This is a genomic window from Thermomonospora cellulosilytica (genome assembly GCF_014138835.1).
In the GTDB taxonomy this organism is placed as follows: domain Bacteria; phylum Actinomycetota; class Actinomycetes; order Streptosporangiales; family Streptosporangiaceae; genus Thermomonospora; species Thermomonospora amylolytica.
This window is the reverse complement of the sequence record NZ_JACJII010000001.1, coordinates 7,125,782-7,183,452: the sequence shown is the minus strand read 5'-3', so window position 1 is coordinate 7,183,452 and position 57,671 is coordinate 7,125,782. Positions and strand designations below refer to the sequence as shown.

At 73.1% G+C, this 57,671-nt stretch carries 43 protein-coding genes and 1 other RNA gene (2 of these 44 running past the window's edge); 31 read left to right on the top strand and 13 right to left on the bottom strand.

Going from position 1 to position 57,671, the window contains the following annotated elements:
* Positions 1 to 810: the 3' end of a phosphoenolpyruvate--protein phosphotransferase gene (gene ptsP, locus HNR21_RS33690; protein WP_312881509.1), read on the top strand. Its footprint begins 903 nt before the window's first position; only the last 810 of its 1,713 coding nucleotides appear in the window; its start codon lies beyond the left edge, outside the window; its stop codon occupies positions 808 to 810.
* 106 nt (positions 811 to 916) lie between these two features.
* Here ptsP and HNR21_RS33685 read toward each other — a convergent pair whose 3' ends face one another.
* Positions 917 to 3,187 (bottom strand): ATP-binding cassette domain-containing protein, encoded by a 2,271-nt coding sequence (locus HNR21_RS33685; protein ID WP_220500399.1) that lies wholly within the window; start codon positions 3,185 to 3,187, stop codon positions 917 to 919.
* 151 nt (positions 3,188 to 3,338) lie between these two features.
* Here HNR21_RS33685 and HNR21_RS33680 point away from each other — a divergent pair, with 151 nt between their 5' ends.
* A complete protein-coding gene (locus tag HNR21_RS33680; RefSeq protein ID WP_312881507.1) occupies positions 3,339 to 4,985 on the top strand; it encodes a glycoside hydrolase family 3 protein in 1,647 nt (548 codons plus the stop codon).
* A 119-nt stretch (positions 4,986 to 5,104) separates the two neighbouring features.
* Here the strand turns inward: HNR21_RS33680 and HNR21_RS33675 are convergent, their stop codons facing one another.
* Positions 5,105 to 6,262: an N-acetylglucosamine kinase gene (locus HNR21_RS33675; protein WP_220500398.1), complete on the bottom strand. Its 1,158-nt coding sequence runs from the start codon at positions 6,260 to 6,262 to the stop codon at positions 5,105 to 5,107.
* On the opposite strand from HNR21_RS33675, the gene HNR21_RS33670 reads away from it, so the two are divergent.
* Positions 6,261 to 7,223, top strand: coding sequence for a MurR/RpiR family transcriptional regulator (locus tag HNR21_RS33670; RefSeq protein ID WP_220500397.1), 963 nt, complete (start codon positions 6,261 to 6,263; stop codon positions 7,221 to 7,223). The genes HNR21_RS33675 and HNR21_RS33670 overlap by 2 nt on opposite strands.
* A complete protein-coding gene (gene murQ / locus HNR21_RS33665; RefSeq protein ID WP_182708293.1) occupies positions 7,220 to 8,116 on the top strand; it encodes an N-acetylmuramic acid 6-phosphate etherase in 897 nt (298 codons plus the stop codon). The genes HNR21_RS33670 and murQ overlap by 4 nt, the downstream gene beginning before the upstream one ends.
* Before the next feature lie 283 nt (positions 8,117 to 8,399).
* Here murQ and HNR21_RS33660 read toward each other — a convergent pair whose 3' ends face one another.
* Complete coding sequence (locus tag HNR21_RS33660) at positions 8,400 to 9,608, bottom strand: acyl-CoA dehydrogenase family protein (protein ID WP_182708292.1); 1,209 nt, start codon at positions 9,606 to 9,608, stop codon at positions 8,400 to 8,402.
* A 60-nt stretch (positions 9,609 to 9,668) separates the two neighbouring features.
* Between HNR21_RS33660 and HNR21_RS33655 the strand changes: the two genes are divergently transcribed.
* From HNR21_RS33655 to HNR21_RS33635, 5 genes are all read left to right on the top strand, one after another.
* On the top strand, positions 9,669 to 10,322 hold the full coding sequence (locus HNR21_RS33655; protein WP_312881505.1) for an HAD family hydrolase: 654 nt from the start codon (positions 9,669 to 9,671) through the stop codon (positions 10,320 to 10,322).
* Between the two features lie 5 nt (positions 10,323 to 10,327).
* The gene (locus HNR21_RS33650; protein ID WP_182708291.1) at positions 10,328 to 10,828 is read left to right on the top strand and encodes a DUF6912 family protein; all 501 of its coding nucleotides are present in this window, start codon (positions 10,328 to 10,330) and stop codon (positions 10,826 to 10,828) included.
* A 160-nt stretch (positions 10,829 to 10,988) separates the two neighbouring features.
* On the top strand, positions 10,989 to 12,620 hold the full coding sequence (gene pruA / locus HNR21_RS33645) for an L-glutamate gamma-semialdehyde dehydrogenase (RefSeq protein WP_182708290.1): 1,632 nt from the start codon (positions 10,989 to 10,991) through the stop codon (positions 12,618 to 12,620).
* A 331-nt stretch (positions 12,621 to 12,951) separates the two neighbouring features.
* Positions 12,952 to 13,689 carry an HAD family hydrolase gene (locus HNR21_RS33640; RefSeq protein ID WP_182708289.1) on the top strand — a complete coding sequence of 246 codons (738 nt, stop codon included), beginning with the start codon at positions 12,952 to 12,954 and terminating at the stop codon, positions 13,687 to 13,689.
* 80 nt (positions 13,690 to 13,769) lie between these two features.
* The gene (locus HNR21_RS33635) at positions 13,770 to 15,740 is read left to right on the top strand and encodes an acetoacetate--CoA ligase (protein ID WP_182708288.1); all 1,971 of its coding nucleotides are present in this window, start codon (positions 13,770 to 13,772) and stop codon (positions 15,738 to 15,740) included.
* Positions 15,741 to 15,895: 155 nt separating this feature from the next.
* Here the strand turns inward: HNR21_RS33635 and HNR21_RS33630 are convergent, their stop codons facing one another.
* On the bottom strand, positions 15,896 to 16,651 hold the full coding sequence (locus HNR21_RS33630; RefSeq protein WP_246442442.1) for a C40 family peptidase: 756 nt from the start codon (positions 16,649 to 16,651) through the stop codon (positions 15,896 to 15,898).
* 455 nt (positions 16,652 to 17,106) lie between these two features.
* Here HNR21_RS33630 and HNR21_RS33625 point away from each other — a divergent pair, with 455 nt between their 5' ends.
* Both HNR21_RS33625 and HNR21_RS33620 read left to right on the top strand, forming a co-directional pair.
* Positions 17,107 to 18,570 carry a serine/threonine-protein kinase gene (locus tag HNR21_RS33625; RefSeq protein WP_182708287.1) on the top strand — a complete coding sequence of 488 codons (1,464 nt, stop codon included), beginning with the start codon at positions 17,107 to 17,109 and terminating at the stop codon, positions 18,568 to 18,570.
* A 123-nt stretch (positions 18,571 to 18,693) separates the two neighbouring features.
* Positions 18,694 to 23,544 (top strand): NAD-glutamate dehydrogenase, encoded by a 4,851-nt coding sequence (locus HNR21_RS33620; RefSeq protein ID WP_182708286.1) that lies wholly within the window; start codon positions 18,694 to 18,696, stop codon positions 23,542 to 23,544.
* 72 nt (positions 23,545 to 23,616) lie between these two features.
* Here the strand turns inward: HNR21_RS33620 and HNR21_RS33615 are convergent, their stop codons facing one another.
* The 3 genes from HNR21_RS33615 to prfB all read right to left on the bottom strand — a co-directional run bounded on the left by HNR21_RS33615 (position 23,617) and on the right by prfB (position 26,792).
* Positions 23,617 to 24,510: a DUF8094 domain-containing protein gene (locus tag HNR21_RS33615; RefSeq protein WP_182708285.1), complete on the bottom strand. Its 894-nt coding sequence runs from the start codon at positions 24,508 to 24,510 to the stop codon at positions 23,617 to 23,619.
* 48 nt (positions 24,511 to 24,558) lie between these two features.
* A complete protein-coding gene (locus HNR21_RS33610; RefSeq protein WP_182708284.1) occupies positions 24,559 to 25,581 on the bottom strand; it encodes a DUF8094 domain-containing protein in 1,023 nt (340 codons plus the stop codon).
* 89 nt (positions 25,582 to 25,670) lie between these two features.
* The gene (prfB, locus tag HNR21_RS33605; protein ID WP_119728737.1) at positions 25,671 to 26,792 is read right to left on the bottom strand and encodes a peptide chain release factor 2; all 1,122 of its coding nucleotides are present in this window, start codon (positions 26,790 to 26,792) and stop codon (positions 25,671 to 25,673) included.
* Between the two features lie 173 nt (positions 26,793 to 26,965).
* Between prfB and HNR21_RS33600 the strand changes: the two genes are divergently transcribed.
* Positions 26,966 to 28,033 carry a DUF8094 domain-containing protein gene (locus HNR21_RS33600; protein ID WP_182708283.1) on the top strand — a complete coding sequence of 356 codons (1,068 nt, stop codon included), beginning with the start codon at positions 26,966 to 26,968 and terminating at the stop codon, positions 28,031 to 28,033.
* A 5-nt stretch (positions 28,034 to 28,038) separates the two neighbouring features.
* Here HNR21_RS33600 and HNR21_RS33595 read toward each other — a convergent pair whose 3' ends face one another.
* The gene (locus HNR21_RS33595; RefSeq protein ID WP_119728739.1) at positions 28,039 to 28,230 is read right to left on the bottom strand and encodes a hypothetical protein; all 192 of its coding nucleotides are present in this window, start codon (positions 28,228 to 28,230) and stop codon (positions 28,039 to 28,041) included.
* A gap of 268 nt (positions 28,231 to 28,498) precedes the next feature.
* Between HNR21_RS33595 and ftsE the strand changes: the two genes are divergently transcribed.
* The 9 genes from ftsE to HNR21_RS33550 all read left to right on the top strand — a co-directional run bounded on the left by ftsE (position 28,499) and on the right by HNR21_RS33550 (position 39,847).
* Complete coding sequence (gene ftsE / locus HNR21_RS33590; RefSeq protein WP_119728740.1) at positions 28,499 to 29,188, top strand: cell division ATP-binding protein FtsE; 690 nt, start codon at positions 28,499 to 28,501, stop codon at positions 29,186 to 29,188.
* Between the two features lie 66 nt (positions 29,189 to 29,254).
* On the top strand, positions 29,255 to 30,160 hold the full coding sequence (gene ftsX / locus HNR21_RS33585; RefSeq protein WP_119728741.1) for a permease-like cell division protein FtsX: 906 nt from the start codon (positions 29,255 to 29,257) through the stop codon (positions 30,158 to 30,160).
* A gap of 36 nt (positions 30,161 to 30,196) precedes the next feature.
* Positions 30,197 to 31,420: a S41 family peptidase gene (locus HNR21_RS33580; RefSeq protein WP_182708282.1), complete on the top strand. Its 1,224-nt coding sequence runs from the start codon at positions 30,197 to 30,199 to the stop codon at positions 31,418 to 31,420.
* A 12-nt stretch (positions 31,421 to 31,432) separates the two neighbouring features.
* Positions 31,433 to 31,921 carry an SsrA-binding protein SmpB gene (smpB, locus tag HNR21_RS33575; RefSeq protein ID WP_119728742.1) on the top strand — a complete coding sequence of 163 codons (489 nt, stop codon included), beginning with the start codon at positions 31,433 to 31,435 and terminating at the stop codon, positions 31,919 to 31,921.
* Positions 31,922 to 31,957: 36 nt separating this feature from the next.
* Positions 31,958 to 33,880 (top strand): penicillin-binding transpeptidase domain-containing protein, encoded by a 1,923-nt coding sequence (locus HNR21_RS33570; protein ID WP_182708281.1) that lies wholly within the window; start codon positions 31,958 to 31,960, stop codon positions 33,878 to 33,880.
* 571 nt (positions 33,881 to 34,451) lie between these two features.
* Positions 34,452 to 34,823: a transfer-messenger RNA gene (ssrA, locus tag HNR21_RS33565) on the top strand.
* 232 nt (positions 34,824 to 35,055) lie between these two features.
* The gene (locus HNR21_RS33560) at positions 35,056 to 35,889 is read left to right on the top strand and encodes an EI24 domain-containing protein (RefSeq protein WP_312881503.1); all 834 of its coding nucleotides are present in this window, start codon (positions 35,056 to 35,058) and stop codon (positions 35,887 to 35,889) included.
* Between the two features lie 75 nt (positions 35,890 to 35,964).
* Positions 35,965 to 37,554: a hypothetical protein gene (locus HNR21_RS33555; RefSeq protein WP_182708280.1), complete on the top strand. Its 1,590-nt coding sequence runs from the start codon at positions 35,965 to 35,967 to the stop codon at positions 37,552 to 37,554.
* Positions 37,555 to 37,651: 97 nt separating this feature from the next.
* Positions 37,652 to 39,847, top strand: a complete 2,196-nt coding sequence (locus tag HNR21_RS33550; RefSeq protein ID WP_182708279.1) for an acyl-CoA dehydrogenase family protein — start codon at positions 37,652 to 37,654, stop codon at positions 39,845 to 39,847.
* Here the strand turns inward: HNR21_RS33550 and HNR21_RS33545 are convergent.
* Positions 39,844 to 40,815 carry an alpha/beta hydrolase gene (locus HNR21_RS33545; RefSeq protein ID WP_182708278.1) on the bottom strand — a complete coding sequence of 324 codons (972 nt, stop codon included), beginning with the start codon at positions 40,813 to 40,815 and terminating at the stop codon, positions 39,844 to 39,846. The genes HNR21_RS33550 and HNR21_RS33545 overlap by 4 nt on opposite strands.
* Before the next feature lie 139 nt (positions 40,816 to 40,954).
* Between HNR21_RS33545 and HNR21_RS33540 the strand changes: the two genes are divergently transcribed.
* Genes HNR21_RS33540 through HNR21_RS33525 form a run of 5 tightly spaced genes read left to right on the top strand, consistent with a single transcriptional unit; the run spans position 40,955 to position 48,971 of the window.
* Positions 40,955 to 42,673 (top strand): MmpA family trehalose lipid delivery protein, encoded by a 1,719-nt coding sequence (locus HNR21_RS33540; protein ID WP_182708277.1) that lies wholly within the window; start codon positions 40,955 to 40,957, stop codon positions 42,671 to 42,673.
* Positions 42,661 to 42,792, top strand: a complete 132-nt coding sequence (locus HNR21_RS36250; RefSeq protein WP_267899001.1) for a hypothetical protein — start codon at positions 42,661 to 42,663, stop codon at positions 42,790 to 42,792. The genes HNR21_RS33540 and HNR21_RS36250 overlap by 13 nt, the downstream gene beginning before the upstream one ends.
* 13 nt (positions 42,793 to 42,805) lie before the next feature.
* The gene (locus HNR21_RS33535; RefSeq protein ID WP_182708276.1) at positions 42,806 to 43,606 is read left to right on the top strand and encodes a glycosyltransferase; all 801 of its coding nucleotides are present in this window, start codon (positions 42,806 to 42,808) and stop codon (positions 43,604 to 43,606) included.
* Positions 43,603 to 44,775, top strand: coding sequence for a glycosyltransferase family 4 protein (locus HNR21_RS33530; protein WP_182708275.1), 1,173 nt, complete (start codon positions 43,603 to 43,605; stop codon positions 44,773 to 44,775). The genes HNR21_RS33535 and HNR21_RS33530 overlap by 4 nt, the downstream gene beginning before the upstream one ends.
* Positions 44,776 to 44,795: 20 nt before the next feature.
* Complete coding sequence (locus HNR21_RS33525; RefSeq protein ID WP_182708274.1) at positions 44,796 to 48,971, top strand: alpha-(1->3)-arabinofuranosyltransferase domain-containing protein; 4,176 nt, start codon at positions 44,796 to 44,798, stop codon at positions 48,969 to 48,971.
* Positions 48,972 to 48,980: 9 nt separating this feature from the next.
* Here HNR21_RS33525 and HNR21_RS33520 read toward each other — a convergent pair whose 3' ends face one another.
* Both HNR21_RS33520 and HNR21_RS33515 read right to left on the bottom strand, forming a co-directional pair.
* On the bottom strand, positions 48,981 to 50,246 hold the full coding sequence (locus HNR21_RS33520) for an acyltransferase family protein (RefSeq protein ID WP_182708273.1): 1,266 nt from the start codon (positions 50,244 to 50,246) through the stop codon (positions 48,981 to 48,983).
* The gene (locus tag HNR21_RS33515; protein ID WP_119728752.1) at positions 50,243 to 51,007 is read right to left on the bottom strand and encodes a class I SAM-dependent methyltransferase; all 765 of its coding nucleotides are present in this window, start codon (positions 51,005 to 51,007) and stop codon (positions 50,243 to 50,245) included. Before HNR21_RS33515 ends, HNR21_RS33520 begins: the two co-directional genes overlap by 4 nt.
* A 187-nt stretch (positions 51,008 to 51,194) precedes the next feature.
* Here HNR21_RS33515 and pgfA point away from each other — a divergent pair, with 187 nt between their 5' ends.
* From pgfA to HNR21_RS33500, 3 genes are all read left to right on the top strand, one after another.
* Positions 51,195 to 52,244: a cell envelope lipid trafficking protein PgfA gene (gene pgfA / locus HNR21_RS33510; protein WP_182708272.1), complete on the top strand. Its 1,050-nt coding sequence runs from the start codon at positions 51,195 to 51,197 to the stop codon at positions 52,242 to 52,244.
* A 272-nt stretch (positions 52,245 to 52,516) separates the two neighbouring features.
* Positions 52,517 to 53,626 carry an NAD(P)H-dependent flavin oxidoreductase gene (locus tag HNR21_RS33505; RefSeq protein WP_182708271.1) on the top strand — a complete coding sequence of 370 codons (1,110 nt, stop codon included), beginning with the start codon at positions 52,517 to 52,519 and terminating at the stop codon, positions 53,624 to 53,626.
* A gap of 333 nt (positions 53,627 to 53,959) precedes the next feature.
* Positions 53,960 to 54,856 (top strand): hypothetical protein, encoded by an 897-nt coding sequence (locus HNR21_RS33500; RefSeq protein WP_182708270.1) that lies wholly within the window; start codon positions 53,960 to 53,962, stop codon positions 54,854 to 54,856.
* A 129-nt stretch (positions 54,857 to 54,985) separates the two neighbouring features.
* Here HNR21_RS33500 and HNR21_RS33495 read toward each other — a convergent pair whose 3' ends face one another.
* Positions 54,986 to 55,396: a hypothetical protein gene (locus HNR21_RS33495; RefSeq protein WP_119728756.1), complete on the bottom strand. Its 411-nt coding sequence runs from the start codon at positions 55,394 to 55,396 to the stop codon at positions 54,986 to 54,988.
* 430 nt (positions 55,397 to 55,826) lie between these two features.
* Here HNR21_RS33495 and HNR21_RS33490 point away from each other — a divergent pair, with 430 nt between their 5' ends.
* The gene (locus HNR21_RS33490; RefSeq protein WP_182708269.1) at positions 55,827 to 56,429 is read left to right on the top strand and encodes a dihydrofolate reductase family protein; all 603 of its coding nucleotides are present in this window, start codon (positions 55,827 to 55,829) and stop codon (positions 56,427 to 56,429) included.
* Positions 56,430 to 56,472: 43 nt separating this feature from the next.
* Here HNR21_RS33490 and HNR21_RS33485 read toward each other — a convergent pair whose 3' ends face one another.
* Positions 56,473 to 57,285, bottom strand: a complete 813-nt coding sequence (locus HNR21_RS33485; RefSeq protein ID WP_182708268.1) for a crotonase/enoyl-CoA hydratase family protein — start codon at positions 57,283 to 57,285, stop codon at positions 56,473 to 56,475.
* A gap of 133 nt (positions 57,286 to 57,418) precedes the next feature.
* On the opposite strand from HNR21_RS33485, the gene HNR21_RS33480 reads away from it, so the two are divergent.
* A protein-coding gene (locus HNR21_RS33480; RefSeq protein WP_182708267.1) for an acyl-CoA synthetase crosses the window boundary here: on the top strand, positions 57,419 to 57,671 show its 5' portion. Its footprint extends 1,313 nt past the window's final position; only the first 253 of its 1,566 coding nucleotides appear in the window; its start codon is at positions 57,419 to 57,421; the stop codon falls past the right edge of the window.

Sequence of the window (57,671 nt, the reverse complement as noted above, 5' to 3'; positions counted from 1 at the left end):
CTGTTCCTGGACCGCTCGCACCCGCCGTCCGACGCCGAGCAGGAGTCCGCCTACCGGGCGGTTCTGGAGGCGTTCCCGCGGGGCAAGGTGGTGGTCCGGGTGCTGGACGCGGGCGCGGACAAGCCGCTGGCGTTCCTGCCCCCGTCGGCGGAGGAGCCCAACCCCGCCCTCGGCGAACGAGGCCTGCGGATGCTGCGCCGCCACCCCGGGGTCCTGAACGCCCAGCTCCGCGCGCTGGCGCGGGCCGCCGCCGGCCTCACCACCCGGCTGGAGGTGATGGCCCCGATGGTCACCGACGTCGCCGAGGCGCGCGCGTTCGCCGCCGCCTGCGCCGAGGCCGGCATCGACCATCCCGGCATCATGATCGAGGTCCCCGCCGCCGCCCTGCGCGCCGGCGACCTGGCCCGCGAGGTCGAGTTCTTCAGCGTCGGCACCAACGACCTCACCCAGTACGCCTGCGCCGCCGACCGCCAGGTCGGCGCCCTGTCCCACCTGCAGGACCCCTGGCAGCCCGCCGTCCTCGACCTGGTCGCCCTGGCCGCCGAGGCCGCCGCCGACACCGAGCGCGGCTGCGGGGTCTGCGGCGAGGCCGCCGCAGACCCCGTCCTGGCCTGCGTCCTGGTCGGCCTGGGCGCCACCTCCCTGTCCATGAGCGCGCCGTCCCTCCCGCTGGTCCGCGCCGCCCTGGCCCGCCACACCCTGGCCGAGTGCCGGCGCGCCGCCGTGGCCGCCCGCTCCGCCCCGACCCCGGCCGAGGCCCGTACCGCCGCGCGAGCGGAACTTCCCGCCCTGGCCGATCTTTCTCTGTAGGCCCGGACGTCGCGGCCGCGCGTACTCGGGGGTATGCACGGCCGCGGCGTTCACGCACCGGCCGCCGGTCGCCGTGACCGGCGGCCGGCGTTCCGGCCGGGCCGGATCAGGACAGGGAGCGGCGGACGTGTTCGGCGGTCAGTGAGGTGGGGTGGTCCAGGAGGGCGGCGGGGGTGCCCTCGAAGACGATCTGGCCGCCGTGTTTGCCGCCGTCCGGGCCGAGGTCGATGATCCAGTCGGCGCGTTTGACGACGTCGAGGTTGTGCTCGATGACGACGACGGTGTTGCCTCCGTCGACCAGGCGGTCCAGCAGGGCCACCAGCCTGCCGATGTCGGCCATGTGCAGGCCGGTGGTCGGCTCGTCCAGGACGTAGACGCTGCCGGTCTTGTGGAGTTCGTTGGCGAGCTTGATGCGCTGGCGCTCGCCGCCGGACAGGGTGCTCAGCGGCTGGCCCAGGGTCAGGTAGTCCAGGCCGACCTCGTTGAGGGTCCGCAGTCGGGTGTGGATGCGCTTCTCGGGAAAGAAGTCCAGCGCCTGCTCGGCGGTCATCTCCAGCACGTCGGCGATGGACTTGCCGCGCACCGTGTACTTGAGGACCTCGTCGGAGAACCGGCGGCCCTCGCAGACCTCGCAGGTCGTGGTGATCGGGTCCATGAACGCCAGGTCGGTGTAGATGACCCCGCGGCCCTCGCACGACGGGCAGGCCCCGGCGGAGTTGTAGCTGAACATCCCGGCGTCGACCCCGGCCTTCCGGCCGCCGTTCTCCTGCGCGAACAGCCGGCGGATGTGGTCGAGCACGCCGACGTAGGAGGCGGGGCTGGACCGGCTGGACACCCCGATCGCCGACTGGTCCACCACGATCGCCTCGGGGTGCTCGGCGACGAAGACCTCCGAGATCAGGGTGCTCTTGCCGGATCCGGCGACCCCGGTGACCGCGGTGAGGACGCCGGTGGGGACGCCGACCGAGACGTTCCTGAGGTTGTGCAGCGAGGCGTTCTCGATCCGCAGCTCGCCGGTCGGGGCGCGGACCTCGGTCTTGATCGGCACGACGTTGCGCAGCCCGCGGCCGGTCGGGGTGTCGGCCTGCCGCAGCGCGGCGACCTCGCCCTGGAAGACGACCTCGCCGCCGTGGGCGCCCGCGCCCGGCCCGATGTCGATCACGTGGTCGGCGACCGCGATCACGTCCGGGTCGTGCTCGACCACCAGCACCGTGTTGCCCTTGTCGCGCAACTGCACCAGCAGCTCGTTCAGCCGGTGCACGTCGCGGGGGTGCAGGCCGACGCTGGGCTCGTCGAAGATGTAGGTCATCCCGGTCAGCGCGCTGCCCAGATGGCGGACCATCTTCAGCCGCTGCCCCTCACCGCCGGACAGGGTGGAGGTCTCCCGGCCGAGGGTGAGGTAGCCGAGCCCGATCGAGATCACCCGCCGGAGCCGTTCGATCGCGGCGGCGGCGATGGGCGCGCCCACCGGGTCGTCGATGGCGGCCAGCGTCTCCACCAGGTCGGTGATCTCCATCCGGGAGTAGTCGGCGATGGTGTGGCCGTTGATCCGGCTGGCCAGGGCCCGTTCGTTGAGCCGCGCCCCGTCGCAGGCCGGGCAGGTGACCTCCGAGACGACGGACAGCACCGCGTCCCGGGTCTTGTCGGCCAGCGTGCTGATGTCCCGCTTGAGGTACAGCCGGGTGAACCGGTCGACCACGCCCTCGTAGTTGAGGGTGTACGTGCCGGCCTCGGAGGTCAGCGCGGTCTTGCCGGTGCCGTGCAGCAGGAACTCCCACTCCTCCGCGGTGTAGTCGGCCAGCGGCTTGTCCAGGTCGAACCGCCCGGACCCGGCGTACATCTGCCAGTAGATGCTGCCGACCCCGGTCTGCGGGAAGCGGAACGGCCCCTCGTTGAGCGACCTGGACCTGTCCAGGAACCTGTCCAGGTCCAGCCGCACGATCCGGCCGAGCCCGTCGCACTCCGGGCACATGCCCTGCGGGTCGTTGAACGAGAACACCGACGACGTCCCCGCCTCCGGCACCCCGCACCGCGAGAACAGCACCCGGATCACCGAGTAGATGTCGGTCATCGTGCCGACCGTGGAACGCGAGTTGCCGCCGATCGGCTTCTGGTCGACCACGATCGCCGGCGACAGGTTGTCGATCGAGTCGGCCTCGGGCTTGTCGTACTTGGGCAGGCGGCTGCGGACGAACCAGCTGAACGTCTCGTTGAGCTGGCGCTGGGACTCCACCGCCACGGTGTCGAACACGATCGAGGACTTGCCCGACCCGGACACCCCGGTGAAGACGACGATCCGGTTCTTGGGAATGGCGAGCGTGACGTCCTTGAGATTGTTCTCCCGGGCCCCGGTGACCAGGATGCTGTCTGCCGTCATAGCGGCCCACGTTACGGGTGGTACCGGACATTCCATGGCCGCAATCGACGTCCGGGAGCGGACATCGCCCGAGCACTCCGTTCGGCGTGTTAGCGTCGCGAGGGCGATGACCAGCTATTTCACAGCGACCGAGTTCGGGGGGACTGGTCCGGTGCGTCGTTCACGCACGCCGGTCGCGGTCGTGGCGGCGGCACTGGCGCTGCCGCTGGCGGCCTGCAACGGCGGTACCACGGGAACGGGAAGTTCCATGTCGCAGCAGACGGGGGCGCCGACGCCGACCGCCACGCGGTCCGCCGAGCCGGCCGCCTGGATCGGCGACTTCGTCAAGGGCATGAGCCTGGAACAGAAGGTCGGGCAGCTGTTCGTGCCCACCTTCGCCGACCGGGCCGACGCCGAACGGATGATCAGGCGCTATCACGTCGGCGGATTCATCTACTTCCCCGGCAACGCCCGCGACCCGGTGCAGACCGCGCGGCTGTCCAACGCCCTGCAGCGGGCCTCCGAGATCCCGCTGCTGCTCGGGGTGGACGAGGAGCAGGGGCTGGTCACCCGGCTGCCCTACCTGACCAAGTTCCCCGGCAACATGGCGCTCGGCGCGACCGCGCAGCCCGGCCTGGCCCACGAGGCCGCCAGGGTCACCGGCACCGAGCTGCGCGCGCTCGGCATCAACCAGAACTACGCGCCGGTCGCCGACGTCAACGTCAACCCGGCCAACCCGGTGATCGGCGTCCGCTCGTTCGGCTCCGACCCGGCGCTGGTGTCGCAGATGCTCGGCGGGGCGGTCCAGGGCTACCAGGACGCCGGGGTGGCCGCGACCGCCAAGCACTTCCCCGGGCACGGCGACACCGACGTCGACAGCCACACCGGGCTGCCGGTCATCAGGCACACCCGCCAGGAGTGGGAACGGCTGGACGCGCCGCCGTTCCAGGCCGCCGTCCGGCAGGGCGTCGACGCGATCATGACCGCGCACATCGTCGTTCCGGGGCTGGACGACTCCGGCGACCCGGCCACCATGTCGCGCACGGTGCTGACCGGGCTGCTCCGCCAGAAGCTCGGCTACCGGGGCGTGATCGTCACCGACTCGCTGCAGATGGCCGGGGCCCGCCAGAAGTACGGCGCGACGCAGGCGGCGGTGCGGGCCGTGCAGGCCGGCGCCGACCAACTGCTGATGCCGCCGAACCTGGCCGGCGCCCACGCGGCGGTCGTGTCGGCGGTGCGCAGGGGCGCCATCACCAGGCAGCGGCTGGACGAGTCGGTCACCCGCATCCTGGCGCTCAAGGCCCGGCGCGGCCTGTTCGGCGACGTGCAGGTCGATCCGAGGAGGGCCGCCCAGGTCGTCGGCTCGCGGGCGCACCAGGAGGTCGCCCGCCGGGTCGCCGAGGCGTCGGTCACCCTGGTCCGCAACAAGGGCGGCGCGCTGCCGCTGCGGAACGGGACGAGGGTCCACGTCGCCGGGCCGCACGCCCCGCAACTGGCCGCCGCGCTGCGCAAGCGGAACGTGCGGATCGCCGGATCCCCGCAGGCCGCCGACGTGGTCGTGCTGACCACGCAGGACGCCGGGGCGGCGACCGCGGCGCGGATCAGGGCGATGGGCGGCCGTCCCGTGGTGGCGGTGGCGCTGGGCCGTCCCTACGACCTGGCCCATGCCGGTGCGGCCACCGCGACGCTGGCCACCTACTCCTCGGGGAACGTCTCGCTGAACGCGCTGGCCCGGGTGCTGACGGGGCAGACCAAGCCGGCCGGGCGGCTGCCGGTGCAGGTCAGCGGCCTCCGGTTCGGGCACGGGCTGACTTACTAGCGGTTGCCGTCCTTGTCAGGGGCCCCCGCGCACGGATGCGCGGGGGCCCTTCGGATGTGTGGATTTCGTCCGGCCGGACAGCGGGCCGGGGATCGGTGCCGCGACTGCGGCCCTTGGAATCAGCTGGGCGGTTGCAGGCCCAGACGGCGCAGCGCCATCCCGGCGGCGCCGACGGCGCCGTCGCCCGCCGTGCACGGGGCGACGGGGAAGCGTTCGCGCAGGCCGTCCCGTACCGCGTCGGCCACGGGACCGTTGCCGAGCACCGAGCCGGCCATGACCACCGGCGAGTTCTGGTCGGTGAGCGCGGGGCGGACCGCGTCCACGTCCCGCAGCAGCCACTGGGCGGCCTGCTCGGTGATGTGGCGGGCCACCGGATCGCCCGCGGCGGCCGCCGCGCACACCACCGGGCCGAGGCGGCCCAGCGCCGCCGGGGGCCGCCCGTACACCTCCTTGATGATCGCCTGGGCCAGCGCGGGATCGGCGGGCGGCGTCCGCTCCGGCAGGTCCAGGGTCGTGGTCGCGGTCCCGGGGGAGCCCGCCCCGGCGGAGGCCATCGCCAGCGCCGGGGCGGACCGTCTTCGGGCCCGCGCCGGGCGGGGGCCGCGGGAGCCCTCGGTCATCAGGCCGGGGGCCAGCGGCCCGAGCAGGGCCCGGGGCACCGACTCGGCGAGCAGGGTGGGCGCACCGCGTCCGTCCAGCGCGGCCAGGGTGGCCTCGACCGCCTGGCGGCCCAGCCAGACCGCCGAGCCCTGGTCGCCGACCAGCCAGCCATAGCCGTCGGCGCGCTGCACGATCGTCCCGTCGTTGATCACCGCGGCGCCGGCGCCGGTGCCGGAGAACACCACGATGCCCTCCGGCGCGCTGGTGCCCGCCGCGAACGCCACCGCGATGTCGGTGACCACGGAGGGTGATCCGGACAGCCCGACGGCGCGCCAGGCGCGCCGGGCGGCGGCCACGGCGGCGGGCCGCCCGGCAGAACCGGCTCCGGCGATGCCGAATACACCACCCTGGACGAGGGAACGGTCCAACTCGCCGAGTGCGGCGCCGAGGGCCGTGGTGAGCGCACCCGCGGTGTCGCCCCCGGAGTTGGGGTTGGCGCCCGGACCGGTTCCCGAACCGGCCAGAGCGCCACTGAGCGTTAGTACGGCTGCGCGGGTTTTCGTGCCACCCGCGTCGACGCCGATCACGTAAGGACCAGCCAAATGGGTCAACACACGGCGACCGTAGACCTTCGTGACGTTGACGGGGCATTGTGGACGTAAGAAACTTACTGACATGAGGAAAACCAATGGCCGAGACACGGGGGACCGGGGGGACGTCACATCTCCCCCGGCGGCCTCACATCCCCACCGGGAGGCACCGCTCAGCACCGTGGTCCGGGTGCGTTCGCTGCTGCCCTCACTGCCGCCCGCCGAGCGCCGGGTCGCCCAGCGGGTCATCGACGATCCCGAAGGGGTCGCCAACTCCACCATCACCGAGCTCGCGCACCAGTGCGGCACCTCGGAGACGACGGTCATCCGGTTCTGCCGGGCCATCGGCTTCACCGGCTACCCGGAGCTCCGGCTGACCCTGGCCACCGAGGCCGGGCGGGCGCAGAGCGCCACCGGGGGGCGGGTCATCGGGAGCGACATCAGCCCCGACGACTCCCTGGAACAGATCGTCGAGAAGGTCACCTTCGCCGACGCCCGCGCGGTCGAGGAGACCGCCGCGCAACTCGACATCAAGGTGCTGGAACAGGTGGTCGACGCGGTCGTCGCCGCCTCCCGGGTCGACGTGTACGGGGTGGGCGCCAGCGCCTTCGTCGCCCTGGACTTCCAGCAGAAGCTGCACCGCATCGGCCGGCACTGCTCGGCCTGGTCGGACGCGCACATCATGCTGACCAGCGCCGCCGTGCTCAATCCGGGGGACGTGGCGATGGGCATCTCGCACACCGGCGCCACCGTGGAGACCATCGACGCGCTCGGCGTCGCCAAGGGGCGGGGGGTCAGGACGGTGGCCGTCACCAACTTCCCCAAGTCGCCGATCGCCGAGGTCGCCGACCTGGTGCTGACCACGGCCGCCCGGGAGACCACGTTCCGCTCCGGCGCCACCGCCAGCCGGCTCGCCCAGCTCACCGTGATCGACTGCATCTTCGTGGGGGTCGCCCAGCGCACCTACGGCACCACCCGCAAGGCGCTGGAGGCCACGTTCGAGGCGGTCCGCAGCCGGACCGTGCGGCCCGATCGGAGGCGCCGGTGATCGACTGCGACGTGCCCACCGAGGGACGCAACCCGCGCACCGTCGACGTGGACGTGCTGCCCACGATAGAGGTGCTGCGGCTGATCAACGCCGAGGACTCCCTGGTGCCCGCCGCGGTCGGCGCGGTGCTGCCGGAGATCGCGCGGCTGGTGGACTGGGCCGTGGAGGCGCTGCGGGCCGGGGGCCGGGTGCACTACTTCGGCGCGGGCACCTCCGGCCGGCTGGCGGTGATGGACGCCGCCGAACTGCCGCCCACGTTCGGGCTGTGGGGCCGCGTGGTCGCCCACCACGCCGGCGGGTCCGGCGCGTTGTCGCAGGCCATCGAGGGAGTGGAGGACGACGCCGAGCTCGGTGCCCGCGACGCCGCCGACGTGCGTCCGGGGGACATCGCCGTCGGCATCGCCGCCAGCGGCCGCACCCCGTACGTGGTGGGCGCGCTGCGCGCCGCCCAGCGGATCGGCGCCCGGACCGCGCTGATCTCCGCCAACCCCGGCGCCCCGTTCGCCGCCGAGGTGGACGTGCACATCGGCCTGGCCACCGGACCGGAGGTGATCACCGGCTCCACCCGGATGAAGGCCGGCACCGCCACCAAGATGGTGCTGAACGCCTTCTCCACCACCCTGATGATCAGGCTGGGCCGGACCTACTCCAACCTGATGGTCAGCGTGAACGCCCTCAACGACAAGCTGCGGGCCCGCCTGGTGCGCATCCTCACCGAGGCCACCGGCATGGACGCCGCCATCTGCGAGGCCGCCCTGTCGGAGGCCGGCGGCGACACCCGGGTCGCCCTGGTCTCCCTCCTCGGCGAGGTCCCCGCCGCCCGCGCCACCAGAGCCCTCCAGGAATGCCACGGAGGAGTAAGAGAAGCCCTGGCAATGCTCAGAGCGAGTTAGCAGCAGCTGCCGACGGCGGCCTCCGCGCGGGGAGGCCGTCCGTTGGACAGATGAGCTCATCGTCCGGGGGTCTGGGGGCGGAGCCCCCAGAACTTCCACAACGACCACGGACAGACCCCACACAGGTGAACCGCCGCGGAGCTCCAGCGGAGCGGCGGTTCACCTGAGCGGTCGCGCCACCGCAGCCGACCCCGCTGGAGCGAGCCGCCAGGCGAGCGCAAGCGGGGTCGGCGAGGATGGCGCGATCCGCCCGCGGGGGGTGTGGGGGGTCGTCCCCCCACATCTAACTCGCATATTTCTTGAGCTCCTGGCGGGCGACGGTGCGGACGTGGACCTCGTCGGGGCCGTCGAAGATGCGCATGGCGCGGGTCCAGGCGTACATCTCGGCGAGGGGGGTGTCGTCGCTGACGCCGGCGGCGCCGTGGACCTGGATGGCGTCGTCGAGGATCCGGGCGACGGTGCGCGGGACGACGGCCTTGATGGCGGCGATCTCGGTGCGGGCGCCCTTGGCGCCGTGCCGGTCGATCATCCAGGCGGTCTTGAGGGTGAGCAGCCGGGCCTGCTCGATGGCCATCCGGGCCTCGGCGATCTGCTGCTGGACCACGCCCTGCCGGGCCAGCGGCCCGCCGAACGCCACCCGGGAGACGGCGCGGCGGCACATCAGTTCCAGGGCGCGCTCGGCGCTGCCCAGGGCGCGCATGCAGTGGTGGATGCGGCCGGGGCCGAGGCGGGCCTGGGCGATGGCGAAGCCGCCGCCCTCCTCGCCGATCAGGTTGGTCACCGGGACCCGCACGTCCTCGAACCGGACCTCGGCGTGCCCGGGCTGGTCGCGGTAGCCGAACAGGGTCATGTCGCGGACCACGGTCACGCCGGGGGTGTCGCGGGGCACCAGGACCTGGGACTGCTGGCGGTGGGCGGGCGCGTCCGGGTCGGTCTTGCCCATCACGATGAAGATCTTGCAGCGCTCGTCCATGGCGCCGCTGATGAACCACTTGCGCCCGTTGATGACGTACTCGTCGCCGTCCCGGACGATCGAGGTGGTGATGTTGGTGGCGTCGGAGGAGGCCACGTCCGGCTCGGTCATCGCGAACGCCGAGCGGATCTGGCCCTCCAGCAGCGGCTTCAGCCACCGTTCCTTCTGCTCGGGGGTGCCGAACATGTGCAGCACCTCCATGTTCCCGGTGTCGGGGGCCGAGCAGTTGACCGCCTCCGGGGCCAGGTGGACCGAACGCCCGGTGATCTCGGCGAGGGTGGCGTAGTCGACGTTCGACAGCCCGGAGACGTCCGGCAGGAACAGGTTCCACAGGCCGCGCCTGCGGGCCTCGGCCTTGAGCTCCTCGATGACCGCGGGGGTCCCGTTGGGGTTGCCGGCGGCGGTGAGTTCCGCGCGCTGCGCCGCGTAGACGGCCTCGGCGGGATAGACGTGCTCGGCCATGAACTCCTGCAGCTTGCCGGAGTACTCCTGCGCCTTCGGGCTGAGTTCGAAGTCCATAAGCGCAGTCTGACAGAGCGCCGTTCGGTCGGATCACGCGGGATCGCCTACCATCGACGCGTGGACGTCAAGGCTGTGATCACCGACTGGGGCGGCGTGCTGACCTCCCCGCTGAACGAGGCCGTCGCGCACTGGATCGCCGCCGAGTCCATCGACGAGGCCCGCTACAAGGCGGTCATGCGCGAGTGGGTGAGCCAGGCGTACGACGCCAGGGGCGGGATCCTCAACCCCGTCCACGGCCTGGAGGACGGCTCGCTGCCGGTCGCGGAGTTCGAACGGATGCTGGCCGCCGAGCTGTGCACCGTCGACGGCCGCCCGGTCGAGTGCGAGGGCCTGATCAAGCGGATGTTCGCCGCGTTCCACCCGGTCGAGCCGATGTACGCGGCGCTGCGCGCGGCCCGCGCGGCCGGCGCCCGGATCGCGCTGCTGTCCAACTCGTGGGGCAACGACTATCCGCGCGAGCTGTGGGGCGAGCTGTTCGACGAGGTGGTCATCTCCTGCGAGGTCGGGATGCGCAAGCCCGACGAGCGGATCTTCCGGCACGCGGTCGAGCGGCTGGGCCTGGCCCCGGCCGAGTGCGCGTTCGTCGACGACATCGAGCACAACGTGCGGGCCGCCGAGGCGCTCGGAATGGTGGGAGTGCACCACGTGGACGTGAACACCACCATCGCCCGGCTGGGGGAACTCTTGGGAGTCCGTCTGGCAGACTGCTGATCGTCATGCGCGTCTATCTGCCGTCCACGCTCGTCCGCCTCGCCCGCGACCTGGCCGCCGGCGAGATCGGTCCCGCCCCGCTGCCCGGCTACGCGGTGACCCCCGAGCTGCGCGAGTGGTACGCCGAGGGCGACACCGAGGAGCTGGAGTACGCGGCCATGACGGCGGCCGCGCGGGCCTCGCTCCGGTTGCTGGCCGTCGACCAGGCCGAGGACCCCAAGGTCCCGCCGCGCCGGGTGGTGCTCGCGGTGGAGGTCCCCGAGCAGGCCGTGCAGCGCGACGCCGCCGGCGGGGAACGGGCGCTGGTCCAGGTGAACGCCCCCGTGCTGGCGCGCGACATCGCCGCCGGGCACGTGGACGACGAGCAGGCCGCCGAGGACGTGCAGGCGGCGATCAAGGCGCTGCCGGACGCCGACGCCGGCGACGAGGACGCCCGCTTCGTGGTGGACGGCGCCGAGGGCCACGAGCTGCTCTGGTACGCCACCCAGGAGCTGGCCGACCTCTAGCCCGTCGCCGCGGGGAACCCCGGGACCCCTGAGAGAGCGGCCGGCTAACCCTTCCGGACGCTCCCGGCATAGTCTGGCGATACGCGTCGCGAACGGTCCATACGGGTACGTTCCCGACGCGCCTTCGACAACGACGTCGTGATCTTCCGGGAGCGAACGCATGGACGCCGTCACCACTGTGCCCGTACCGGCCAACGAGCCCGTCCTGGCCTATGCGCCGGGCAGCGCCGAACGGGCCGCGCTGGAGGACCGGATCAAGGAACTGGCGGCCGACCGGATCGACCTCACCATGACCATCGGCGGCGAGCGGCGGCTCGGCGGCGGGGACCCGATCGACGTGGTGGAGCCGCACCGGCACGGTCATGTGCTCGGTCAGCTCGGCAACGCCACCGACGACGACGTGCGGGCCGCGATCGAGGCCGCCCGCGCGGCCGCCCCCGGCTGGCGGGCGCTGTCGTTCGACGACCGGGCGGCGATCTTCCTGCGCGCGGCCGAACTGCTGGCCGGGCCGTGGCGGGCCACCCTCAACGCCGCCACCGTCCTCGGCCAGTCCAAGACCCCGCACCAGGCGGAGATCGACGCCGCCTGCGAGCTGATCGACTTCTGGCGGTACAACGTCCACTACGCCCGGCGGCTGCTGGCCGAGCAGCCGGAGTCGGCCCCGGGCGTGTGGAACAGGATGGAGTACCGGCCGCTGGAGGGCTTCGTCCTGGCGATCACGCCGTTCAACTTCACCTCCATCGCCGCCAACCTGCCCACCGCGCCCGCGCTGATGGGCAACGTGGTGGTCTGGAAGCCGTCGCCCACCCAGCAGTTCTCCGCGCACTTCACCATGCGGCTGCTGGAGGAGGCCGGGCTGCCGCCCGGCGTGATCAACATGGTCACCGGGGACGGCCGGGCGGTGTCGAACGTGGCGCTGACCCACCCGGACCTGGCCGGCATCCACTTCACCGGCAGCACCGCCACGTTCCAGCACCTGTGGCGCACGGTCGGGGAGAACATCGCCGGCTACCGCGGCTACCCCCGGCTGGTCGGCGAGACCGGCGGCAAGGACTTCGTGGTGGCGCACCCGTCCGCCGACCCCGCCGTGCTGCGCACCGCGCTGGTCCGCGGCGCGTTCGAGTACCAGGGACAGAAGTGCTCGGCGGCCTCCCGCGCGTACGTGCCGCGCTCGCTGTGGGAGCGGATGCGCGACGACTTCTGCGCCGAGGTCGAGTCGCTGACCATGGGGAACGTCGCCGAGGACCTGTCGCTGTTCATGGGCGCGGTGATCGACGCGCGGGCGTTCGCCAAGCACCGGGCGGCCCTGGAGCGGGCCCGCGACCTGGACTCCATCCGGGTCCTGGTCGGCGGGCAGGCCGACGACTCCGAGGGGTACTTCGTGCGCCCGGCGGTGCTGGAGGCCGCCGACCCTGCGGACGAGATCTTCACCAAGGAGTACTTCGGCCCGATCCTCGGCGTGCACGTCTACGACGACGGCGACTACGACGCGATGCTGCGGCAGATGGAGAGCGTCGCCCCGTACGGCCTGACCGGCTCGATCATCGCGCGGGACCGGGCCGCGATCGCCGCCGCCGCCGAGCACCTGCGGTTCGCCGCCGGCAACTTCTACGTCAACGACAAGCCCACCGGCGCGGTCGTCGGCCAGCAGCCGTTCGGCGGGGCCCGCGCCAGCGGCACCAACGACAAGGCCGGCTCCATCTTCAACCTGCTGCGCTGGACCAACGTCCGCTCGATCAAGGAGGCCCTGCTCCCGCCCGCCGACTACCGCTACCCCTACATGGGGGAGTAGACCTGCGCTCGTGCGTGCTCGCCGCCGCGCCGGAGGCGCGGCGGCGAGCGGGCCTTGGGACGCGCGGCCGTTCGTCGTGTTGCTCGTGGGGGGCGACCCCCGAGAGGGCGGGTGGGCCATCCTTGCTCGCTGCGGTGGCCCCGCCCGCCGCAAGATCGCTCGTTCCTCGCGGTCTTGACCCGCTCCTCCTCACGACCATGCGGGCCCGCTCCCGGGTGGCCCCGGGGACCATAGGCGGAGTGCTCCGAGCCCCGTAACCTTAGAGCCGAACGCCGGATCGCGCCGGGGCTGCCCCCTGCCCCGGGACGTCCTGCACGCACAAGGGAAGAGGATGTCGACGAGCTACCGCTTGGTGCTGTGGAACATCGACCACACGCTGGTCGACGTCGTGAGGGTCACCCGGGACGCCTACGCCGAGGCGTTCCGGCAGACCACCGGGCGGCCGCTGGTGAGGCTGGCCCCGACGGCCGGGCGCACCGAATCGGAGATCATCTTCGAGACCCTGGCGTTCAACGACATCGAGGTCACCGACGACCATCTGCCGCGGTTCATGGACGCCCTGGCCAAGGCGTTCGCGGCGCGGCGCGGGCGGCTGCGGGCCGAGGGGCGGCTGCTGCCCGGCGCCCGGGAGGCGCTGGCGGCGCTGGCCAGGCGGCAGGGGACCGTGCAGTCGGTGCTGACCGGGTCGATCCAGCCGAACGCGGTCGTCAAGCTCGCCGAGTTCGGGCTGGACTCGTACGTGGACACCGAGGTCGGCGGCTACGAGGACGGCGTCTACAGCAAGGCCGCCCTGCTGGAGCTGGCCCGCCGCAAGGCCTCGCAGAAGTACGGCATCGCGTTCGACGAGTCCGCCGCCTGGCACCCCGACCGCAAGGGGGCCACCGTGTACGTCGCCGACTCGGTCCGGGACGTGCAGGCCGCCAAGATCGCCGGGGCGGCGGCGGTGGCCGTCGCGACCGGCAGTTCCACCGAGGCCGAGCTGCGCGCCGCGGGGGCCGACGCGGTGCTGCCCGATCTCACCGACGTCCAGGCGGTGGCCCGCGCGATCGACGCGGACGCCGGGGCGTAGGCTCGGCACGCACGATCGTGATCCGGCGCACATCGGCCGGACGCCTGGGTAGAGCCCGTGACATGGGGAGGGCCGGAGCCATGACGCACGACGACGCGGCCGAGGGCCGCACGCTCTGGGAGCCGTCGCAGGAGACGATCGCGAACGCCCGGCTGACCGCCTACCGGCGGTGGCTGGCCGAGCAGCAGATCTTCGCCGCCGAGGGCGATGCCTACGAGGACCTGTGGCGCTGGTCGGTCACCGAGATCGACGCGTTCTGGGAGTCGATCTGGCGCTACTTCGACGTGGTGGGGGAGCGCGGCGACGGGCCGGTGCGCAGCGGGGGGCCGATGCCGGTGGACGGCCTGCGCTGGTTCTCCGGGGCCAGCGTCAACTACGCCGCCAACGCGCTGCGCGGCAGCGACGAGCGGCCCGACGAGGTCGCGGTGGTCTTCCGCTCGGAGGCCGGCGGGCACCGCTGGCTGACCCGGCGGGAGCTGGCCATGCACGTGGCGAACGTGCGGGCCGGGCTGGCCGGGCTGGGCGTGGGCCGCGGCGACCGGGTGGCGGCCTACCTGCCGAACATCCCCGAGGCGCTGATCTGCTTCCTGGCCGCCGCCTCGCTGGGCGCGATCTGGTCGTCGTGCTCCCCGGACTTCGGCTCGGCCAGCGTGATCGACCGGTTCGCGCAGATCGAGCCCAAGGTGCTGATCGCGGTCGACGGGTACGCCTACAACGGCAAGCGGTTCGACCGGATGGACGTGGTGGCCGAGATCGAGGCGGCGCTGCCGTCGCTGGCCCGCACCGTGCTGGTCCCGTACCTGGACCCGGCCGCCGACCCCGGGCGGCTGCGGGCCGGGATGTCGTTCGCCGACCTGCCGCGCGAGGGGCACCCGCTGGAGTTCGAGCCGGTCCCGTTCGACCATCCGCTGTGGGTGGTGTACTCGTCCGGGACGACGGGCCTGCCCAAGCCGATCGTGCACGGCCACGGCGGGGTCGTGCTGGAGCACCTCAAGGCCCTGTCGTTCCACCAGGACCTCGGGCCGGGCGACGTGTTCTTCTGGTACACCACCACCGGCTGGATGATGTGGAACTACCTGGTCGGCGGGCTGCTGGTGGGGGCCACCGTGGTGATGTTCGACGGCGCGCCCGGCGGCGACTCGCTGTGGCGGCTGGCGGCCGAGACCGGGGTCACCTACTTCGGCGTCGGCGCCCCGTACATCATGGCCTCCCGCAAGGCGGGCCTGCGGCCGGGCGAGGAGCTGGACCTGTCCGCGCTGCGCGGCATCGGCTCCACCGGGTCGCCGCTGCCGCCCGAGGGCTTCACCTGGGTGTACGAGGCGGTGGGCCGGGACCTGCTGCTCGGGTCGTTCTCCGGCGGCACCGACGTGTGCACCGGGTTCGTCGGGCCGAACGTGCTGCTGCCGCTGCGCGCCGGGGTGATCCAGTGCCGCGGGCTGGGCGCCAGGGTCGAGGCGTTCGACGAGGCGGGGCGGCCGGTGATCGACCAGGTCGGCGAGCTGGTGCTGACCGAGCCGATGCCGTCGATGCCGGTGTCCTTCTGGAACGACGAGTCCGGTGAGCGCTACCGCGAGTCCTACTTCGACGCCTATCCCGGGGTGTGGCGGCACGGCGACTGGATCAAGATCCTGCCGGACGGCGGCTGCGTGATCTACGGCCGGTCCGACTCCACCCTCAACCGGGGCGGGGTGCGGATGGGCACCGCCGACTTCTACCGGGTGGTCGAGGCGTTCGACGAGGTGGTCGACAGCCTGGTCATCGACACCGGCCGGCTCGGCGAGGAGGGCCGGCTGCTGCTGTACGTGCAGCTCGCCCCGGGCGTGCAGCTGGACGAGGAACTGGCCGGGCGGATCCGCAAGGAGTTGCGCTCGGCGCTGTCGCCGCGTCATGTGCCGGACGAGATCCGGCAGGTGCCCGGGGTGCCGCGCACCCTGTCGGGCAAGAAACTGGAGATCCCGGTCCGCAAGATCCTGCTCGGCACTCCGGTCGAGCAGGCCGCCAACCCGGGTTCGATGGCCAATCCCGAGGTGCTGGAGCACTTCCGGCGGTAAAAGCGTTCCGTGCTTCGTGCGGGGGACAACCCCAGGCCCCCGAAGAACGGGTCAGGTGATCCTCGTTCCGCCGGTCACCCCACCCGGAAACGTCGGAGCCCCGGGCACATGGCTGATGCCCGGGGCGCCGCACGGTCCCCTGATGCGGTCGGAGCTCAGGACGTCGGGATCTCGGGCAGCTTCGGCCAGGCCGGGCGCACCGCCCCGACGTAGTTGCGCGCGTAGTAGCCGCGCAGTGGTTCGGTGGTGACGGTCCGGCCCGCGCGCGGCGCGTGCACGAACCGTCCTCTTCCCACGTACATGCCCACATGCCGGAGCCCGTTGAACAGCACCAGGTCACCGGGGCGCAGCCGGCTGCGCGGCACCTTCTTGCGGATGGCGCGGTACTGGTCGTGGGTCACCCGCGGGATCTTCACCCCCGCCTTGCGCCAGGCCCGCTGCACCAGGCCGGAGCAGTCGTAGGCGGCCGGTCCGGTGGCTCCCCACAGGTACGGCTTGCCTCGCTGCGCCAGCGCGAAGCGGACCGCGCGGTCGGCGCGCGCCTGCCACTGGGCGATGAGCCGGGCGCGCTTGTGCCGGGCGGCGCGCTGCCGGGCGGCCAGCAGCATCTGCCCGTGCAGCGCGGACCCGGCCGCGTGCGCGTACAGACCCGGCTGCGGACGCCCCGGCACGCCGGGATGCGCACCGGGGCGCACGGGGTGCACGGGGTGCATCGGCGCGACGGGATGCGCGCCGGGGTGCATCGGCGCGATCATGCCGTGCTGCGGCCGGGCGCCCGGGTGCTGCCGGGTGACCCGCTGCGGCGCGTGCCGGACGGGATGTTTTCCGGAGGCCAGCTGGGGCCCGCGCTGCGCGCCGCCGTGGTCGGCGACCCTGGCGTGGCCCATCCCCGGTGTCAGCGCGATGGTCAACGTCGCCGCACCGCAGATGGCCTTTAACGGAATTGACATATCTGTCGTGCCTCCTCTCGAAGATCGCCACGGTCGTCACTACCCGTAGTCGTGCAATTACACGCCTGCTTTTCCAATTCACTGCCGTTATCTCTCGGTGCTATGAACGGCTCCGTGCATTCTCTCGATCGGCATCACCGGCGTTGCGGGATGCACCGGGAAAATCTCCCGCCGGGCAGGTGGCGGCGGGTCCGCCGGAATATCGCGGCCCCCTCCTCGCGACCCGTCGCCGGACCGGTCCGCCATCCCCGGCCGGATCCGGCCAACCGGGCGCTCCGCCGGACACCGGCACGGTTTTGTCGCAAGCCGCAGGAAATGACGGCGATCCCGCTGTAATCTGGCACCCGGCGGGCCGCCGGCGGTTCGGCGACCGCGGTCCGCCCGGCCACCGGCCGGTGAGGGGAGAGGCGGTCGGCATGGACGCGGCGGGCTTGCGCACCGGCGATCCGGAACGACTCGGCGGGTACACGCTGACCGGCCGGCTCGGCCAGGGCGGCCAGGGCTCGGTCTTCCTCGGCGTCGCCTCCGACGGCCGTCAGGTCGCGGTCAAGCTGCTGCACGCCGAGCTGACCGCCGACGAACGCGCCCGCGCCCGCTTCCTGCGCGAACTGGAGACGGCCAAGCGGGTCGCCGGATTCTGCACCGCCCAGGTGATCGACGCCGACCTGGCCGGCGACCGGCCCTACATCGTCAGCGAGTACGTGCCCGGGCCGTCGCTGGCCCGCCGGGTCGCCGAGCAGGGCCCGCTGGCCGGCGCGGCGCTGGACCGGCTGGCCGTGGGCACCATGACCGCGCTGGTGGCCATCCACCAGGCCGGGATCGTGCACCGCGACTTCAAGCCGCACAACGTGCTGATCGGGCCGGACGGCCCGCGGGTGATCGACTTCGGGGTGGCCCGGGCGATCAGCGGCGCCGCCACCCTGACCAGCCGGGCCATCGGCACGCCCGCGTACATGGCCCCCGAGCAGCTGCGCGGCGAGGAGGTCGGCACTCCCGCCGACATGTTCTGCTGGGCGGCCACCATCGTGTTCGCCGCCACCGGCCGGCCGCCGTTCGGCCAGGACACCATCCCCGCGGTGATCCACCGGATCCTGCACGCCGAGCCGGACCTGGGCGACCTGACCGGGACGCCCGCCGAGCTGGCCGCCGCCTGCCTGGTCAAGGACGCCGCCGAACGACCCGACGCGGGCACGGTGCTGATGCGGCTGCTCGGCCGGGGACCGGCGGCGCCGCCCCGGCCCCGCCCGGCCGCCGACGCCGCCGAGGTCCCGGCCGAGTCCGCCGCCGACGGCGCCACCCGGATCGACCCGTCGCGTTCCGCCCCGCACCGGCCCGCCGCCGGGGAGCCGGAACCCGAGCCGGAGCGGACCGACCCCGTCCGCCTGCCCACCCCGGCCGAGTGGGCGCACGAGAACGAGCTGAGCCCGGCGGTCACCCAGGACGCCCGGGACGCCCGCGACACCGGGCCCGCCCGGCCCGTGCGGTCCTCGCCGCTGCGCCCGGTCGCCGTCGCGGGCGCGGTCGCGGTGCTGCTGCTGGCCTCCGGCGCCGCCGGGTTCGCGCTGCGCGGCGACGGCGGGACCGGGCGCACGGTCGGCGGCGACGGCACCGGCACCGGAACCGGGCAGGTCGTCCGGCCGCCGCAGCGGCAGGTCGTCCCGCAGCCCGGCGACGGGACGTTCCGGCGGCCGTCGGCGGGCCCGTACCGGCCGAGCCCCGCGCCGAGCGTCGGCCCCACCGGATCCGCGTCGGCCACCTCCGGCCCGACGGGCGGGCCGAGCGGCTCGCCGGGCGGGCCCACCACGCCGCCCGGCGAGCCCCGGCCCACCGTGACCTCGACCGGCGCGGAGCCGACGCCGACCGTTCCGGCGGGCGGATGACCGCCCCCGGGCCGGGCAGTGCGATCTTGCTCGGCGCGGAGTGCAAGCCGAGTGAAAACGGTTAAGGTGGCCGACATGAGCGACGTCACAACGGCGTGACGAGGGTTCTAGGGGAGTGTCTGCATGAGCGGCAAGCTCGATCTGGCCAAGGACGACCTGCTTCGACGAGCCGCGGAGGTGTGCGCGCAGGCCCCGGGGGACCGCGATCTCGACGAGACCGTCGGATACCTGCGGCTGTACTACCGGCACGTGGCTCCGGAGGACCTGCTCGACCGCGACCCGGCCGACGTGTACGGCCCGGCGCTGGCGCACCGCAGGCTCGGCGAGGTCCGCCCGCAGGGCCGTCCCAAGGTGCGGGTCTTCACCCCCACCGTCGAGGAGCACGGCTGGGATCCCGGGCACACGGTCGTCCAGGTGGTCACCGACGACATGCCCTTCCTGGTCGACTCGGTCACCATGGAGCTGACCCGGCACGATCTGGGCACCCACCTGGTGGTGCACCCGCTGATGGGGGTGGACCGCGACGTGGCGGGGAACCTGCGCGCGATCCGCGGCCACCGGGAGAGCCCGCACGACCTGGACGAGTCCTGGATCCACATCGAGGTCGACCGCACCACCGACCGGGGGGTCCTGGACGCCCTGGAGAAGGACCTGCTGCGGGTGCTGCAGGACGTGCGGGCGGCGGTCGAGGACGAGCCCAAGATGCGGTCGCTGGCCGGGGCGATCGCCGCCGAGATCGCCCAGGGCGCGCCGCCGGTGCCCGAGTCCGAGCGGACCGAGGCCGTCGAGCTGCTGGACTGGCTGGCCGACGGGCACTTCACCTTCCTGGGCTACCGCGACTACGACCTGACCGAGGACGGCGCCGCGCTGATCCCGGTGACCGGCACCGGGCTGGGGCTGCTGCGCAACGACAAGCCCGAGTCCGGCAGCTTCGCCGCCCTGCCGCCGCAGGTCCGCGCCAAGGCGCGGGAGAAGAAGCTGCTCATCCTCACCAAGGCCAACTCCCGGTCCACCGTGCACCGGCCGCACTACCTGGACTACGTCGGGATCAAGCGGTTCGACGACCGCGGCGAGGTGATCGGCGAGCGGCGGTTCCTGGGCCTGTTCACCCACGTGGCCTACAGCGAGTCGATCGCGCACATCCCGGTGCTGGCGCGCAAGCTGGACGAGGTGATCGACCGGGCCGGGTTCACCCCCGACAGCCACGACGGGCACGACCTGGCCGAGATCCTGGAGACCTACCCGCGCGACGAGCTGTTCCAGATCTCGGTGGACGACCTGGTGCCGATCGCGCTGGGCGTGCTGGGGCTGCGCGACCGCAAGCGGCTCAAGCTGTTCCTGCGTCAGGACGCCTACGGCCGCTACATGTCCTGCCTGATCTACCTGCCGCGCGACCGCTACACCACCCGGATCCGGCTGCGCATCCAGGAGATCCTGCGGCGGGCGTTCAACGGCGAGACCGTCGACTACTCCGCCATGGTGTCGGAGTCCACCCTGGCCCGCCTGCACGTGGTGGTCCGGGTGGCCCGGGGCGAGCCGCTGCCCGAGGTCGACCCCGAGGAACTGGAGGCCAAGCTCGCCGCCGCCACCCGCTCGTGGGCCGACGACCTGGCCGACGCCATCGTCGAGCAGTGCGGCCAGGAACGCTCGGGCCCGCTGGCCAGGCGGTTCGCCGACGCGTTCCCCGAGGGCTACAAGGCCGACTTCCCGGCCCGCACCGCGGTCGCCGACCTCAAGCGGCTGGACGAGCTGAGCGGCGACGGCGACGTCTCCATCAACCTGTACGAGCCGTTCCGGGCCGAGCCCGGGGAGCGGCGGCTGAAGATCTACCGGCTGGGCCCGCCGATCTCGCTGTCCCACGTGCTGCCGCTGCTGCAGAACATGGGCGTCGAGGTGGTGGACGAGCGGCCGTACGAGGTGGTGCCCGCCGACGGCGCCCGCTACTGGATCTACGACCTGGGCCTGCGCTTCCAGCCGGGCGGCGGGGTCCCCGAGGACCGGGTCAAGGAGCTGTTCCAGGACGCGTTCCTGGCGCTGTGGCGCGGCGAGATCGAGAACGACGGGTTCAACGCGCTGGTCCCGCACGTCGGGCTGACCTGGCGGCAGGCCATGGTGCTGCGGGCGTACGCGCTGTACCTGCGGCAGGCCGGCGTGCCGTTCAGCAAGCGGCACTTCGAGCAGGTGCTGCTGCGCAACGCCGCCATCACCCGGCTGCTGGTCCGGCTGTGGGAGTCCAGGCTGGACCCGGCGCCGGCCGGCGACCGGGCCGAGCGCAGCGAGGCCATCGCCGAGGAGATCGCCGGGGCCCTCGACGAGGTGGAGAGCCTGGACGACGACCGGATCCTGCGCTCCTACCGCAGCCTGATCAACGCCACCCTGCGCACCAACCACTTCCAGGGCAGGCCGTACCTGTCGCTGAAGTTCGACCCGCAGGCCATCCCCGACCTGCCGCAGCCGCGCCCCAAGTTCGAGGTGTTCGTCTACTCGCCGCGCGTCGAGGGCGTCCACCTGCGGTACGGCGCGGTGGCGCGCGGCGGGCTGCGCTGGTCGGACCGCCGGGAGGACTACCGCACCGAGATCCTCGGCCTGGTCAAGGCGCAGGCGGTGAAGAACACCGTGATCGTCCCGGCCGGGGCCAAGGGCGGGTTCGTCGGCAAGCGGCTGCCCGACCCGTCCGACCGCGACGCGTTCATGGCCGCCGGGATCGAGTGCTACAAGGAGTTCATCAGCGGGCTGCTGGACATCACCGACAACCTGGTCGACGGCCGGGTGGTGCCGCCGCCGAACGTGGTCCGCCACGACGGCGACGACCCGTACCTGGTGGTGGCCGCCGACAAGGGCACCGCGACGTTCAGCGACATCGCCAACGAGGTCGCCGCCTCCTACGGGTTCTGGCTGGGCGACGCGTTCGCCTCCGGCGGCTCGGTCGGCTACGACCACAAGGCGATGGGGATCACCGCCCGCGGGGCGTGGGAGTCGGTCAAGTACCACTTCCGCACCCTCGGCAAGGACGTGCAGAACGAGGACTTCACCGTCGTCGGCATCGGCGACATGTCCGGTGACGTCTTCGGCAACGGGATGCTGCTGTCCAGGCACATCAAGCTGGTCGCGGCGTTCGACCACCGGCACGTCTTCGTCGACCCCGACCCCGACCCGGCCCGCTCGTGGGCCGAGCGCAAGCGGCTGTTCGAACTGCCGCGCAGCTCGTGGGCCGACTACGACGCCGACCTGATCTCCGAGGGCGGCGGGGTGTTCCCGCGCACCGCCAAGTCGATCCGGATCACCCCGCAGATGCGGCGGGCGCTGGGCATCGCCGAGGACGTCACCGCGATGACGCCGTTCGAGCTGATCCACGCGATCCTGTGCGCCCCGGTCGACCTGCTGTGGAACGGCGGCATCGGCACCTACGTCAAGGCGTCCGCCGAGTCGCACGCCGACGTCGGCGACAAGGCCAACGACGCGGTCCGCGCCGACGCGACCGAGCTGCGCTGCAAGGTGATCGGCGAGGGCGGCAACCTGGGCCTGACCCAGCTCGCCCGGATCGAGTACGCCCTGTACGGCGGCCCGGACGGCGCCGGCGGCCTGATCAACACCGACTTCATCGACAACTCCGCCGGAGTCGACACCTCCGACCACGAGGTCAACATCAAGATCCTGCTGGACCAGGCGGTCCGCGACGGCGAGCTGACCGGCAAGCGGCGGGACGCCCTGCTGGACGAGATGACCGACGAGGTCGCCCAGCTGGTGCTGGCCGACAACTACGCGCAGAACGTGGCGCTGGCCGCCGCCCGCCGGCAGGCCCAGTCGATGCTGCACGTGCACGGCCGGCTGCTGCGCAAGCTGGAGCGCGACGGCCGGCTCAAGCGGCGGCTGGAGTTCCTGCCCGACGACAAGGCGCTGGCCGAGCGGCGGCAGGCCGGGCAGGGGCTGACCGGGCCGGAGTTCGCGGTGCTGCTGGCCTACGCCAAGCTGGCCCTGGACGACGAGCTGGTGGCCTCCGACCTGCCCGACGACCCCTACCTGGAGTCCTGGCTGGTCCACTACTTCCCGACCCCGCTGCGCGAGCGGTTCCGCTCCTACATGGACCGGCATCCGCTGCGCCGGGAGATCATCGCCACCCAGGTGGTCAACGACCTGGTCAACAACAGCGGCACCACGTTCACGTTCCGGATCAACGAGGAGACCGGGGCGTCCAGCGCCGACATCGCCCGCGCCTACCTGGTGGCCCGGGAGGTGTTCGACATGCCGGCCTTCCGCCGCCAGGTGGAGTCGCTGTCGTACCAGGTGGACGAGGCCACCCAGATCAGGATGCTGCTGGAGGCCCGCAAGCTCACCGAGCGCGGGGCCCGCTGGCTGCTGCGCAACCGCCGGCCGCCGTTCGACATCACCGAGAACATCGAGTTCTTCTCGCCCGGGGTGCGGGCGCTGGCCCCCGACCTGCCCAAGCTGCTGGTGGGGCTGGACCTGGCCGGGTTCGAGCAGCGCCGCAACGAGTTCGCCGAACGGGGCGTGCCGGACGAGCTGGCCGAGCAGGTGGCGCGGATGGTGCCCGCCTACTCCACGTTCGACCTGGTGGAGATCGCCCATACCACCGGGCGGGACGTGGCCGAGGTCGCCGAGGTCTACTTCGATCTGGCCGACCGGCTGCAACTGGCCCGGCTGCGGGAGCGGATCATCGCGCTGCCGCGCGGCGACCGGTGGAAGACGATGGCCCGCGCCGCGCTGCGCGACGACCTGTACACGGCGCACGCGGCGCTCACCCGCGACGTGCTGATGTCCACCGAGCCGGGCCTGCGGCCGGAGGAACGGCTGATCGGCTGGGCGGACAAGAACAGCAACGCGGTGGCCCGCGCCCAGCACACCCTCGGGGAGATCTGGGAGAGCGACAACTTCGACCTGGCGACCCTGTCGGTGGCGCTCGGCGCGATCCGCAACCTGGTGACCGCCTCGACGCTGCCCGGCCTCAAGGGCTGACGCGCTCGTCCGGGGGGGCGACCCCCGGACCCCGAGGTCAGGCGATCCTCGCTGCGCCGCGGTCGCCTGACCTCAGGCCGGGCGCACGTCGGACAGGTGCACGCTCTCGCCGAGGGCGTGCCCGCCGCCGTGCCGGGCCGCGTACCCGATGACCAGCCAGGTCCAGGTCGCCGTCACCCGGGTCGCCCGCAGCCGTGACCTGCCCAGATGGGCGCGCACGTCGGCGGGCAGGGCCCGGTCGCCGACGTCGAGCGTGCGCCGCTGCTCGACGGCGTACCAGGCCAGCGTCCCGCCGTCGTCGGTGCGCAGCGCGCGGACCTGGTGGCGGGCGGGACGGAACGTGGTGTCCGAGCCGCGCGCCCGCTCGTGCGCGGCCCGGGTGAAGGCGTCGGGGGTGAACGCCGAACGGTTCCCGGTGGCCAGGTAGCCGGCGTGCCCGGCGGGCAGCGACCCGCCGTCGGCGGGGATCGCGTGGCCCCCGGCGTCGAAGTCCAGCGCGGGCGGCCTGCCCTTGAACGTCAGCAGGTGCGCCGCCCGCCACGGCTCGTTCGCCCGGGCCCGCTCGAACAGCACCAGCACCTGCCGGGCGTCGCCGCCGGCGTCGTCCAGCGCGGCGGCGGCGAACCAGCGGGGATGGCCGGTCAGCCGCGGCACGTACAGCACCGGGTTGCGCAGGGCGATCCGTTCCGACTCCGGCATCCCGCCGCCGGCCCGGGCCCGCCCGACCAGGGAGTCCCGCAGCGGCCCGGCGGTCACCGCCCGCAGATCCGCCTCGGCGCCCGAGTCCACCGCCTCGTTGAACCGCTCGGTCCAGCCGTCGAGGACGGCCTGCGACTCCCGCGGCGACACCGCCGGCTCCCCGGCCGGTGTCGCCGACGCCGCGGGCAAGGGGTCGTCCTGTCCACCGGAGCATCCGCCGGCCAGCAGCAACGAGCCGGCCAGGGCACCGGCCACGCGTCGGCGCATGCCGCCCCCTCGCTCATGATCGATCCGGGCGGACAGTGTAGTGGGCGGCTAGGCGCCCCGGGCGTGGACCGCCTTGCGGTACATGCCGGTGATCTGCGCCTGCCCGGTGCCGGCCGGGACCTGCGCCAGGTGCTGGATGAGGACGGTGGAGTCCAGCCGGGTGCGGGCCTGCTTCTCGGAGACCAGCCCGGTCAGGTCGCCGCCCACCCTGAGCTTGCCGGGGGAGCCCGCGACGTACGACTCGTGCTGGCGGAGCACGTACCAGACCAGCGCGCCGCCGTCGGTGGTGCGCAACGCGTAGACCGGGGCGTCGTGCGGGGCGAACGTCGAGGTCAGCGTGATGCCGAGGGAGCGGAACTGCGCGGTGGCCCGGCTCAGCCCCTCGTGCGCCCGGAGGGTGGCGGGACCGTCGGCGAGCACCTTGCGGTGGTGCGGCGCGGCCTGCGCCCCGCGGGTCAGCACCGCGGCGTGGGCCTCGCCGAGCCGGTCGGGGGAGACCGCCAGCCCGGAGGCGTCCGGGCGGACGGCGGTGGCGTACCCCTCCTTGTCGAGGGCCACCGCGCTGAGCGGCGAGGTCGGCGCGCCGCCGCTCGGCAGCGGGTCGGCGGCCAGCAGCCACGGCGCCTTCGGGGCCCTCTGCACGAACAGCATCGCGTGCCGCACCGGCCGGGTGCGTTCGGCGGAGCCGCCCGAGGACTTGCGGACGACGACCCAGGAGGTGGTGTCGGCGGCGAACCACCGGGGGTAGCCGGTGAGCCGGGGGATGTAGAACGTGGGCTGGCCGTACTCCAGGGGCCGGAGCTTCTCGCCCGCGGTCCGGTACAGCCGGTAGGCCGCCAGGTCCATGGTCAGCTGCGGCTCGGTCTCGGCGGTGGCCAGCAGCGACCCGTCCACGCCCCGCGCGGCGGCGGCCTGCATCTGGTTCTTGACCTGGGCGTACCGCTGGAGCACGGCGGCGGCCTGCTGCTTGGTCAGCGCGGGCGTGGCCTGCTGCTCGCCGGAGCCCCCGGCACAGCCCGCCAGCAGGGGCGGCAGCAGTGTCAGCACGGCGACGGCAGGATGTGCACGCATCACGGAACTCCGGGAGAAGACGGCGACGGTCACCCCGCATCATCGCAGAGTGACCGTCCGACTACTCGCCGAATCCGGAATGCGAAGTGTCAGGCGTTCTCGGTCTCGCTCTCCCGCTGCCGCAGCCAGCGGATCTCCGCCTCGATGAACTCGTCGATCTCCCCGTCCAGCACCGCCGCCGGGTTGCCGGCCTCCACGCCGGTGCGCAGGTCCTTGACGATCTGGTACGGGTGCAGCACGTAGTTGCGGATCTGGGTGCCCCAGCTGCTGGTGCCCTCGCCGCGCAGGTCGGCCATCTTGGCCGCCTCCTCCTGCCGCTTGCGCTCCAGCAGCTTGGCCTGCAGCACCGCCATCGCGGTGGCCTTGTTCTGCAGCTGGGACCGCTCGTTCTGGCAGGACACCACGATCCCGGTCGGGATGTGGGTGATCCGCACCGCCGAGTCGGTGGTGTTGACGCCCTGCCCGCCCGGGCCCGACGAGCGGTACACGTCGATCCGCAGGTCGCTCTCGTCGATCTCCACGTGGTCGCTCTGCTCGACCACCGGCACCACGTCCAGCCCCGCGAACGAGGTCTGCCGGCGCCCCTGGTTGTCGAACGGGGAGATCCGCACCAGCCGGTGCGTGCCGTGCTCGCCGCGCAGCGTGCCGTAGGCGTACGGGGCCTTGATCGCGAACGTGGTCGACTTGATCCCGGCCTCCTCCGCGTAGGAGGTCTCGTAGATCTCGGTCGGGTAGCCGTGCCGCTCGGCCCAGCGCAGGTACATCCGCTGCAGCTGCTGCGCCCAGTCGGCCGCGTCCACCCCGCCCGCCTGGGCGTTGATGGTGACCAGCGCCTCGCGGTGGTCGTACTCCCCGTTCATCAGGGTGCGGACCTCGAGCTGCTGGATGTCCTTGGCCAGCGAGGCCAGCTCCGTGTCGGCCTCCGCCCGGGTGTCGGCGTCGTCCATCTCGTCGGCCAGCTCGTACAGCGTGGTCACGTCGTCGAGCCGCTGCCGCAGCCCGGTCACCCGGTTCAGCTCGCTCTCCAGGTGCGACAGCCGGCGGGTCACCTGCTGGGCGCGCTCCTGGTCGCTCCACAGGTCGGGGTCGGCCGACTCCTCCCGCAGCCGGGAGATCTCGGCGCGCATGGCGTCCAGGTCCAGCACGGCCTCGATGCCGGTGAGGGCCGAGCCGAGCTCCTTGAGCTGATCTACGGGGTCGATACCTGCCACACTCGCAGTTTATCGGCGCACGGCGACCGCTCCGGTCCCGCGCGTCCCGGAACGGCCTGCGGCGCCGCCGCCCGAGGGCGCGGGAACCGGTGCCGGTGGCCGTACGGCGCGTTCATTGATGGCAGAATCCTGCTCACCAGCCACAGCAAGTCGGACGAGTCGGGGGGCAGGCGGTGAAAAGGACCTCACTGGCCGTACCGGCCCTCGCGCTGCTGCTCGGCGCCGGTGCGGTGGGGTGCTCCACCGAGGAACGCGGCGCCTCCACCACGCCGGTCGCGGCGGCCACCACCCCCGCCGTCCCGGAACGGCTGACGCTGCAGGTCGCCGCCCGCGAGTTCCACCGGTTCGTCAACAACGAGGACGTGGCCCGCGCCAGCGGGGACGAGCGGCTGGCGCTCCAGTGGGTCTCCGACGGCCAGTCCGCGCTGACCGCCGCCGAGTACCGGCACGCGGTCTTCCACGACGAGGCCCTGCCGCGCTACGAGTACGTCGAGCCGACCTTCTACGTGCCGAAGCTGTCGGAGGACACCTATCCGCAGTGGTTCGTGGTGGCCGCCGAGCGCCGGGTCCGGCCCGTCGCGGGGCAGGAGGCCGACAAGGAGGACCCCCGTACGGCGCTGATGGCGTTCATCCGCCGCAGCCCCGAGGCCAGGTGGACGCTCAGCCTGGTCACGATGCTGGAGGAGAAGGCCGAGTCGCCGGAGGTCGAGCTCGACACCGAGGGGTACGCCACCGCCGTGCTCACCGGTGAGACCGACCTGCTGATCCCGCCCAAGAGCGTGGCGGGCATCCAGGCCGCCATCGCCGAGGAGGGACCCGACAGCGTCCCGGCCCGCCTGATGAAGCCGGGCGTCGGCACCACCGCCTACTACCACGAGACCCGGCGGATCAAGAAGGAGGCCGACAAGTCGGACCTGGCCTTCGACGTGGTGTTCCCGGCGACCCTGCACCCGGTGTTCACGCTGCGCACCACCGACGGCGGCGCGCTGGTGCTGTACGCGCTCAGCCGCGACACCGTCACGCTCGCCAAGGACCAGGCCAGACGGCCCCCCATCCCCACCGAGGCCGCCCACCTGCTCGACAGCCTGATCCTCGGCAGCGAGCTGCACGTCTCCCAGACCCTGCAGTTCGCCGCCTACGACCCGCCGAAGGCCAAGCCGAAGAAGCCCCAGCCCAAGGCCGAGGTCATCGCCACCGGCGGCGCCGTCACCCGCGCCTACTCGCCCCAGAAGGTCAACTAGGCCGGCTAGTAGGACCCGTACCGGACCGCGAGGACCAGGGACAGCGCCAGCAGCAGGACCAGGGCCGCGAGGACGAGGGCCGGGGACAGGGCGGGGCCGTGGTCGTGGAACTCCTCGCGGGCCGCCCGGCAGGTCGGGCAACGGCCCTCGCTGACGGGGTGCGAGCATCGAGCACAGATCAGATGATCGCAGCTCATCTCGCGACCTCCCTGGGGTAAATGGCCTGTTTCGCCGTCATCCAGCCTAGCTGCCTTGTATGGTCGCCATAGCCGGTCCGCGAGCGCCGAAACCCGGGAGCGACCCGGGATCCGGCGCGAACGGGCCAAGCGGTTGACAGCGACCCCTAGACTGCTCCGTGGTCAACCGGGCTGCTATCCCGGAGTACCCGCGACCTGCGTCGCGGGCCCCTCGGGGGTGGCCAAGGAGCCGTTCCCAGCCTCTAGACTGACGAGCCGTGATGCAGCCGTGATCCACTTCGACAACGTCACCAAGGTCTACCGGAACCAGAACCGGCCGGCCCTGCAGCATGTGAACGTGTCCATCGAAAAGGGCGAGTTCCTGTTCCTGGTGGGCCCCTCGGGCTCGGGCAAGTCCACGTTCCTGCGTCTGGTCCTCAAGGAGGAACGGCCCACGCAGGGGCGCGTGCACGTGGCCGGCAAGGACCTCAGCCGGCTCACCAACTGGAAGGTGCCGCACCTGCGCCGCCGGATCGGCTGCGTGTTCCAGGACTTCCGGCTGCTGCCCAACAAGAACGTCTTCGAGAACGTCGCGTTCGCGCTCGAGGTCATCGGCAAGCCGCGGCGGTTCATCGCCAAGGTGGTGCCCGAGGTCATCGACCTGGTGGGCCTGGAGGGCAAGGCGCACCGGATGCCGCACGAACTGTCCGGCGGTGAGCAGCAGCGGGTCGCCATCGCCCGGGCGTTCGTCAACCGGCCGATGATCCTGCTCGCCGACGAGCCGACCGGGAACATCGACCCGGCCACCTCGATCGGCATCATGAAGGTGCTGGACCGCATCAACCGGACCGGCACCACCGTCGTCATGGCCACACACGACGCCGCGATCGTCGACGCCTTCCGCAAGCGCGTCGTCGAACTGGAGGACGGCCGGGTCGTCCGGGACCAGTCGCGCGGCGTGTACGGTCAGGCGTACTGACACAGCCTGTAACCGAGCCCCGCCCGAGACTCCCCGGCAGGCAAGGTCGACCAAGGACAGCGAGGCATGCGCGCACAGTTCGTTCTCCAGGAGATCTGGATCGGTCTCCGCCGCAACCTGACGATGACCGTCTCCCTGGTCATCACCGTGGCGATCGCCATGGCGCTGCTGGGCACCGGCCTGCTGATCAAGCTCCAGGTCGACAGCTCCAAGAGCTACTGGCACGACCGGATCGAGGTCTCGGTCTTCCTGTGCAACAAGACCAGCTCCAACCCCAGTTGCAACAAGACCGACGCCACCGAGCAGCAGAAGGCCGAGATCAAGCGGGACCTCGAGGGCTCGCCGGTGGTGGCCGAGGTCACCTACGAGAGCAAGGAGCAGGCCTTCCAGCGGTTCAAGGAGACCTTCTCCAGCAACCCGGGCCTGGTGCAGGGCGCCAAGGTCGGCGACATCCCCGACTCCTTCCGGGTGCGGCTGAGCGACCCCGAGCGGTTCGACGAGGTGACCAAGCTGCTGGCGAACCGGGCCGGGGTGGACCAGGTGGTCAACGAGAAGGAGATCCTGGACCGGTTCTTCAAGATCCTGAACGGCCTGCAGTGGGCGGCCATCATGATCGCGGCCATCCAGGTGATCGCGGCGGTGCTGCTGGTGGCCAACACGGTCCGGCTGTCGGCGTTCAACCGGCGGCGGGAGACCGGGATCATGCGCCTGGTCGGCGCCTCCAACCTGTACATCCAGCTCCCGTTCATCCTGGAGGGCGCGATCGCCGGCCTGATCGGCGGCCTGTTCGCGGCCATCCTGCTGGTCGGCAGCAAGATCGCGCTGATCGACCAGCTGCAGGAGTCGCTGGAGTTCACCAGCCAGCTGTCGTGGGCCTCGGTGACCGGTGTGATCGTGTTCTCGATCTGCGTGGGCGTGCTGCTGTGCGCCGCGGCCTCGTTCCTGAGCCTGCGCCGATACCTGCGGATCTGACCGGAGGGCCGATCCGCCCGTCCTACACTCGTTGCCATGTTCCGGCTGACCGGTCGTGTCCCCCGAGCAGTGCGGGCCGGTCGACCCGTCCGCGCCGCCGCGGTCGCACTGGCGCTGGTGTGCGCGTACGGCGCGGGGGTGGTGACCGGCGCCGAGCCGGGCACCTCCGCCGGAACGGGCGGTCAGAGCACCCTGGACGAGGCGTCCCGGCGGATCGCCGACGAGTCGGCCATCCCGGTCGGCCGGACCGATCTGCAGCGGGCCGCGGTCGAGGGGATGCTGCGCCGGCTCGGCGACCCGTGGGCTCGGTACTACACCGCCACCGAGTACGACGACACCCGGGGCCGGCTCAGCGGCCGGTACAGCGGGGTCGGGCTGTGGCTGGGCGGCGACGGATCGGCCGCCGACCCGGTCAAGGTCGCCAGCGTGCAGCCCGGATCGGCCGCCGAGCGGGCCGGCGTGCAGGCCGGTGACGTGATCACCGGGATCGCCGGCCGTCCGGTCGCGGGCTGGGACCCCTCCCGGGTCGCCGCCGCGCTGCGCGGCCGGCCCGGCACCGCGGTGCTGCTGCGGGTGCGCCGCGGCCTGGCCGAACGGGAGTTCCGGCTGGTCCGCACCGCGGTGCGCAGCGGCGACGTGACCGTCGAGCGCACCGGGCCCGGCATCCAGGTCATCCGGATCTCGGCGTTCACCCGGGGGGTGGGCCGGCAGGTCCGCACGGCCGTGGAGCGGTGGCGGGCCCAGGGCGGCGGCGGGCTGATCCTGGACCTGCGCGGCAACCCGGGCGGGCTGCTGGAGGAGGCGGTGCAGACCGCCTCGGCGCTGCTGCCCGGCGGCGTGGTCGTCATCTACGAACGGCGCGGCCGGCCGCCCCGGCCGTGGCCGGTGACCGCCCCCGGCGACGGGCGCACCCCGCTGGTGGTCCTGGTGGACGCCGGCACCGCCAGCGCCGCCGAGGTCGTCGCCGGATCCCTGCGCGACCGGGACCGCGCGGTGATCGTAGGATCGCGTACCTATGGAAAGGGATCGGTGCAGGAACCGGTCCGGTTGCGCGACGGCTCGGTGATCGAGCTGACCGTGGGGCGCTACCGCACGCCGGGCGGCCGCGACCTCGACGGCGTCGGGATCGACCCCGACGTGGTGGTCTCCGCGGACCGCCCCCCGGCGGAGGCCATGCGGCGGGCCGCCGGGGTGCTGCGCGGGCTGGTGGCCGCCGCGCCGACCAAGGGCCTGGACGACGGGCCCCGCATGAAGGACTGAGGCGAGAGACTCGTGCCACGTGAGCAAGGTCGCAAGCTGGTGGCCCAGAACAAGCGGGCCCGCTACGACTACCACATCGAGGACACCTGGGAGGCCGGCCTGGTGCTGACCGGCACCGAGGTCAAGTCGCTGCGCGCCGGGCGGGCCTCGCTGGTCGACGGGTACGCCCGGGTCAAGGACGGCGAGGTCTGGCTGGAGGGCGTGCACATCCCCGAGTACCTGCAGGGCACCTGGACCAACCACGCGCCCCGGCGGCCCCGCAAGCTGCTGCTGCACAAGCGGGAGATCGGCCGGATCATCGCCAAGACCAAGGAGCCGGGGTTGACGATCGTCCCGCTGTCGCTGTACTTCAAGGACGGCAAGGCCAAGGTCGAGATCGCCCTGGCCCGTGGTAAGAAGACCTACGACAAGCGTCAGGCGATCGCGAAACGGGAAGCCGGCCGGGAGATGGAAAGAGCTCGTTCGGCCCGCATGCGGGCCCGTACCGGCGGCAGGGTCTGAGCGGTGGGGTTCGCACGCTGGAGAGCCGGCGGTCGCATGCGCCGGGTGACCTCGGTGGTGGCCTGCGGTGCGCTGGTCGCCTCGACCGCCACCGGCTGCTTCGCCGAGTCCTCGGCGATGCCCGCGGTACGGGACTTCCTGGTGGCCTGGGAGGTCGGCAACTACGAGGCCGCCGCGGCCAGGACGGTGGGCGCCGACCGGCGGACCGTGGTCCAGGCGCTCAGCCAGATGGCCGACCAGCTCGACGCGGCCTCCATGAAGCTGGGCCTGGGCCTGAGCGCGCTGCCCGCCCGGGGCGGGCCGGGCGCCGGGCAGGCCGCCGCGGACGGCGAGGACCAGGTCAAGGCCATCGTCCGGGAGGGCGACCAGGCGTTCGCCCGCTTCTCGGTGGAGATCGACCTGGGGGAGAACGGGGAGCCGTTCTCCTATCCGGGGGAGATGACGCTCAAGCGGATCGGCGGCCGGTGGAAGGTCGTGTGGAGCCCGTCGATCATCCACCCGAACCTGCGCGACGGCCAGCGGCTGGCGGTGGTCACCGAGACCCCGCAGCGCAACGACATCGTCGACGCCCAGGGCCGCTCGCTGGTCAAGAAGGTCCAGGCCGACGTGGTCGGGGTGTTCCCGGGCCAGCTCCGCGACCCGCAGCGCACCATCACCCGGCTGGTGGAGGCCACCGCGACGGGCGGCCGCAAGCTGGACGCCGAACGGCTCCTGGGCCGGGTGCGGTCGGCCCCGCCGCGCGACTTCCTGCCGCTGGTGATGTTCAACCGCACCGAGCACCCGGGCGCCGCGCTCCGGCTGCGGCAGATCGAGGGGGTGCACGTCCAGCGGGTGGTCGCGCCGATCGAGGCCGCGGCGGCCCCCGAGCTCGTCGGCCACCTGGGCCCCGCCACCGACGACAGGCTGCAGCGGGTCGGCGCCCCGTACCAGCCCGGTGACACCATCGGCGTCAGCGGCATCCAGTTGCTGCACCAGCGCTGGCTCGCCGGCACCCCGACCGTCAAGGTCGTGGCCGTCGACCCGGCCGGGCGGCACCGTCAGGTGCTGGCCGAGTGGCGCGGCGAGCAGACCCGCCCGGTCCGCACCACCATCGACGCCGCCCAGCAGAACAGGGCCCAGCGCGCCCTGGCGGGCCTGCGGGCCCCCGCCTCGATGGTGGTCGTGCGCTCCAGCACCGGCGAGGTGCTGGCGGTCGCCAACCACCGCACCGGCGGGGTGAACAAGGCCATGGAGGGCCGCTACCCGCCGGGCCTGACCTTCGGGATCGTCTCGGCCGAGGCGCTGCTGCAGAGCGGCATGTCCGAGCGGGACGCCACCGAGTGCCCGGCCACCACCACGGTCGGCGGGCGCGCGTTCGCCAACCCGACCGGGCGCGGGTTCGCCAAGGGCACCTTCCAGCTCAGCTTCGCGCGGTCGTGCGCGACCACGCTGGCCGCCGCCAGCACCCGCCTGTCCAGCGCCGCGCTGCTGCGGGAGGCGGGCCGGTTCGGGTTCGGCAAGGACTGGCAGATGTCGGTCCCGGCGTTCTCCGGCACCGTTCCCGCGCCCAGGGACGACGCCGGCAAGGCCGCCACCGTGCTCGGCGAGAACGGCGTGCTGGCCAGCCCGCTCGGCATGGCGTTGACCGCCGGCGCGGTCGAGGCCGGCACCTGGCGCCCCCCGCTGCTGCTGAAGGAGCCCCGGGACAGGCAGACCATCCAGGCCCAGCCCCTGGACGCGCTGCCGGTCGGCGAACTCAAGCGGCTGATGCAGCGCGCCGTCAACTCCGGCACCGCCCGGGCCGCCCGGATCCCCGGCTCGTTCCCGGTGCACGGCGTGGTCGCCCAGGTCTCCTACACCGAGGGCGGCAAGCCCCGGAAGGTCTCCTGGTTCGTCGGCTTCCGCGGCGGCCTGGCCTTCGCCATCGCCGTCGAGGGCGAGGTCAACGCCGCCGTCATCGCCGCCAGGTACCTGCGCTAGCCGGTCCCGGCCGACCCCGTTATCGATTTGTTATCCCTTTACCTGCGGGGCGCAACCGATCGGGCCCTCCCGCTCGTCTTTATGGGTGACTGAGACACCGCTTGGGGGGTTGCGGACTCAGTCGCCGTGATGAGACCAGAGCCTCGTCTCGGGGGAGGCTCTGCCGTCCGGACCGGCCCGACCCTGCCGGTCAGCCCCGGTGAGCGCGGAGATCGCGCTCACCGGGGCGTTTTTATTGCCGCGCCTCCGGCGCGGCGGCTCGCGGGCCTTGGGACGCGTGGCCGTGCGGTCGTCGTTTTCAAGATCGCTCGTTCCTCGCGATCTTGAAAGCCTCCTCCCTTACGGCCACGCGGGCCCGCTCGCGGTGGCCTTCAGGATCCTCGGGTGCGAGGCCCTGAGGATCAGGGGGTACGGGGCTCTCGGAGCAGGGGGGTCAGGGCCTGGAGGGTCTGTGGTGCAAGGGCGGAGGGGCAGGTCGGGGGGCGGGAATGATGTTGGCGTCGTGGGTGTTATGGAGTAATGTCTGACGCTGCGGACCCCTCGGGGGCCGGGTTGCTTGACAAGTCAACATGGGGGTGACTGGCTTCGACTTCGGTCGGTGTAGCCAGGGGAAGCGGGCCGAGGGTTGCGGTTGCGACCTCGTAAATCCTGCGACCGTGAACAAATAACTGCCAATAAGCCGCAGTCCGAGTTCGCTCTCGCCGCCTGAGCGAGTAGCGACTCTGTCAGCCCGGGAGTGTCTCCGGCCCGGGACCTGGCATCGTGAGGAGACTCCACCTGCCCACCCGGTCGCGGGGTGAGCAGGAACATCGCACAGCGACTGGGCCTGTCGGTGACTTGCCTGCGTGAGCACCGGGGCCGAGAAAACGCCTAGCAGGCTGCGCCCGGAGAAGCCCTGACTCATTACCGAAGGACGCGGGTTCGATTCCCGCCACCTCCACCACGCCGAACGCCGGCACGGAACGCCAAGACGCGCTCCGTGCCGGCGTTCGGCGTTTTCGGGGGCGGATCGGGGGTGGTGCGGGGGCCGGCGGCGCTCGGGTCGGCGGTGATGTGGATGTGGAGTGGACCGGTGGGCTGTTGGGGCTGGGGAGCGGTCGCTGCCGGTGGGTGGCCATGGGGGGCGGGGTGGCCTGGTTTGTGGTGATCGCGGGTTGCGGGGAAGAGTGCTGGGCGTGAGTGATGTGCGTGGGATCCGCGGGTTGTTCGTCGGGGTGCGTTATCTGGGGCGGGGGGTCTGGTGGGTCGCCCGGCGGCCTCGTCAGTGGGTGTTCGGGATGGTGCCCGCGCTGATCGTGCTGGTGTTCTATGCGGCGGCGCTGGTGTGGCTGGCGGGGCGGGCGGACGAGCTGGCCGTGTGGGTGACGCCGTTCGCGGACTCCTGGGAGGAACAGTGGCGGACCGTGGCGCGGGTGATCGCGGGGGTCGCGATCCTCGTGGCCGGGGGGCTGGTGGCGGTTCTGACGTTCACGGCGGCGACGCTGCTGGTGGGGGAGCCGTTCTACGAGAGGATCTCCGAGCGGGTCGAGGAGTCGTGCGGCGGGGCGCCGGAGGAGCCGGACGTGCCGTGGACGGTGAAGATCGGGCGGGCGGTGCGGGACTCGCTGATCCTGGGGGCCGTGGCGGTGGCGTTCGCGGTGACGTTCTTCGCGTTGGGGTTCGTGCCGGTGCTGGGGCAGTTCGTGGTGCCGGTGGTGGCGGCCGTGGTGTCGGGATGGTTCCTGGCGGGGGAGCTGACCTCGGTGGCGCTGGAACGACGGGGGCTGGTGCGCAGGGAGCGGTTCGCGCTGATGCGGCGGGAGCGGCCGGTGGTGGTGGGGTTCGGGGCGGCGACGTTCGTCACGTTCCTGATCCCGCTGGGCGCGGTGCTGGTCATGCCGGGGGCGGTGGCCGGGGGGACGCTGCTGGCCCGGGAACGGCTGGCGCCGGGCGAACCGGAGGAACCCGGGGAACCGGCGGAGGATAGACCGGTGACCAAGGGTGACGTAAGTGCACAGGGTGAACACTGAGGCGATAGGAAGCTGTGTCCCTAGCGTGACTGCCCGCCCGGCGACATATGGTGATCTTCGCGTAACGTGTGCCGCATGTCCGATGAGGGGGAGCGCGGAGCACGCTGGACGGAGATGACCGAAGACATGGCCACCACCGGGGACCGCACCGGTCCGTCGCCGTCGATCGAGGACGGCGGATCCGAGGACGAGCGCCCGCCGCGGTTCCCCGAGCTTCCCGAGGTCGAGGTGCCCGAGCCGGCCGGCCGGACCGAGTTCTCCGAGCTGCCGGGGCTGACGGACCTGCCGGACGCCGAGGACGTCGAGGACGATGACGACGGCGTTCGTGACGAGGCGCCGGTCGCCGAGGAGGAGTGGCGGCCCGCGCCGGTCGCCGATGAGGCCGATGAGGCCGAACGTCCGCAGGTGAGCTCCTGGTTCGAGCGTCCGGCCCAGCCCGCCGCCGGGTCCGAGGACGCCGGGGAGGAGCCCCGCTCCGAGGACGCCGGCGGACGCCCCGTTGCCACGTTCCAAACCCCGGCCGACGAGGTCGACGAGGTCGACGAGGCCGGCGGGTTCGCCGCGGAGCCGCCCCGGGCGCCGGTCGAGGACGCCCCGGCCGAGCCCGAGGACCCCCGCGACGTGCGGGTGGCCCCGGCCGCACCCGGTGACGGCCTGCGGGCCGAGGAGCGTCCGGCCGAGGAACGGCCCGCCGGGTGGGAGGGCTCGCTGTTCGACGGGACCGGCGACCAGGACGAGGGCGTCGGCAACTACGCGCCGGTCGAGATGCCCGGGGCGAACGCGCCGGTCAAGCCGGGCAAGCCGAGCAGCGGCAACTGGCAGCTGCCGGACTGGATCCACGACGAGGAGCAGCAGGCCAGGCAGGGCCGCCGGCCCGAGCCCGCCGGGTTCGAGGAGGAGGGCCGTTCCCGGGTCGGCCTGTACGCGGGCATCGGGCTGCTGCTGGTCGCGCTGGTGGCGGCCGGCGGTGTGTTCTTCCTCAAGCGCGGCGGCTCCGATCCCGAGCCCGCCCCCGTAGACTCCGGCCAGTCCGGCCCGCCCGCGGGGGCGCCCGCCGGCGCCCCGGTGGACCAGCAGGTGCAGGTGCCGCCGGACAGGGCCATGCCGCGGTTCCCCGGCAAGCCGTCCCGCAAGGTCGGCATGGTCACCGACCGGATCTCCGGGCTGTCCTGGCCGCGGTTCGGCGCGCCCTGGCAGCTGCCCACCAAGCAGAACCGGCTGGGCACCAAGGGCTGGTCCGGCCAGCAGGTGGTGGTGACCGAGCGGCGGGGCAACCGGATCTGGTACGGCCAGCTGCTGACCGGCGGGCTGCAGCCCGCGCTGGCGCCGCAGTACACCGGGCCCGGCAGCCTCAAGAAGGTCACCGCGCTGGCGCTGGACGACCTGATCAAGCGGTACTACGGGTTCCCGCACACCGCGCGCCCGGTGGCCTCGCAGGCGCTGACCGTGGGCGGGCGGCAGGGCTGGCTGATCGGCACCCAGCTCGGCTACAAGCGGCCGGGGGTGCGCGCCACCGGGGAGCTGGTGGCGGTCGCGGTGATCGACACCGGGCGCAGGACCCCGGCGCTGGTGTTCGCCAGCATGCCCGACACGCACCGGAGGCTGTACCCGGACGTCACCGCGTTCTTCACCGGACTGCGCCCCGCCCAGCAGATGACCGAATAGCGTTCTAGTAAGCTGACCACCTGGTCACGCGAGCGGGCCCGGACCACGGGCCCGCTCATCGGCGTGGTACGACCGCGACCATGAACAGGGTGGCAGCATGGCGATCGGGCTGACCGAGGAGCACGAGGCCCTGGCCGCGTCAGTACGCGGCCTGGTGGAACGGCACATCACCGGGCAGGTGGTGCGCGGCGAGGTGGAGTCCCCCCGGCACGAGGGACGCCCCGGTTTCTGGCCGGCGCTGGCCGATCAGGGACTGCTCGGCCTGCACCTTCCCGAGGAGCACGGCGGCCAGGGCTACGGGCTGGTCGAGCAGGCCGTGGCCCTGGAGGAGCTGGGACGGGCACTGGCCCCCGGCCCGTACGTCCCGACCGTGCTGGCCTCCGCGGCGATCGCCGCGTACGGCACCGACAAGGCCCGCGCCGACCTGCTGCCGTCCCTGGCCGACGGGTCGAGGACCGCCGCCGTGGTGCTGCGGGGCGACTTCGAGGCCGTCCCCGGCGACGACGGCCTCCGGATCGAGGGGGCGGCCGGGACGGTGCTCGGCGCTCCGCTGGCGGACCTGCTGGTGCTGCCGCTGGGCGGCGACAGGTGGGCGGTGGTGGACGCCGCCGACGCCGTGGTCGAGACGGGGGAGTCCCTCGACCTGACCCGCCCGGTCGGGAGCGTCCGGGTGGAGGGCGTGACCGTGCCGCAGGACCGGATCCTCCAGGGGCCGGTCCGGGACCTCGCCGTCGTGGTGCTGGGCGCGGAGGCGTGCGGGATCGCGGGCCGGGCCACCGAGGACGCCGCCGCGTACGCCAAGATCCGCGAGCAGTTCGGCCGGCCGATCGGGCAGTTCCAGGGCGTCAAGCACAAGGTCGCCCGGATGCTGATCGCCACCGAGCGGGCCCGCGCCGCCGTCTGGGACGCCGCCCGCGCCGTCGACGCCGGGCAGGAGCCCGGCCAGCGCGAATACGCGGTCGGCGTGGCCGGGGCGCTGGCCGGGGACGCGGCGGTGACCTGCGCCGAGGACAACATCCAGGTCCACGGCGGCATCGGCTACACCTTCGAGCACGACGCCCACCTGATCTACCGGCGGGCCCTGACGCTGCGCGCGCTGACCGGACGGGCCTGCGCCCACCACGCGCGGGTGGCGCGGCTGGCGCTGGACGGGCTCCGCCGCCCCATCGAGATCGACCTGCCCGAGGACGCCGCCCCGCTGCGCGAGCGGATCCGCGCGCAGGTCGCCGAACTGGCCGCGATGGACCCGTTCGCCCAGCGGGCGGCGATGGCCGAGGGCGGCTGGGTCACCCCGCACCTGCCCAGGCCGTGGGGCCGGGACGCCGGGCCGCTGGAGCAGGTCGTCATCCAGCAGGAGCTGCGGCGCGCGAACGTCCGCCCGGTGCCGCTGATGATCGCCGCCTGGGTGGTGCCGTCGCTGGTCCAGTACGGCACCCCCGAGCAGCAGGAACGGTTCCTGCCGCCGACGCTGCGCGGCGAGATCCTGTGGTGCCAGCTGTTCAGCGAGCCCGGCGCCGGATCCGACCTGGCGGGCCTGACCACCCGGGCGGAGAAGGTCGAGGGCGGCTGGCGGATCACCGGTCAGAAGATCTGGAACTCGCTGGCCCGCGAGGCCCAGTGGGGCATCTGCATCGCCCGCACCGACCCGGCCGCCCCCAAGCACGAGGGCATCACCTACTTCCTGGTCGACATGGCCTCCGCGGGCATCGAGGTGCGGCCGCTGCGCGAGTGCACCGGGGAGGCGGTGTTCAACGAGGTCTTCCTGGACGGGGTGTTCGTGCCCGACGAGCTGGTGGTGGGGCCGGTCGGCCAGGGCTGGCGGGTCGCCCGCAACACGCTGGCCAACGAGCGGGTCGGGCTGACCAGCTCGTTCCAGCTCGGCGCGAGCCTGACCGACCTGGTCGCGCTGATCGAGGAGCTGGACCTGGCCGCCGACCCGCTGGTGCTGGACGGGCTGGGCCGGCTGGCCGCCGACGAGCACGCGTACCTGCTGCTGGGGCTGCGCGCCACGCTCCGGCAGCTGTCCGGCACCGACCCGGGCGCGACCGCCAACGTCCGCAAGCTGGTGGCGATGGAGCACGGCCAGCGGGTCACCGAGTACGGCTTCACGCTGCTCGGCGAGGAGGGCGCGCTGACCGGCGACCGCAGGTCCGGGCTGCGCCGCCGGTGGACGTTCTGGCTGCTGGCGTCGCGGGCGATGACGATCGGCGGCGGCACCACCGAGGTCAACCTGAACGTCATCGGCGAGCGCATCCTCGGCCTGCCCCGCGACCCGGAGCCGGTCCGCCGCTAGCCGGTGGTGTGCGGGGCCGGGGCGGGCCTGCCGACGGTCTCGTTCAGGAACGCGACGGTCTCCCGGACGCGCCGGCCGGTGCCGCCGCGGTGGCCCATGCCCTCGATGAGGGCGAGGGTGCTCGTCCCCCCGGCCCGGCGGATCTCCCGGTGCAGGGATCGGGCCTGGGCCGGCGGGACGACGCAGTCGTCGGTCCCGTGGACGAACAGGAACGAGGCCGTCGGCCGCTGCAGCACGTGGGCGAGCAGGTCGGCGCGCAGCGTCCTCGGGCCGGCGCCGACCTGCTCGCCGAGCCACTGCGAGGCGGCCGAGGCCGGATGCCCGTGCGGGGGGACGGCGGGCGGGCAGCCGGCCTCCTCGAGCTGCCGGTCCAGCGACCTGAAGTCCACCGGGGCCGACCACAGCACGGCGGCCTGGACGGCGGTGGACACCGGCGCGCCGGGCGTGGGCTGCGGCGGGTCGAACTCCGAGGGCCGGTCCCCGGTCAGCGCGACCGCCGCCGCCAGGTAGCCGCCGGACGAGGAGCCGACGACGGCGATCCGTTCGGGGTCGAGGTGGTGCTGTCGTGCGTTCGTCCGCAGCCACCCCACCGCCGCCTTGGCGTCCTGCACGGCGGCGGGCCAGCGGGCCTCGTCGGTCAGCCGGTAGTTGATCGACGCCACCGCGAATCCGGCCTCGAGCAGGTCGTCGAGGCCGTTGCCGGCGACCTCGCCCTTGTCCCCGCCGCGCCAGTCCCCGCCGTGCACGTACACCACCACCGGGGACGGGGCGGTGCCCGCCGGAACGTACAGGTCCAGGCGCTGGGCGGCGGACTCGGGCGCGTAGTCCACGTCGAACCGCCGGTCCGCGGCGTGCGGCGCCGGCGCGGTCTCCGGCAGGGGCGGCGGCTCGACCAGTTCCTCCGCCGAGCATCCGGCGAGCGCGATCACCACGGCGGCGGCCGCCGCGCAGAAGATCGGTATGCGCATGTGATCGGTGCCCTGTCGGACCGGGGACGCCCGGAATCCTATGCGCCGGCGGGCCCGCCGCCTCGTCGGCCGGTTGACAAAGCGCCGGATCCGATTTGTCAGCCGGATACGGAAATCGATGGGGTAGCCTCCTGCGCCTATGGCGGGACGGATGCGGCATCTGGTGGCCGCCCTGGTCGGGCTGGGGCTCGGGCTGGCGGCGCTGGGGCCGGCGCTCGCGCCCGGGTTCACGCTGGCCTACGACATGGTGTTCGTGCCCGAGCCGGTGTTCGGGCGGATGACGTTCGGGCTGACCGGCACGCTGCCGCGCAACGTGCCCAGCGACGCGCTGGCGGCGGCGCTCGGCGCGGTGCTGCCCGGCGACCTGGCGCAGAAGCTGATCCTGCTGTCGATCTTCGTGATGGCGTGCGCGTCGGCGGCGTCGCTGGTGCCGTCCGAACGCATGGCGGCCCGGCTGGCGGCGGGCGTCTGCTACGCCTGGAACCCGTTCGTCGCCGAGCGGCTGCTGCTCGGCCAGTGGGCGCTGCTGCTGGGGTACGCCGCGCTGCCGTGGGCGGTGGGACGCGCCGCCGGGGTCGCCGGGCGGGGCGGGGGACGGCTGCTGCTCCTGGCCCTGGTGCCCGCCGCGATCGGAGGCTTCGCGGCGCTGGCGGTGTCCGGGCTGGCGGCGCTGACCGTCGCGGTGGCCGCGTCGCGTCCCCGGCGGACGGCGGCGCTGCGGGTCGTCGCGTCGGTGCTGGTGCTGAGCCTGCCGTGGCTGGTGACCGGGTGGCTGCGGCCTGCGGGGGTCCCGGCGGACGCGGCGGCGGTGGAGGCGTTCGCGGCCCGTGCCGACACCCCGTTCGGGGCGGTGGGCAGCCTGCTGCTGCTGGGCGGCGTGTGGAACGGCGAGACGGTGCCCGAAGGGTACGGGCATCCGGTCACGGCGACGGCCTGGCTGCTGGTGGTGCTGGCCGCCCTCGCCGCGTACGGGCACTGGTGGTGGCGCGACCGGGATCGGGCGTACGCGGGTTTTGCGGCGGCCGGGCTGGCCGGGTTCGCGGTGGCGGCGCTGGGAGCGGTGGCGCCGTGGCTGTTGCGCGGGCTGATCGGGGTGTGGCCGGGGTTCGCGGTGCTGCGGGACGGGCAGCAGTACGTCGCGCCGCTGGCGGTGGTCGTGGCGGTGGGGCTGGGCCTGGCGGTGGAGTGGATGCTGCCGCGGCTGCCGGTGTTCGCGGTGGTGTGCACGGCGTTGCTGCCGGTCGCGTTGCTGCCGTCGCTGGCATGGGGGGCCGGCGGGCGGCTGCAGTCCGTGCGGTACCCGGACTCGTGGGAAGGCGCCCGCCGGGTCGTCCAGGCCGACCGCACCCCCGGTGACGTGCTCGTCCTGCCGTGGGCGGCGTACCGGTCGTACCCGTGGAACGGCCACCGCCGGGTGCTGGACCCGCTGCCCCGCCACCTGACCCGCCGGGTGATCCTGAACGACGCCGTCACGGTCGGGAGCACCACCGTCCCCACCGAGGACCCGCGCGCCCGGGAACTCGACGCCGCCGTCCGCGCGCGGGGACCGCTCACCGAGGTGCTGCGCGCCCACGGGATCAGGTACGTGGCGATCGACGCGGAGGTCCCGTCGCTGACCGCCGCGCTGCGGCCGAGACTGCCCGGGGCGAGGGTCGTCATGGCCGCCCCGGAACTGACGTTGTTCGAGATCCCGGCCCCGCGGCGGCCCGTCGATCCGGCTCCGCCGCTGGTCACGGCGCTGCTCGCCTGGATTGTCACGATCAGTGCCATTGGCTGGTCAATGTCCGGAACACCCATTACCCTTGTCCCTCATTCCACCCCGTTCAGCCGCAGAAAGGCCCCCACATGCGGATCCTGATCGCCGCCGTCCTCGGCGTCTTCCTGGCCGGTGCCGGCTCGTTCGGCGTCGTCCAGCTGGTCGACTCCAGCCAGCAGGACCCCGTCATCCAGCCGCTGTACAACTACGGCACCCGGTGATCGGCCGCCCGTGATGGGGCGTTCCCCGCGGCCCGCCGGCGGCGTGCCGCAGCTCGAGATCGTCGTGCCCGCCTACAACGAGGAACGACGGCTGCCGCTCGGCCTGGCGCTGCTGGAGGAGCGGCTGGCCTCGCTCCCGGTGCCGGCCGAGATCATCGTGGTGGACAACGCCAGCACCGACGGCACCGCCGACGTGGTGCGCGGCTGGAACGGCAGGGTGCCGGTCCGGCTGCTGCACTGCGCCGAGCGCGGCAAGGGCGCCGCCGTGCGCACCGGGCTGCTGGCCACCACCGCCCGCCACGTCGGGTTCTGCGACGCCGACATGGCCACCGACCTGTCCGCCCTGGACACTGCGCTGAGGCTGCTCGAGGAGGGGCACCCGGTGGTGGTCGGCTCCCGCCGGCACCCCGGCTCCCTGGTCGAGGGATACGGGCAGCCGCTGCGCCGGGTCGGCGCCCTGGCGTTCAACCTGATGATCCGCGACCTGGTCGGCGGCATCGCCGACACCCAGTGCGGGTTCAAGTTCTTCGCCGGGCCGCTGGCCCGCCAGGCCGCCGCCGAGCTGCGGACCACCGGCTTCTCCTTCGACGTGGAACTGCTGCTGCACTGCACCCGGCGCGGCGCGGCGATCATCGACATCCCGGTGATCTGGCACGACATGCCCGGCACCACCTTCTCGATGCGCCGCCACGCCATGAGCTGCCTGCGGGACCTGCTGCGGATCCGCCGGATGGCCGCGCCCCGGCCGGACACCGCCGCCTCCACCGCGGTCGTCCTGGCGATGCCCGAGCCCCCGGCGCCCGGGACCAGATGACCTCCGACCCTGCGGCCCGCCAGCTGCGGCTGGCGATCGTCAACTGGCGCGACCCGTGGCATCCGGCCGCGGGCGGGGCCGAGCGCTACGCCTGGGAGCTGGCGCGCCGGCTGGCGGCCGCCGGGATGGACGTGCACTACGTGACGGCGCGGGCCCCCGGGCAGGCGCGGCGCTCGCGGGCCGAGGGGGTGCGCCTGGTCCGGCTGGGCGGCCGGTTCACCGTCTACCCGCTGGTCCTGCTGTGGATGCTGGCCCGCCGCCGCCGGTTCGACGCGGTGCTGGACTGCCAGAACGGCATCCCGTTCTTCACCCCGTGGGCGCTGCCCCGCCGGGTGCCGGTGTTCTGCGTGGTCCACCACGTGCACACCGAGCAGTTCGGCATGTACTTCCCCGGCTGGCTGGCCGGGCTGGGGCGGCTGCTGGAGGGCCCGGTCGCCAACTGGACCTACCGGCGGCACGCCTGCGTGGCGGTCTCCCAGTCCACCGCCCGCGGCCTGCGCGAGGAGCTGGGCTGGAAGGGGCCGGTGCACCTGGTCTACAACGGCCTGACCATGCCGCCCGGCCCGGTGCGCCCGGCCGAGGGGCTCGGCTCCCCGGCGCTGGTGTGCGTCAACCGGCTCGTCCCGCACAAGCGCATCGACCGGCTGGTCGACCTGGCCGACCGGCTCCGCGACCGGCATCCGGGGCTGCGCGTCCACCTGGTCGGCGACGGCCCGGAGGCGGGGCCGCTGGCCGCCCGGATCGCCGGGCGCGGCCTGGACGACGTGGTCGTCATGCACGGGTTCGTGTCCGAGGAGGACAAGGCCGCCCTGGTCGCCGGGGCGGACCTGAACGTCAACACCTCCCGCGGCGAGGGCTGGGGGCTGTCGGTGATCGAGGCGGCGTCCCTGGGAGTGCCCACGGTCGCCTACGATGTGCCCGGCCTGCAGGAGGCGGTCTGGGACGGTGTCACCGGCTGGCTCGTGCACGACGGCGAGGAGATCGCCGACGTGGTGGACCGGGCGCTGAAGGAGCTGGCGGACCCGGTGCGGCGGGCCGAGATCGCCCGGGAGTGCCGGGAACAGGCGGCCCGGTTCGACTGGGCCCACAGCGCCGAGCAGATGGGCGCGTTGATCCGCGAGGCCGTGCGGGCGGCGGGAAGCAGGGGGCGAGAACGGTCGTGGCGCTAGGGCGGAGCATCAGGGCGGGCGTGGACGCGCTCGCCCTGCGCCTGGCCGACGCCGACCGGGACGCCGCCGCCCGGGAGGACGAGGACGTCGACGCCCGGCTGCGCGAGCGGATCCGGCTGGTCGCCTGCTGCCTGGCACTGACCGTGCTGGCCATGGCCACCCGGCCGGGCCGGATCCTGGCCGACACCAAGATCGACATGGCCGAGAACCCGCTCGGGTTCCTCGGCCGCGCCCTGCACCTGTGGGACCCCGAGCAGTTCGGCCAGCTGCAGAACCAGGCGGTCGGCTACTGGTTCCCGATGGGCCCGTTCTACGCCCTCGGCGACCTGGCCGGGACGCCCGCCTGGATCACCCAGCGGCTGTGGCTGGCGCTGCTGCTGTGCCTGGCGTTCGTCGGCACCTACCGGCTGGCCGCCCGGCTGGGGATCGGCGGGCCGCTGTCCCGGCTGGCCGGCGGGCTGGCGTACGCGCTCACCCCGCACGGGCTGTCGACCCTCGGGCAGATCTCCTCGGAGTACCTGCCGCTGGCGATGCTCCCGTGGATCGTGCTGCCGCTGGTCACCGCCGTGCAGGGCGGCGGCCGGATCCGCGCGGCGGCCCGCTCGGGGTTCGCCGTGGCCTGCTGCGGCGGCATCAACGCCGCCGCCACCGCCGCCGTGCTGGTCGTCCCGTTCCTCTACCTGCTCACCCGGCCGCGCGGCACCCCCCGCATCCGGCTGACCGCCTGGTGGTCGCTGGCGGTGGGGCTGGCCTCGGCCTGGTGGCTGGCGCCGCTGCTGCTGACCGGCACGTACGGGTTCTCCTGGCTGACCTACACCGAGAAGGCCGAGACCACCACCGCCTCGACCGGGCTGGTCAACGTGCTGCGCGGGGCCGCCCGCTGGGTCAACTACCTGGTCGTGGACGGGCAGGTCTGGTCGCCGGTCGGGCACACGCTGTCGCTGGGCACCCTGCCGGTGCTGTGCGCCGCCGTGGTCGCCGCGCTCGGCCTGACGGGGCTGCTGCGGTCCCGGCTACCGGAACGGGCGTTCCTGCTGTGCACGCTGCTGGCCGGGCTGGCGATCATGTCCGCCGGGCATCTCAGCGCCGTCGAGGGGCCGTTCGCCGCGGCGATGCGCGACCTGCTGGACGGGCCGCTGGCGCCGCTGCGCAACCTGCACAAGTTCGACGCGCTGGTGCGGCTGCCGCTGGCCCTCGGCATCGCCCACCTGCCGGTGACGCTGGCCCGCGCCCGGCACCGGCTGCGCGCGTTCGCCGTCACCTACACCGCGCTGGCCGGGGTCGCCGCCGTGGCGCTCGGCACCGGGCTGTCGGGCGCGGGCGACTTCCCGCAGGTCCCCAAGTACTGGCGGGACGCGGCGTCCTGGCTGAACGGCCGGGCGGGGGAGCAGGCGGTGCTGGCGCTGCCGGGCTCCCCGTTCGGCGAGTACCTGTGGGGCCGGCCGATGGACGACATCATGCAGCCGCTGCTGTCGGCCCGCTGGGGGGTGCGGCAGCTCGTCCCGGCCGGCTCGCCCGGCTACACCCGTGCGCTGGACGCCATCGACCAGCGGGTGGTCACCGGGCGGGCGTCGCCGGGGCTGACCGAGTTCCTCGGCCGGATGGGCGTCCGCTACCTGCTGGTCCGCAACGACCTGGAACGCGACGGGCTGCGCGGCGGCTGGCCCGCCCGGCTGCACCAGGTCCTGAACGCCACCCCCGGGCTGAGCAAGGTCGCCGAGTTCGGCGGGCCGGTCGGGCAGCAGCGCGGGTTCGACGCCATCTCCTCGGTCGACCAGCGCTACCCCGCGCTGGAGATCTACGAGGTCGACGACGTCGACGACGTGGTCAGCGTGACCTCCGCCCGGAACACCGTCCGCCTGTACGGGGGACCGGAGGCCCTGCTGGCGATGGCCGACGACCAGGTGCTGCGCGGCAGGCCGGTGCTGCTCAACGACGACGCCCCCCGGCTCGGCGGCACGCCCGTGGTGTCGGACTCGCTGCGGCTGACCCGGCGGCAGTTCGGCGAGCTGCACCAGATCTCCCAGACCCTCACCGCCGCCGAACGCCGCAGGGCCACCGACATCCTCGACGACGGCTGGGACCGCTACGTCACCACCGCCGTCTACGGCGGGATCGCGTCGGTCACCGCCTCCACCTCGGCGTCCGACCCCACGTCCCCGCCCCAGTGGCACGACCTGGGCCGCAATCCGTACGCGGCCGTGGACGGCGACCCGAGCACCTACTGGCAGACCGGCGGGTGGACCGGCCCCCGCGACCAGTGGATCCAGGTGAACTTCACCCGGCCCGTCGATCCCGGCCAGGTCACCGCCATGTTCGTGCAGAACGAGCCGCTGCTCGGCCCGCCGCCCGGCCGGGTCGAGGTGCGGACCGAGGCCGGCGCCGTCGTGCAGCCGGTCCGCGCCGCGCCCGAGGCGCAGACCCTGCGGGCGCCGCGGGGCGCGACCCGGTGGCTGCGGGTGCGGATCCTGGACCTGGCCGGACGGGTACCGGCGCCGGTGTTCTTCCGCGCCGGAATCGCCGAGCTGACCGTGCCGGGGGTCACCGCCGCCCGGACGTTCCGGCTGCCCGAGCCGGGCTCCGGCTCCCCGGCCGCCTACGTGCTGCAGCGCGGTCCCGGGCGGGCGTCCGAGTGCATGCAGGGCCCGGCGAACTGGGTCTGCGATCCCGGGCTGGAACGCCAGGACGAGGAGGGCAACGGCTTCGACCGGACGTTCCGCGCGGGGGCCGCCGCGGACGTGACCGTCGTCGGCACGGCCACCCTCACCTCTCCCGAGGTCGTCGCCCGCTACACCGCACCGAACCGGGACCTGGAGGTCGTCGCCAGCTCCAGCCGCCCCCACCCGGCGGCGATGCCGCGTTCGGCGTTCGACGGGAACCCGTCCACGGTGTGGGTCGCCGCGGGCAACGACACCGCGCCCCGGTACACGGTGCGGTGGAAGAAGCCGGCCCGGCTCGACGAGATCACCGTGGAACGCCCGGCGGGCGCGCGGGGGCCGCTGCGGGTCGCGTTGCAGGCCGACGGGGGGCAGACCCGCGAGGGCTTCGTGGACGACGACGGGGTGCTGCGCTTCGCGCCGCTGCGGACCCGCTCGCTGACCCTGACGTTCCACTCCTCGGTGCAGCTCGCTCTGCAGATCACCGACATCACCGTGCCGGGAGTGCGGCACTTCCCCGACGTGTCGCGGGCGCCGCTCGGGCTGGGCTGCGGGTGGGGGCCCTCGTTGCGGCTGAACGGCGCCACGGTCCTCACCAAGGCCACCGGCACGATGGGGGACCTGCTGGCGGGGCGGCCCATCCGGTTCGAGTCCTGCCGCAGGGCCGAGATCGCCGCCGGGGACAACCGGATCACCGGGGTGCCGCTCAGCCCGTTCCGGATCGAGTCGGCGGTGGTGGACACCGGCGTGCTCGACGTGCGCGGCGAGACCTCCTCGGTCGTCGTCCGGGAGTGGAACTCCGAGACCCGGGTGGTCGAGGTGGACGCCCCCGAGCAGTCGTTCCTGACGGTGAACGAGAACTACAACGCCGGCTGGGTCGCCAGGGCCGGCGACACGGTGCTGCAGCCGGTCCGCCTGGACGGCTGGAAGCAGGGCTGGGTCCTGCCCGCCGGCACCACCGGCACCGTGACCCTCACCTACCGGCCCGACCAGGCGCACAAGGTCGCCGTCTTCACCGGCCTCGGCCTGGTCCTGCTGCTCACCCTGGTCGCCGCCATGCCGGGCGGGCGCCGTCCCGGCGACACCGCCCCCGCGCTGCCCCCCGTGCGGACCCGCCGAGGGGCCGTGCCCGTGGCGCTGGTCGGGTCGCTGGCCCTGGGCGTCTGGGTCGCCGGGGTTCCCGGCGCGGTCGCGTCCGCCGTGGGCGCCCTGCTGTTCACCTGGGCCTGCCGCCGGACGGGCGTCGCCCGCCTGCCGGCGTCCCCGTGGGCGGTCACCGTGCTGATGCTCGCCGGCACCACGTCCTGGCTGGTGAGCCGGGCCCTGTATCCCGCCGCCAACCCCGCCGCGCCCACCGACCTGCTGGGCGACGCCGTTCCGCAACTGGCGGGCCTGCTCATCGCGACCCGCGTCATCGTCGCGCTGTGCATGCCGGACGCCGTCCCCGCCGCCACCGCGGGGCCTCCCCGCCGCACCGACCTGCGCTGGCGCCCGTCACCCCGGCCGGAGGACCTGGCGGCCCCGGCCGCACGCTCCTGAGCGAGGCCGTCAGGTGGCGTCCGGCTGCGGCGGGACCGGCTGGGGCTCGCCCCGTGGCTCGGGGGCCCGGCGTCCCGGGGCGCGCAGGCGCTGGAGCGGTTGCTCGACGGCGTAGTAGCTGATCGCCCCGACCAGGACGGACGCCGCCGACAGCAGCGGCAGATCGGTGAGGATGCTGCCGTTGAACAGGCGGCCGGTCCCCTCGTACCAGGCCAGGATGACCGCCATCTGCCACAGGAAGACGCCGTAGGAGACCTTGCCCAGCCAGCGCATCACCCGGTTGCCGAGCACGACCCGCATCACCGGATGATCGGCGGGGGCCAGCGCCACCGGGGCGATGAAGAACGCCGCGCACAGCCCGTACAGCAGGATGTGCAACTCCGATGTCCACAGGGTGGGGAACGTGGTCAGGTCCAGGGGGCCGGTGACCGGAGTCGCGCAGATCACCAGCAGGCTCGCCGCCGCCACCCAGCACGCCCCCCACGATCCGGCGACCGTGCGGCAGAGGCGGGCGGCGGGGCCGTCCGGTTCCTCCCGCGCCCAGACCGTCAGCACGGCCAGCGCCATGCCCACCGCGAACCACGCCGTGTAGCGCGGCGGCCAGATGCTCATGCCCGAGTGATGATCCGGCCAGAACATCAGCACGGTGAAGAGGAACGAGACCAGCGCGTACACCCCGAGGGCGCGCAGCAGCCGCCGCGCCCGCGCCGCCGCGTCGGCCCCTCGGCGCGCGTACCGGCCCAGCAGCCAGGCGGTCGGCGGCAGCAGCGCGTACCAGGTGACTTCGACGGTCAGGCTCCACGCCTGTCCCATCTCACGAGGGCCGAGGACGGAGTTCCACCACTCCTGCGGGGAGTAGATGTGCGTCAACGTCAGCAGGCCGGCCCAGGTCAGCGGCTCGTCCGCCCGTTCCCGGTACACCACCAGCAGCAGGACGGCGACCAGCACCCAGTACGCGGGCAGCACCCGCAGCGCCCGCTTGACCAGGTAGGCCCGGGTGGCCGGGGCGGCCCGGCCGCCGAGCGCGGCGTGCGCCCACGGCCGGTACAGCAGCAGCCCCGACAGCGCGAAGAACACCGCCACCCCGACCTGGCCGCCGTTGAAGATCCAGCCGCCGGTGACCTGCCGGGTGATCACCCCGGCGTTCAGCGCCACATGGAACACCAGCACCGACAGCGCCGCCACCGCCCGGACGCCGTCCAGGGCGTCCTGGTGGCCGGACACCTGGGGCGCCCGGGGCGCGGCCGTGGTCCGTCCGGCGGCCGGGACGCTCACCGGACGGCCTTCCGCAGGATCAGCACCAGGTTCCAGGTCACGATCTCGCGAACGCCGGGGACGTGCACGATCCCCTTCGCCCACCACGGGTGGTAGCGCGGCAGGGCGTCCAGCACCTGCACGTCGGGCCGCCGCTTGGCCCACGCCAGCGCGTCGGCCACCGAGACCGGGTGCAGGCTTTCGCCGTACCGGTTCTTGGGCGGGCGGCCGTGGCGGCGCTCGTACCGGCGGGCCGCGCGTTCCCCGCCCAGGTAGTGCCAGGGAGAGGTCTCGTGCCCGCCCCACGGCGACAGCCAGTTGGTGAACGCCAGGTACACCAGCCCGCCGGGCCTGGTCACCCGCACCATCTCGTCGCCCATCCGCCACGGGTCCGGCACGTGCTCCAGCACGTTCGACGAGAAGCAGATGTCGGCGGTCCCGTCGCCGAACGGCAGTTGCAGGGCGCTGCCCACCACGCAGTCGCCGCGCGGTGGCCCGTGCGCGGTGATCTCCCCGGCGTCCACGTCCACCCCGGCGCAGCGCGCCCCCGCGTTGGTCAGCTCGCGGGTGAAGAAGCCCGACCCGGCGCCCACGTCGATGACGGTGGCGCCCTCCAGGCGGGTGTACCTGGCGAGCTGCGCCACGGTGTCGCGGGCCATCAGCCCGTAGAAGTACTCCGGATCGGCCTGCTCCCGGCGGAATGCGTTCAGCAGCCGGAACGAGCGGGCCACCGTCGCCCGGTACTCGGTGTGAGGTGGCACCTTTCGCGCCCTTTCTCCCATACGTCCCGCCGGAGCCTACCGGCACCCGCTCACCGCTTGTGATAAGTGAACGATGACCCGTCCTGTAGTGTTACGGCAGATTCGGGCGCCCGTGGACCGATCGGTGCGGCGTCCGTCCCCTCGAGCCACGACGGGCCGCCGACATCGCGCACCGTGGCCCGCCCACCGGCGAATCCAGGAGGCACGCATGCGGCGACCGCTCGGCTTGGTGCTGGTCGGTCTGGGGTCCTTCCTGCTCGCGCTGGCCCCGATGTCGTACTTCTACCTGGCGGGGCAGTTGGTGCGGGCCCCGCTGAACCACTACCAGTCGACGGAGCTGGAGGCGCGCGGCGCCCGGTACTACGACCTGCTGACCCGCGAGGTGCGGACCGGGGCGACGCTCGGGGCGGTCAACACGGTGCGCGGCGACACCCGGGCCAACCAGGGCGACGACGGCATCGCGGTGTGGGACTCCATCACCGAGATCTACGACAAGGACCTCAAGAAGCAGGTCGAGTTCCAGACGTACCGGATCGCCTTCGACCGCCGCAGCGGCCTGCTGGTCAACTGCTGCGGCAGCCATGTGGGCGGTGACACGAAGGTGCGGATGTCGGGGTACGGGCTGCTGTTCCCGCTGGGGAACGTGGACAGGCGGGACTACCCGTTCTTCGACATGACCACCCGGCAGGCCGTGCCGATGCGGTTCGAGGCCGAGGAGAACGTGCACGGGCTGAGGGCGTACCGGTTCGTCCAGCAGGTGCCCAGGACCCGGGTCGCCAGGCTCGACATGCGGCCGACCGGGGAGATGCTCGGCATCGCGGGACAGGAGCGGCGGACGTTCAAGGTCGACCGCTACTTCAGCGCCACCATCCGGGTGTGGGTGGACCCGCGCACCGGCATCCCGGTCAAGCACGAGCAGAACATCAGCAGCACCGTGGAGACCGAGGACGGCCGCGGCAAGATGGTCGTCGCCCAGGCCGGGCTGGTCACCGTGGACCGCGACCAGCGGCGGAACGTGAACGAGTCGAACGAGTACGCCTTCCGGCGGAACCTGGTCCAGCGGGTCCTGCCCGCCGGCGGCCTGGCCGCCGGCCTCGTGCTGCTCCTGACCGGGGCCCTGCTGGCCCGGCGCGGCGACGACTCCGCCGCCGATGACGACGACGCTCCCGCGCCGCAGTCCCGCCCGGGCGTCATCCGCAAGCCGGACGGCCGCTTCGGCACCGCCTCCCGGTCGGGCCGCGGCCCCGTCGCTCCCTGAGGCCGCCGCCCGTCGTTCTCACCGGGCCGACGGCGTGCCGTCGAGGGCCGTGCTGTCGCCTTTCGAGGCTCGCCGTTCGTTCTCGCCCGCCAGACCGGCGGCGGCCTTTTCATCGCCGGGCCGGAGCCTCGCCGGACGGGCCGGTGGGGTGCGCGATCCGCGGCCATCGTTCTAGTACGTGTTCTATGCCGGTGCCGCTTGCCGCTCCGGTCTTCGAAATCAAGAACTAGAACGTGTTGCAGTTTGCTGTGGCGGCGGCTTACAGTCGTGGCGTGCGGACACGAGCAACCGAACTCTTCGGCATCGAGTACCCGATCTTCGCGTTCAGCCACTGCCGTGACGTGGTCGCGGCGGTCAGCCGCGCCGGCGGCATGGGCGTCCTGGGGGCCCTGTACTTCAGCCCCGAGGAGCTGGAGATGGAGCTCAAGTGGATCGACGAGCACGTCGGCGGCAGGCCCTACGGGGTGGACGTCGTCATGCCCGCCAAGTACGAGGGCGCCGACCTCGGCGACGCCGAGGAGCTGCTGGCCAGGCTGCAGGGCATGATCCCCGACAAGCACCGGCGGTTCGTCGAGGACCTGCTGGCCGAGCACGGCGTGGAGAAGTCCGCCGAGAGCGCCGACCGGGTGCTGCTGGGCTGGACCGACGCCACCGCCCGCCCCCAGGTGGAGGTCGCGCTGCGGCACCCCATCGCCCTGCTGGCCAGCGCGCTCGGCCCGCCGCCCGCCGACGTGGTGGAGGAGGCGCACCGGCACGGCGTCAAGGTCGCCGGCCTGGCCAGCAACGCCCGGCACGCCCGCAAGCAGGTCGCCGCCGGCGTGGACATCATCGTCGCGCAGGGCACCGAGGCCGGCGGCCACACCGGCGACGTGTCCACCATGGTGCTCATCCCCGAGGTGGTGGACGCGGTCGGCAAGGACACCATGGTCCTGGCCGCCGGCGGCATCGGCCGGGGCCGCCAGATGGCCGCCGGGATGGCCCTCGGCGCGGACGGTGTGTGGACCGGCTCGATCTGGCTCACCGTGGACGAGGCCGACACCCCCGAGGTCGCCCGCGGCAAGCTGCTGAACGCCACCTCCCGCGACACCGTCCGCTCCCGCTCGTGGACCGGCAAGCCCGCCCGCCTGCTGCGCACCGCCTGGACCGACGCCTGGGAGAGCGAACGGTCCCCCGGCTACCTGCCGATGCCGATGCAGTTCATGCTCATCTCCGACGCCCTGCGCCGCATGCACCGCTCCGGCGACGGCGAGCTGGTCACCTTCCCGGTCGGCCAGATCGTCGGCTCCATGAACCAGGTCAAGCCCGCCGCCCAGGTGGTCTACGACCTCGTCGAGGAGTACGTCGACGCCGTCGAACGCCTCAACAAGATCACCGAAGGCTGACCCCCGCCTCCCGAGCAGGCCCGCCCCTCCACCGAGGGCCTGGGCCTGCTCCGACGTTCGCGCACCCCTGTCACGGTGGGGTTCCGGACCTCGGCCCAGTGGCTCGACCCCCTTCTCCTATGCCGCGACCCCCGTTGGCGATAGGGCAGGCCCCGTGCACAGGGTCCGCCTTTAGAAGGGCGCCTTCGCTTTCTCGCTCAAATGACTAGAGGGCTTACTAGGGTCAGATGGCCCATAGTGATCAATCGACTACCATCTCACGTCAAGTCGCCACTTGATCACTCCCCGGTCTCATAGTTTCCTCGTGTGTCAACATCAACAACACGGACATCGGTGCCCAGCGCCGAGCACGAGAGCATCACCCGGCTCTTCCAGGAGGACCCCGACTTCGCCGCAGAACTCCTCACCGACGTTCTGCACCTCCCGCTCCCCGAACGCGGCGAGGCGACGGTGGGCCCCAACGACATCGACGAACACCAGTCGCTCCGCCGCGCCGACGCCGTGGTCGTCTACAAGACCCCCGACGGCGAAAAGGCGGCCCTCACGGTCATCGTCGAGGTCCAGCGCGCCCGCGACAGGGACAAGCCCTACACGTGGCCGGCCTACATCGCCAACGCCCGCAACCGCCTCGAGTGTCCCACCTACCTGCTGGTCGTGGCCCCGAACAAGGAGGCGGCCAACTGGTGCGCCAAACCCATCGACCTCGGCCACCCCGGCTTCACCCTGAGGCCCCTCGTCCTGGGCCCCGACGTGATCCCCTCGATCACCGACCCCCGCCGGGCCGCCGAGTCGCCCGAACTGTCCGTCCTGTCCGCCATCGTCCACGCCACCGACCCCCAGGGCGTCAACGTCCTGGAGGCACTGCTGCACGCCATGCGCGCACTGCCCGGAAAGCACGCCCTCCGTTACGCTGAGTTGGTCCGCGCCGCTCTGCCCGCGGAGGTCTGGAACGCCTTGGAGAAGAAGATGAAGACCGAGACCCGCGAGATCCTGAGCGACTTCACCCGAGCCCGGCTCGCCGAGGCCCGCGAGGAAGGCCGCGAGGAAGGCCGCGAGGAAGGCCGCACGGAGGGCAAGGCTGAGGCGATCCTCACGTTGTTGTCCATGCGCGGGCTCGAGGTGCCTGCACATGTGCGGGAGGCGGTCGACTCGTGCGGTGACCAGCGGCGGCTGAACGCGTGGTTGCTGGCCGCCGCGACCGTCGACCGCGCCGAGGACCTGCTGGACTGACGTCGTCGGGGGGTGCGGCGGGCCGCCGTGATGGGCGGCCCGCCGTGCTTCGTGCGCCCTGTGGTCGTGATGAGGGGTCAGGCGGTTCGAAAAGGCCGGTCGGGCATTCCCGGCCCAGGGTGTCGCGGGTCAGAAGCGGATCAGGTGGGAGAGGGTGCGGCCGGCGGCGTAGTAGATGACGGCGGTCAGGCCCCAGGTCAGGTAGCGGTAGGTCTGCGGGTCGGGGTCGTGGAAGACGCCGTTGAACGGGGTGGCCAGCCAGGAGGCGGTCTGCAGGGTGTAGCCGACCAGGAGGTCGCCGGTGTCGGCGTCGATCGCGGTGAGCAGGATGCCCAGCAGCAGGATCAGCGTGGCGGCCAGCGCGGCGCCCATGATCATGTTGCTGACCGGGGTGCGGCGGGCGAGCAGGTGGCGGCCCGGCTGCGGGCGGTCGGTGGCGGGGGCGGTGCCGGTATGTCGCCACCATCGCCGCCTGTGCACGGGAGTCTCGGTGGTGTGGTGGCGGTCGCGCCGCCGGTTCCGCAGGACGTTCACGGCCATCGCCGGTTCGCTCCTTCGTGATCGGTTCTCCGTCCCGGTGATATGTGCCGCCGAAATGCGCGGTCAAACGGTGCCCCGGGTTTTCGGTCAGAGCCCGGAGGATTAATCGTCATTACGAAACGGCGGGGGCCGGATACAGCCGGGAGCGGCCGGTTGCGGACGCGTTCAGCGGTCCTCTTTTCGCAGGCAGGTGGTTAGTTTGAGGCCACAGGGGACCACTCGCGCCGCGGCCCGGCGCGCCGGGGATCCGCACCCCCGGCGCGCCGCTCCGAGCATCGTCGGAGAGCGGGAATGTCGGTGGGGTGTGAGATGAAGGTCATCGGGGCGGCTCTGTTCCGGCTCGGCGACCGATCCCCGGTGCGGGGCGGTCGTCGTTCCTGCGGGTACGGGGACGCCATGCGGACCGGAACAGAACGCCGGGAGGGCGATCATGCGGCTTGTACTGGACACGTTCCTCACGCTCGACGGAGTGATGCAGGCGCCGGGGCAGCCTGACGAGGATCCCAGCGGCGGGTTCGGGCACGGCGGGTGGCAGGTGCCCTACTTCGACGAGGAACTGGCCCGGATCAAGACGGAGTGGTTCGAGGCCGCCGAGGCGTTCCTGCTGGGACGGCGGACGTACGAGATCTTCGCCGGCTACTGGCCGAAGGTGACCGACGAGGACAACGTGATCGCCCGGTGGCTCAACGCGCTGCCCAAGTACGTGGCGTCCACCACGCTCAAGGAGCTCACCTGGGAGAACTCCACGCTGATCTCCGGGGACGTGGTGGAGGAGGTCCGGCGGCTCAAGGAGCGGCCGGGCGGGGAGCTGCAGGTGCACGGCAGCGGGCGGCTGGCGCAGACGCTGATGGCGCACGACCTCGTCGACGAGTACCGGCTGTGGATCTACCCGGTGGTGCTCGGCTCGGGACGGCGGCTGTTCGACGAGCGCACCACGGCGGCCCTGCGGCTCGTTCACTCCCAGACCACCAGCGCCGGGGCCATCGTCGCCGTCTACCACCCGGCGGGCAAGCCCACCTACGGCACGGCCTGACGGACCGGTGGCGCAGCCCGGCCGGGGCGCCCCGGCCGGGCGGTCACCTGCCCTTGAAGACGGGGTCGCGCTTCTCGCGGAAGGCCCGGGTGCCCTCCTTGGCGTCCTCGGAGTCGAAGACGGGCCAGCCGATCTCGTCGGCGACCTTGAGGGCCTCCTCCTCCGGCAGGTGCCAGGTCTCGCGGTGGGTGCGGAGGATGGCCTGGACGGACAGCGGGGCGCAGGCGGCGATCTGGTCGGCGAGTTCGCGGGCGGCGGCGAGGGCCCGGCCGTCGGGGACGATCTTGTTGATCAGGCCCATGGCCAGGGCCTCCTGGGGGGTCACCGAACGGGCGGTCAGCAGGATGTCCATGGCGGCGGCGTAGCCGATCTGGCGGGGGAGACGGATCGCCGAGCCGCCCATGGGGAACAGGCCGCGCCTGGCCTCGTACAGCCCCAGGGTGGCGCTCTCGGCCACCACGCGCAGGTCGGTGCCCAGCAGCAACTCGGTGCCGCCGGCCACGGCGTAGCCCTCGATGGCGCAGATGATGGGCTTGGTGGGGACGTTCTCGCGGAGCAGGCCCCTCCAGTGGAAGTCGGGGATCTCCGCCATGCGCCGCTTCACCCGCTCGTCGTCGGGCGGGGCGCCCATCGCCTTGAGGTCGGCGCCGGCGCAGAAGTGCCCCTCGGCCCCGGTCAGGATGCCGACGCGGACCTCCGGGGTCTCGGAGACGTAGGCGAACGCGTCCGCCATCCCCACCAGCATGGCCGAGCTCAGCGCGTTGCGGGCCTCCGGCCGGTTCATGGTCACGATCACCACGTGGCCGTCGCGCTCGACCGTGCAGTGCGCGGTGCTGATCGGCAGCCGTTCCGCCATCCCGCCTCCTCATCGGTGAGATCAAAACAAGAACAGATTCTAGGGACGAGATCGGCCTGCCAACAGGTCTTGCCGAGCAAAACGAGAACGTGATCTACTTTGGCTCCCGGACCTCGACGCATGGAGTGGGCCGATGGGATCGTTGGGCTTCTGGCGGCTGGCGCAGCAGGACCCGGAGTGGATCGCGGCCGTGGACCCGGACGGCACCGAGCACACCGCGGGCGAGCTGCTGGCCCGCAGCAACCAGGTGGTGCACGGGCTGCGGACGCTGGGGTTGCGGGCCGGTGACGGCGTCTGCGGGCTCGTCCCGAACGGGACCGACGGGCTGGTGCTCTACCTGGCCGCGCTGCAGGCGGGCTGGTACTACACGCCGATCAACTGGCATC

Bases quoted from the DNA above. Each gene is read 5' to 3' on its own strand.
- HNR21_RS33540 (WP_182708277.1), top strand. From the start codon at position 40,955: ATGGCGGGACGGATGCGGCATCTGGTGGCCGCCCTGGTCGGGCTGGGG.
- HNR21_RS33625 (WP_182708287.1), top strand. From the start codon at position 17,107: ATGGACGCGGCGGGCTTGCGCACCGGCGATCCGGAACGACTCGGCGGG.
- HNR21_RS36250 (WP_267899001.1), top strand. From the start codon at position 42,661: ATGCGGATCCTGATCGCCGCCGTCCTCGGCGTCTTCCTGGCCGGTGCC.
- ftsX (WP_119728741.1), top strand. From the start codon at position 29,255: ATGCGCGCACAGTTCGTTCTCCAGGAGATCTGGATCGGTCTCCGCCGC.
- HNR21_RS33620 (WP_182708286.1), top strand. From the start codon at position 18,694: ATGAGCGGCAAGCTCGATCTGGCCAAGGACGACCTGCTTCGACGAGCC.
- pgfA (WP_182708272.1), top strand. From the start codon at position 51,195: ATGCGGCGACCGCTCGGCTTGGTGCTGGTCGGTCTGGGGTCCTTCCTG.
- HNR21_RS33570 (WP_182708281.1), top strand. From the start codon at position 31,958: ATGCGCCGGGTGACCTCGGTGGTGGCCTGCGGTGCGCTGGTCGCCTCG.
- HNR21_RS33545 (WP_182708278.1), bottom strand. From the start codon at position 40,815: ATGCGCATACCGATCTTCTGCGCGGCGGCCGCCGCCGTGGTGATCGCG.
- pruA (WP_182708290.1), top strand. From the start codon at position 10,989: ATGGACGCCGTCACCACTGTGCCCGTACCGGCCAACGAGCCCGTCCTG.
- HNR21_RS33635 (WP_182708288.1), top strand. From the start codon at position 13,770: ATGACGCACGACGACGCGGCCGAGGGCCGCACGCTCTGGGAGCCGTCG.
- HNR21_RS33580 (WP_182708282.1), top strand. From the start codon at position 30,197: ATGTTCCGGCTGACCGGTCGTGTCCCCCGAGCAGTGCGGGCCGGTCGA.
- HNR21_RS33670 (WP_220500397.1), top strand. From the start codon at position 6,261: ATGAGGAAAACCAATGGCCGAGACACGGGGGACCGGGGGGACGTCACA.
- HNR21_RS33650 (WP_182708291.1), top strand. From the start codon at position 10,328: ATGCGCGTCTATCTGCCGTCCACGCTCGTCCGCCTCGCCCGCGACCTG.
- HNR21_RS33550 (WP_182708279.1), top strand. From the start codon at position 37,652: ATGGCGATCGGGCTGACCGAGGAGCACGAGGCCCTGGCCGCGTCAGTA.
- HNR21_RS33495 (WP_119728756.1), bottom strand. From the start codon at position 55,396: ATGGCCGTGAACGTCCTGCGGAACCGGCGGCGCGACCGCCACCACACC.
- HNR21_RS33675 (WP_220500398.1), bottom strand. From the start codon at position 6,262: ATGTCAGTAAGTTTCTTACGTCCACAATGCCCCGTCAACGTCACGAAG.
- HNR21_RS33610 (WP_182708284.1), bottom strand. From the start codon at position 25,581: ATGCGTGCACATCCTGCCGTCGCCGTGCTGACACTGCTGCCGCCCCTG.
- HNR21_RS33555 (WP_182708280.1), top strand. From the start codon at position 35,965: ATGTCCGATGAGGGGGAGCGCGGAGCACGCTGGACGGAGATGACCGAA.
- HNR21_RS33485 (WP_182708268.1), bottom strand. From the start codon at position 57,285: ATGGCGGAACGGCTGCCGATCAGCACCGCGCACTGCACGGTCGAGCGC.
- HNR21_RS33515 (WP_119728752.1), bottom strand. From the start codon at position 51,007: ATGGGAGAAAGGGCGCGAAAGGTGCCACCTCACACCGAGTACCGGGCG.
- HNR21_RS33535 (WP_182708276.1), top strand. From the start codon at position 42,806: ATGGGGCGTTCCCCGCGGCCCGCCGGCGGCGTGCCGCAGCTCGAGATC.
- HNR21_RS33530 (WP_182708275.1), top strand. From the start codon at position 43,603: ATGACCTCCGACCCTGCGGCCCGCCAGCTGCGGCTGGCGATCGTCAAC.
- HNR21_RS33615 (WP_182708285.1), bottom strand. From the start codon at position 24,510: ATGCGCCGACGCGTGGCCGGTGCCCTGGCCGGCTCGTTGCTGCTGGCC.
- HNR21_RS33595 (WP_119728739.1), bottom strand. From the start codon at position 28,230: ATGAGCTGCGATCATCTGATCTGTGCTCGATGCTCGCACCCCGTCAGC.
- HNR21_RS33685 (WP_220500399.1), bottom strand. From the start codon at position 3,187: ATGACGGCAGACAGCATCCTGGTCACCGGGGCCCGGGAGAACAATCTC.
- HNR21_RS33640 (WP_182708289.1), top strand. From the start codon at position 12,952: ATGTCGACGAGCTACCGCTTGGTGCTGTGGAACATCGACCACACGCTG.
- HNR21_RS33490 (WP_182708269.1), top strand. From the start codon at position 55,827: ATGCGGCTTGTACTGGACACGTTCCTCACGCTCGACGGAGTGATGCAG.
- HNR21_RS33660 (WP_182708292.1), bottom strand. From the start codon at position 9,608: ATGGACTTCGAACTCAGCCCGAAGGCGCAGGAGTACTCCGGCAAGCTG.